General features: G+C 59.6%; 60 protein-coding genes and 1 riboswitch (2 of these 61 cut by a window edge). Of the genes, 31 read left to right on the plus strand and 29 right to left on the minus strand.

All coding sequences use genetic code 11. The features are described from left to right. Positions 1-554 carry the 5' portion of an RNA polymerase sigma factor gene (locus HGP17_RS08495; protein WP_168807771.1) on the minus strand. 727 nt of this gene lie to the left of the window's left edge, so the window shows 554 of its 1,281 coding nt (coding positions 1-554); the start codon lies at positions 552-554; its stop codon lies off the left edge, out of view. 31 nt (positions 555-585) lie between these two features. Further along, a complete protein-coding gene (locus HGP17_RS08500) occupies positions 586-978 on the minus strand; it encodes a YciI family protein (protein ID WP_168807773.1) in 393 nt (130 codons plus the stop codon). A gap of 376 nt (positions 979-1,354) precedes the next feature. Here HGP17_RS08500 and HGP17_RS08505 point away from each other — a divergent pair, with 376 nt between their 5' ends. Together HGP17_RS08505 and HGP17_RS08510 are read left to right on the plus strand one after the other, a co-directional pair. After that, on the plus strand, positions 1,355-1,732 hold the full coding sequence (locus HGP17_RS08505; protein ID WP_168807775.1) for a VOC family protein: 378 nt from the start codon (positions 1,355-1,357) through the stop codon (positions 1,730-1,732). Positions 1,733-1,929: 197 nt separating this feature from the next. Beyond that, positions 1,930-2,709 carry a phosphatase PAP2 family protein gene (locus HGP17_RS08510; RefSeq protein ID WP_168807777.1) on the plus strand — a complete coding sequence of 260 codons (780 nt, stop codon included), beginning with the start codon at positions 1,930-1,932 and terminating at the stop codon, positions 2,707-2,709. Between the two features lie 15 nt (positions 2,710-2,724). Here the strand turns inward: HGP17_RS08510 and HGP17_RS08515 are convergent, their stop codons facing one another. Continuing rightward, complete coding sequence (locus HGP17_RS08515; RefSeq protein WP_168807779.1) at positions 2,725-3,114, minus strand: response regulator; 390 nt, start codon at positions 3,112-3,114, stop codon at positions 2,725-2,727. Positions 3,115-3,361: 247 nt separating this feature from the next. On the opposite strand from HGP17_RS08515, the gene HGP17_RS08520 reads away from it, so the two are divergent. After that, positions 3,362-5,023 (plus strand): phosphoethanolamine--lipid A transferase, encoded by a 1,662-nt coding sequence (locus tag HGP17_RS08520; RefSeq protein WP_205925809.1) that lies wholly within the window; start codon positions 3,362-3,364, stop codon positions 5,021-5,023. 60 nt (positions 5,024-5,083) lie between these two features. Here the strand turns inward: HGP17_RS08520 and HGP17_RS08525 are convergent, their stop codons facing one another. Then, positions 5,084-5,461, minus strand: coding sequence for a cupin domain-containing protein (locus HGP17_RS08525; protein ID WP_168807783.1), 378 nt, complete (start codon positions 5,459-5,461; stop codon positions 5,084-5,086). Positions 5,462-5,675: 214 nt separating this feature from the next. On the opposite strand from HGP17_RS08525, the gene HGP17_RS08530 reads away from it, so the two are divergent. Together HGP17_RS08530 and HGP17_RS08535 are read left to right on the plus strand one after the other, a co-directional pair. Next, complete coding sequence (locus HGP17_RS08530) at positions 5,676-6,713, plus strand: LLM class flavin-dependent oxidoreductase (protein WP_168807785.1); 1,038 nt, start codon at positions 5,676-5,678, stop codon at positions 6,711-6,713. Positions 6,714-7,020: 307 nt separating this feature from the next. Beyond that, a complete protein-coding gene (locus HGP17_RS08535; RefSeq protein WP_168807787.1) occupies positions 7,021-7,602 on the plus strand; it encodes a histidine phosphatase family protein in 582 nt (193 codons plus the stop codon). 21 nt (positions 7,603-7,623) lie between these two features. Here the strand turns inward: HGP17_RS08535 and HGP17_RS08540 are convergent, their stop codons facing one another. After that, complete coding sequence (locus tag HGP17_RS08540) at positions 7,624-9,051, minus strand: PLP-dependent aminotransferase family protein (protein WP_168807789.1); 1,428 nt, start codon at positions 9,049-9,051, stop codon at positions 7,624-7,626. Between the two features lie 94 nt (positions 9,052-9,145). Here HGP17_RS08540 and HGP17_RS08545 point away from each other — a divergent pair, with 94 nt between their 5' ends. Beyond that, positions 9,146-9,829 carry a pyridoxamine 5'-phosphate oxidase family protein gene (locus HGP17_RS08545; RefSeq protein ID WP_168807791.1) on the plus strand — a complete coding sequence of 228 codons (684 nt, stop codon included), beginning with the start codon at positions 9,146-9,148 and terminating at the stop codon, positions 9,827-9,829. A gap of 90 nt (positions 9,830-9,919) precedes the next feature. Next, positions 9,920-10,582, plus strand: coding sequence for a GNAT family protein (locus tag HGP17_RS08550; protein WP_168807793.1), 663 nt, complete (start codon positions 9,920-9,922; stop codon positions 10,580-10,582). 24 nt (positions 10,583-10,606) lie between these two features. Here HGP17_RS08550 and aac(6') read toward each other — a convergent pair whose 3' ends face one another. Further along, complete coding sequence (aac(6'), locus tag HGP17_RS08555) at positions 10,607-11,047, minus strand: aminoglycoside 6'-N-acetyltransferase (RefSeq protein ID WP_168807795.1); 441 nt, start codon at positions 11,045-11,047, stop codon at positions 10,607-10,609. Positions 11,048-11,178: 131 nt separating this feature from the next. Between aac(6') and HGP17_RS08560 the strand changes: the two genes are divergently transcribed. The 5 genes from HGP17_RS08560 to HGP17_RS08580 all read left to right on the plus strand — a co-directional run bounded on the left by HGP17_RS08560 (position 11,179) and on the right by HGP17_RS08580 (position 19,492). Next, the gene (locus HGP17_RS08560) at positions 11,179-12,174 is read left to right on the plus strand and encodes a sterol desaturase family protein (protein WP_168807797.1); all 996 of its coding nucleotides are present in this window, start codon (positions 11,179-11,181) and stop codon (positions 12,172-12,174) included. A 226-nt stretch (positions 12,175-12,400) separates the two neighbouring features. Beyond that, positions 12,401-15,724 (plus strand): thiamine pyrophosphate-dependent enzyme, encoded by a 3,324-nt coding sequence (locus HGP17_RS08565; RefSeq protein ID WP_168807799.1) that lies wholly within the window; start codon positions 12,401-12,403, stop codon positions 15,722-15,724. A gap of 247 nt (positions 15,725-15,971) precedes the next feature. Next, positions 15,972-17,117: a PspA/IM30 family protein gene (locus HGP17_RS08570; RefSeq protein WP_168808160.1), complete on the plus strand. Its 1,146-nt coding sequence runs from the start codon at positions 15,972-15,974 to the stop codon at positions 17,115-17,117. A 3-nt stretch (positions 17,118-17,120) separates the two neighbouring features. After that, positions 17,121-17,774, plus strand: coding sequence for an OB-fold-containig protein (locus tag HGP17_RS08575; RefSeq protein WP_168807801.1), 654 nt, complete (start codon positions 17,121-17,123; stop codon positions 17,772-17,774). Next, on the plus strand, positions 17,771-19,492 hold the full coding sequence (locus tag HGP17_RS08580; protein ID WP_168807803.1) for a flotillin domain-containing protein: 1,722 nt from the start codon (positions 17,771-17,773) through the stop codon (positions 19,490-19,492). The genes HGP17_RS08575 and HGP17_RS08580 overlap by 4 nt, the downstream gene beginning before the upstream one ends. 81 nt (positions 19,493-19,573) lie before the next feature. Here the strand turns inward: HGP17_RS08580 and HGP17_RS08585 are convergent, their stop codons facing one another. From HGP17_RS08585 to HGP17_RS08650, 14 genes are all read right to left on the minus strand, one after another. Then, complete coding sequence (locus HGP17_RS08585) at positions 19,574-20,419, minus strand: aspartyl/asparaginyl beta-hydroxylase domain-containing protein (protein ID WP_168807805.1); 846 nt, start codon at positions 20,417-20,419, stop codon at positions 19,574-19,576. Between the two features lie 297 nt (positions 20,420-20,716). Next, positions 20,717-21,109, minus strand: coding sequence for a fluoride efflux transporter CrcB (gene crcB, locus HGP17_RS08590; RefSeq protein ID WP_168807807.1), 393 nt, complete (start codon positions 21,107-21,109; stop codon positions 20,717-20,719). A gap of 22 nt (positions 21,110-21,131) precedes the next feature. Then, positions 21,132-22,502 (minus strand): voltage-gated chloride channel family protein, encoded by a 1,371-nt coding sequence (locus tag HGP17_RS08595; RefSeq protein WP_168807809.1) that lies wholly within the window; start codon positions 22,500-22,502, stop codon positions 21,132-21,134. A 115-nt stretch (positions 22,503-22,617) separates the two neighbouring features. Next, a riboswitch (Fluoride riboswitch) is annotated at positions 22,618-22,706 on the minus strand. Between the two features lie 64 nt (positions 22,707-22,770). Further along, positions 22,771-23,598 (minus strand): methyltransferase domain-containing protein, encoded by an 828-nt coding sequence (locus HGP17_RS08600; RefSeq protein WP_168807810.1) that lies wholly within the window; start codon positions 23,596-23,598, stop codon positions 22,771-22,773. A 41-nt stretch (positions 23,599-23,639) separates the two neighbouring features. Further along, positions 23,640-24,683 carry a Gfo/Idh/MocA family oxidoreductase gene (locus HGP17_RS08605; protein ID WP_168807811.1) on the minus strand — a complete coding sequence of 348 codons (1,044 nt, stop codon included), beginning with the start codon at positions 24,681-24,683 and terminating at the stop codon, positions 23,640-23,642. An 8-nt stretch (positions 24,684-24,691) separates the two neighbouring features. Continuing rightward, positions 24,692-25,477, minus strand: a complete 786-nt coding sequence (locus tag HGP17_RS08610) for a ThuA domain-containing protein (RefSeq protein ID WP_168807812.1) — start codon at positions 25,475-25,477, stop codon at positions 24,692-24,694. 164 nt (positions 25,478-25,641) lie between these two features. After that, entirely contained in the window at positions 25,642-25,983 is a 342-nt protein-coding gene (locus HGP17_RS08615) for an SMR family transporter (protein WP_168807813.1), read from the minus strand. Between the two features lie 18 nt (positions 25,984-26,001). Next, positions 26,002-26,565 carry a TetR/AcrR family transcriptional regulator gene (locus tag HGP17_RS08620; protein WP_168807814.1) on the minus strand — a complete coding sequence of 188 codons (564 nt, stop codon included), beginning with the start codon at positions 26,563-26,565 and terminating at the stop codon, positions 26,002-26,004. Positions 26,566-26,661: 96 nt separating this feature from the next. After that, the gene (ugpC, locus tag HGP17_RS08625) at positions 26,662-27,750 is read right to left on the minus strand and encodes a sn-glycerol-3-phosphate ABC transporter ATP-binding protein UgpC (protein ID WP_168807815.1); all 1,089 of its coding nucleotides are present in this window, start codon (positions 27,748-27,750) and stop codon (positions 26,662-26,664) included. A 90-nt stretch (positions 27,751-27,840) separates the two neighbouring features. Continuing rightward, positions 27,841-28,716 (minus strand): carbohydrate ABC transporter permease, encoded by an 876-nt coding sequence (locus HGP17_RS08630; protein ID WP_168807816.1) that lies wholly within the window; start codon positions 28,714-28,716, stop codon positions 27,841-27,843. A gap of 1 nt (position 28,717) precedes the next feature. After that, a complete protein-coding gene (locus HGP17_RS08635) occupies positions 28,718-29,623 on the minus strand; it encodes a sugar ABC transporter permease (RefSeq protein WP_168807818.1) in 906 nt (301 codons plus the stop codon). 72 nt (positions 29,624-29,695) lie between these two features. Next, positions 29,696-30,964: an extracellular solute-binding protein gene (locus tag HGP17_RS08640; RefSeq protein WP_168807827.1), complete on the minus strand. Its 1,269-nt coding sequence runs from the start codon at positions 30,962-30,964 to the stop codon at positions 29,696-29,698. A 231-nt stretch (positions 30,965-31,195) separates the two neighbouring features. After that, entirely contained in the window at positions 31,196-32,089 is an 894-nt protein-coding gene (locus HGP17_RS08645; protein ID WP_168807829.1) for a sugar phosphate isomerase/epimerase, read from the minus strand. A gap of 4 nt (positions 32,090-32,093) precedes the next feature. After that, a complete protein-coding gene (locus tag HGP17_RS08650; RefSeq protein WP_168807831.1) occupies positions 32,094-33,137 on the minus strand; it encodes a Gfo/Idh/MocA family oxidoreductase in 1,044 nt (347 codons plus the stop codon). A 135-nt stretch (positions 33,138-33,272) separates the two neighbouring features. Between HGP17_RS08650 and HGP17_RS08655 the strand changes: the two genes are divergently transcribed. From HGP17_RS08655 to HGP17_RS08665, 3 genes are all read left to right on the plus strand, one after another. After that, positions 33,273-34,316 carry a substrate-binding domain-containing protein gene (locus HGP17_RS08655; RefSeq protein WP_168807833.1) on the plus strand — a complete coding sequence of 348 codons (1,044 nt, stop codon included), beginning with the start codon at positions 33,273-33,275 and terminating at the stop codon, positions 34,314-34,316. A 90-nt stretch (positions 34,317-34,406) separates the two neighbouring features. Continuing rightward, the gene (locus HGP17_RS08660) at positions 34,407-34,796 is read left to right on the plus strand and encodes a group II truncated hemoglobin (RefSeq protein WP_168807835.1); all 390 of its coding nucleotides are present in this window, start codon (positions 34,407-34,409) and stop codon (positions 34,794-34,796) included. 7 nt (positions 34,797-34,803) lie between these two features. Next, positions 34,804-35,178, plus strand: coding sequence for a DUF423 domain-containing protein (locus HGP17_RS08665; RefSeq protein WP_168807837.1), 375 nt, complete (start codon positions 34,804-34,806; stop codon positions 35,176-35,178). A gap of 41 nt (positions 35,179-35,219) precedes the next feature. On the opposite strand, the gene HGP17_RS08670 is transcribed toward HGP17_RS08665, so the two are convergent. The 5 genes from HGP17_RS08670 to HGP17_RS08690 all read right to left on the minus strand — a co-directional run bounded on the left by HGP17_RS08670 (position 35,220) and on the right by HGP17_RS08690 (position 38,059). Continuing rightward, positions 35,220-35,534 (minus strand): antibiotic biosynthesis monooxygenase, encoded by a 315-nt coding sequence (locus HGP17_RS08670; protein WP_168807838.1) that lies wholly within the window; start codon positions 35,532-35,534, stop codon positions 35,220-35,222. 18 nt (positions 35,535-35,552) lie between these two features. Beyond that, positions 35,553-35,831, minus strand: a complete 279-nt coding sequence (locus tag HGP17_RS08675; RefSeq protein ID WP_168807840.1) for a hypothetical protein — start codon at positions 35,829-35,831, stop codon at positions 35,553-35,555. Beyond that, complete coding sequence (locus tag HGP17_RS08680; protein WP_168807842.1) at positions 35,828-36,226, minus strand: DUF2325 domain-containing protein; 399 nt, start codon at positions 36,224-36,226, stop codon at positions 35,828-35,830. The genes HGP17_RS08675 and HGP17_RS08680 overlap by 4 nt, the downstream gene beginning before the upstream one ends. Positions 36,227-36,338: 112 nt before the next feature. Then, positions 36,339-37,598, minus strand: a complete 1,260-nt coding sequence (locus tag HGP17_RS08685) for an energy transducer TonB (protein WP_168807844.1) — start codon at positions 37,596-37,598, stop codon at positions 36,339-36,341. A gap of 5 nt (positions 37,599-37,603) precedes the next feature. Further along, the gene (locus HGP17_RS08690; protein ID WP_168807846.1) at positions 37,604-38,059 is read right to left on the minus strand and encodes a hypothetical protein; all 456 of its coding nucleotides are present in this window, start codon (positions 38,057-38,059) and stop codon (positions 37,604-37,606) included. A gap of 192 nt (positions 38,060-38,251) precedes the next feature. On the opposite strand from HGP17_RS08690, the gene HGP17_RS33910 reads away from it, so the two are divergent. From HGP17_RS33910 to HGP17_RS08725, 7 genes are all read left to right on the plus strand, one after another. Further along, complete coding sequence (locus tag HGP17_RS33910; RefSeq protein ID WP_168807848.1) at positions 38,252-38,425, plus strand: hemin uptake protein HemP; 174 nt, start codon at positions 38,252-38,254, stop codon at positions 38,423-38,425. 9 nt (positions 38,426-38,434) lie between these two features. Next, positions 38,435-39,490 carry a ChuX/HutX family heme-like substrate-binding protein gene (locus tag HGP17_RS08700; RefSeq protein ID WP_168807850.1) on the plus strand — a complete coding sequence of 352 codons (1,056 nt, stop codon included), beginning with the start codon at positions 38,435-38,437 and terminating at the stop codon, positions 39,488-39,490. Positions 39,491-39,505: 15 nt separating this feature from the next. Then, positions 39,506-40,435 carry a hemin ABC transporter substrate-binding protein gene (locus tag HGP17_RS08705; protein WP_168807852.1) on the plus strand — a complete coding sequence of 310 codons (930 nt, stop codon included), beginning with the start codon at positions 39,506-39,508 and terminating at the stop codon, positions 40,433-40,435. A 37-nt stretch (positions 40,436-40,472) separates the two neighbouring features. After that, positions 40,473-41,546, plus strand: coding sequence for an iron chelate uptake ABC transporter family permease subunit (locus HGP17_RS08710; protein WP_168808161.1), 1,074 nt, complete (start codon positions 40,473-40,475; stop codon positions 41,544-41,546). Between the two features lie 7 nt (positions 41,547-41,553). Then, entirely contained in the window at positions 41,554-42,345 is a 792-nt protein-coding gene (locus HGP17_RS08715) for a heme ABC transporter ATP-binding protein (protein ID WP_168807854.1), read from the plus strand. Between the two features lie 165 nt (positions 42,346-42,510). Next, positions 42,511-42,861 carry a DUF883 family protein gene (locus HGP17_RS08720; RefSeq protein ID WP_168807856.1) on the plus strand — a complete coding sequence of 117 codons (351 nt, stop codon included), beginning with the start codon at positions 42,511-42,513 and terminating at the stop codon, positions 42,859-42,861. A 9-nt stretch (positions 42,862-42,870) separates the two neighbouring features. Then, positions 42,871-43,278 carry a hypothetical protein gene (locus HGP17_RS08725; protein ID WP_168807858.1) on the plus strand — a complete coding sequence of 136 codons (408 nt, stop codon included), beginning with the start codon at positions 42,871-42,873 and terminating at the stop codon, positions 43,276-43,278. Positions 43,279-43,367: 89 nt separating this feature from the next. Here HGP17_RS08725 and HGP17_RS08730 read toward each other — a convergent pair whose 3' ends face one another. Together HGP17_RS08730 and HGP17_RS08735 are read right to left on the minus strand one after the other, a co-directional pair. Next, a complete protein-coding gene (locus HGP17_RS08730; protein ID WP_168807860.1) occupies positions 43,368-43,919 on the minus strand; it encodes an RNA polymerase sigma factor in 552 nt (183 codons plus the stop codon). A 13-nt stretch (positions 43,920-43,932) separates the two neighbouring features. Beyond that, entirely contained in the window at positions 43,933-44,139 is a 207-nt protein-coding gene (locus HGP17_RS08735) for a NepR family anti-sigma factor (protein ID WP_168807862.1), read from the minus strand. Between the two features lie 262 nt (positions 44,140-44,401). Here HGP17_RS08735 and HGP17_RS08740 point away from each other — a divergent pair, with 262 nt between their 5' ends. The 5 genes from HGP17_RS08740 (at position 44,402) to HGP17_RS33525 (ending at position 49,933) form a co-directional block, all read left to right on the plus strand. Beyond that, positions 44,402-45,196, plus strand: coding sequence for a response regulator (locus tag HGP17_RS08740; RefSeq protein ID WP_168807864.1), 795 nt, complete (start codon positions 44,402-44,404; stop codon positions 45,194-45,196). A 228-nt stretch (positions 45,197-45,424) separates the two neighbouring features. After that, complete coding sequence (locus tag HGP17_RS08745) at positions 45,425-46,375, plus strand: sensor histidine kinase (protein ID WP_205925898.1); 951 nt, start codon at positions 45,425-45,427, stop codon at positions 46,373-46,375. Between the two features lie 501 nt (positions 46,376-46,876). Beyond that, positions 46,877-48,235: an NAD(P)-dependent oxidoreductase gene (locus tag HGP17_RS08750; RefSeq protein WP_168807866.1), complete on the plus strand. Its 1,359-nt coding sequence runs from the start codon at positions 46,877-46,879 to the stop codon at positions 48,233-48,235. 13 nt (positions 48,236-48,248) lie between these two features. Further along, positions 48,249-49,562 carry an NAD-dependent dihydropyrimidine dehydrogenase subunit PreA gene (gene preA / locus HGP17_RS08755; protein WP_168807867.1) on the plus strand — a complete coding sequence of 438 codons (1,314 nt, stop codon included), beginning with the start codon at positions 48,249-48,251 and terminating at the stop codon, positions 49,560-49,562. Positions 49,563-49,846: 284 nt separating this feature from the next. Then, positions 49,847-49,933: an SEC-C metal-binding domain-containing protein gene (locus tag HGP17_RS33525; protein WP_348648906.1), complete on the plus strand. Its 87-nt coding sequence runs from the start codon at positions 49,847-49,849 to the stop codon at positions 49,931-49,933. A 92-nt stretch (positions 49,934-50,025) separates the two neighbouring features. On the opposite strand, the gene HGP17_RS08765 is transcribed toward HGP17_RS33525, so the two are convergent. Next, complete coding sequence (locus tag HGP17_RS08765; protein ID WP_168807868.1) at positions 50,026-50,670, minus strand: TetR family transcriptional regulator C-terminal domain-containing protein; 645 nt, start codon at positions 50,668-50,670, stop codon at positions 50,026-50,028. Between the two features lie 299 nt (positions 50,671-50,969). Between HGP17_RS08765 and HGP17_RS08770 the strand changes: the two genes are divergently transcribed. Further along, positions 50,970-52,223, plus strand: coding sequence for a Zn-dependent hydrolase (locus HGP17_RS08770; RefSeq protein ID WP_168807869.1), 1,254 nt, complete (start codon positions 50,970-50,972; stop codon positions 52,221-52,223). Positions 52,224-52,271: 48 nt separating this feature from the next. Next, positions 52,272-53,726, plus strand: coding sequence for a dihydropyrimidinase (hydA, locus tag HGP17_RS08775; RefSeq protein ID WP_168807870.1), 1,455 nt, complete (start codon positions 52,272-52,274; stop codon positions 53,724-53,726). Positions 53,727-53,758: 32 nt separating this feature from the next. Here hydA and HGP17_RS08780 read toward each other — a convergent pair whose 3' ends face one another. Next, positions 53,759-54,172 (minus strand): cupin domain-containing protein, encoded by a 414-nt coding sequence (locus HGP17_RS08780; protein ID WP_168807871.1) that lies wholly within the window; start codon positions 54,170-54,172, stop codon positions 53,759-53,761. Between the two features lie 124 nt (positions 54,173-54,296). On the opposite strand from HGP17_RS08780, the gene HGP17_RS08785 reads away from it, so the two are divergent. Both HGP17_RS08785 and HGP17_RS08790 read left to right on the plus strand, forming a co-directional pair. Further along, a complete protein-coding gene (locus HGP17_RS08785) occupies positions 54,297-55,088 on the plus strand; it encodes an ABC transporter ATP-binding protein (RefSeq protein ID WP_168807872.1) in 792 nt (263 codons plus the stop codon). An 8-nt stretch (positions 55,089-55,096) separates the two neighbouring features. Then, positions 55,097-55,110, plus strand: the beginning of a protein-coding gene (locus tag HGP17_RS08790; protein ID WP_168807874.1) for a hypothetical protein. It continues 322 nt past the right edge of the window; only the first 14 of its 336 coding nucleotides appear in the window; the start codon lies at positions 55,097-55,099; its stop codon lies off the right edge, out of view.

Genomic DNA, 55,110 nt, shown 5'->3' on the forward strand with positions numbered 1-55,110 from the left:
CGCGAGAGCTCGTATCCGTGCGGCGTCTCATAGGAGAGCCCCGAATCCGAAAGCTTGCGCTTCGCCCGCACGATACGCTGGGCGATTGTTGCTTCCGGAAGGAGGAAGGCGCGAGCGATCTCCTCCGTCGTCAATCCGCAAACCATTTTCAAGGCCAGCGCCACCCGCGCCTCGCGAGACAGGAGCGGATGGCAGGCGGTGAACACCAGCCGCAACATCTCATCGCCGATATCGTCATCCAGCGCCGTATCAAGGTCCGGCATCGCCTGCTGATCCTCTTCCATGTCGCGGGTGATCATGCCGTGCTTGCGCTCCAGCATCTGGCGGCGGCGCAGGTGATCGAGCGCCCGGCGCTTGGCGGTTGCCATCAACCACGCGCCGGGTCGCTCCGGAATTCCCGTGTCGGGCCATCGCTCCAGCGCCGCGACGAGCGCTTCCTGCGTCAGATCCTCGGCAAGTGGCACATCGCGCAACATCCTTGCCAGGCTGGTAATCAGCCGGGGCTGCTCGATCCGCCACACGGCCAGGATCGCCCGATGGGCGGCGGCCGTCACAGCCGCCTCTGGCGATCATCCGCCATGGGGCTCAAAGAGCGGCATCGGCAAGGGGATCGCAGACACCCTCCGTTCCATGCTCGAAGATGGCGCGCACCTCGCATGTTCCTTCCCAGCCAGGCATGAGATCCTTGTGCAACTGCATGAACTCGACCGCGAGAGCCACGGCTTCCTCCTTGCTCTGCAGCTCAAAGAGCGCATAGCCCCCGATAACTTCTTTTGCCTCGACAAAGGGGCCGTCGATGACGCGAAGCTCGTTGTTTTGGATCGTAACGCGCGCACCGGTGGCAAGCGGCGTCAAGCCTGCCGTATCCAGCATGCGGCCAGCCTTGATTTCCCGGTCGGCGAGCTTGCCCATGGCCTCCCCGAGTTCCGGCGATGGTTGCATGAAATGGGTCGAAGTGACGATAGACATGAAACGCATGGGACTGTTCCTTGAGAGCGAGCCGCCTGCACCATTGCCGCGCGATCATTCCGCTCATATCGACGACGAAGCAGACACCTTGAAATCGACAGGCTGTTCGAAAAAATTTGCAGTCGATGCCGCAACGCGTCTGAAAGCTCGCCGCGCCAAGTCAATTTACCAGCATGCAAAAGACGGAGGCAATCGGCGCAGCGATGCCAAATTCCCGCTTGATCCATGTCTTTTGAAACCGCGAAACGGCGTTTGTTGACTTCCCTCAATCCTTGCAAGATGGTGGGGCCGAATTCGACCTGCGGACTTGAGATTATTCGGCGCCTTCCCCAGCAGGCACGGCTTTTCGCAAAGGTCCGAAGACAACATGGCGGGAGCTTTTTTAATGTTCGACCATATTTCAATCGGCGTCAAAGACCTTGCGCGGGCGCAGCAATTTTATGACGCGGCACTTTCACCACTCGGCTACGAACGCCTGACCAACTTCGACGGGACGATCGGATATGGGGCCGAGCGTACCCAGTTCTGGGTTTCCGAGGTAGAGCACCCCGTTCCCGCCGATCGTAGTTCGGGCCTGCATTTCTGTTTCGTGGCGCCGAGCCGGGAAGCCGTTGATGCCTTCTACAATGCCGGCATCGCCAATGGCGGCGAAGACAATGGCAAGCCGGGCATCCGGCCGGATTACAGCCAGTTCTACTATGCCGCCTTCATCATCGATCCGGACGGCTATCGGCTGGAAGCCTACTCCAAGACCGGCGAATAACGACACGACCGCCGTGTCAGTCCGCGCCGACAAGGCGCGGCGGCAGGCGGTCAATCTGCTAATTTTATCAGCCATTTGAACTTTCAGGCTGCTGTCAGGCTTCTCGCGTAGGGACGCCTGGGAGTGACCGTTCGAGCTTATTCGGAGCGCCGGCGGACACTTGTTTTGAATTTATTCAGACGGTGGCCGGCGTTACGATGTACGACAATTATGATGACGTAACCTATGCGAAGCGCGAGCGCGCAAGGCCTGTAAGCAGATCGCTGTTTGTTTTTCTCACGCTGTTCACGCTTTGGTGGATGCTGCTACTCTTCTTCAATCGGTTTCCTGGAATCGATCTGTCCGTCGCCCAATACGCTTTTACGGCAACGCCCTGCCACGGGGTGTCCCCGGCCGGCAAAATTTGCGGCGCCTTCGAGCTGGCCAGAAATCCGCTGTTTAAAATCGCTCGCGGCATAACGCTCGCGCTTCCCTATATCGCCATCGCCGTTTTGATCACCACGCTTGTTTCGTCCTGGCGCAGATACGGCATAGGCTGGCGAAGCGTTGGAACGGATCGGTCCATCGCCGCTCTGCTGTCGCTGGCAGTCGGTTGCGGCCTCATCGTCAACACCCTCCTTAAGGGCCATTCCGGGAGGCCGCGCCCGCGTAGCACCGATCTCTTCGGCGGCGGTCTCGATTTCGTACAGGCTGGATCGTTTGCAGGCAAGTGCCTGGGAAATTGCTCTTTTATCTCCGGCGAAGCGTCGTCGGGCGGCTGGCTGCTCTGCCTCGTTCTTCTGCTGCCACCGCGTCTTCGACTTCGTCTCGGCATTCCGCTTGCGCTCATCTCCGTCCTGATGCCCATCATGCGGGTCCTGACAGGCGCCCATTACCTGTCGGATGCCGTTCTCGGCTGGCTCTTGTCACTGGTGATCTTCGCAGGGGCGATAGCACTGCTGGATTTCATGCAATCCAGATCGCCGGCCCGCGCCTGAGCAGAGTAAAGTTGCTTATCCAGCGTTACGCATCCCGCGCGGGCAACCTTGCACGGTCGCTGCCTTGCGAACTCTTGCGGCCATCTCTTTGAGAGCGAAGGGCTTTACCAGATAGTCGACTGCGCCGATATCGATCGCGGTCATCTGGTCCGATAGCTGATCATAAGCCGACATGACGATGACAGGTCTCTGATCCCCGTGCCGTTCCATGCTTTCAAGCACACTCAGACCGCTGCCATCCGGCAGTCGAAGATCGAGTAGGACGATGTCATGTGCGCCGACGATCACCGAGCGCATGGCTGCCTCCAGGGTCAGGGCCCACTCCACCGACCACCCCTCGGCGCGCAGATGATCCTGCACGGCATTGCCGATAGTTGGATTATCCTCGACCAGTAAGACCCGCACGATTGCTCCTTCATGTGCAATCACAGACCTATGGGTCAAGTTTCTGACGGCGACCTGAAGTGAAAAAGACGTGTGGTGAAAAACAACAAAAGACCACAGAACGGACAAACAACTGTGTTCTGACGCGTTTCGTTCAGGTAACTGTCAGGAATCGTCGCCATGGTTGGCAGCTTTAGCAATCGAAGCTGCGTCCTGCGGTAGGGATATTCCGGCCCACCCCCACAGCAAATGCCCCGGAGAAAAACCATTGAATGATCAAACCAAGGCATCTGGCCGACATTTCGTCAGGCCAGCTATCGGCAGTGTCACATTATGTCTTATAGCCACGCTCTATGTACTTCTTGTGACAAACCGGATGTTCTGGACCAAGGCCTACGGCTATTTTCTTGCTGAACCCGCCGCCTTCACAGCGTTCGTCATCGGCATCTCGGCAGCGATGATGGGCATCTTCACGCTCTTCTCCGCCAAGTACCTGACAAAACCCGCGCTGATCTTCTTCGTGCTCGTCGCCTCGGTCTCCTCCTGGTTCAACGACCAGTTCGGCGTCATCATCGACAAGGAAATGATCCGCAACGCCGCCGTATCCACCGGCGCGGAAAGCGGACACCTGATCACGACGCGCTTCATCACCTATGTGCTGCTGACGGGCATCGTGCCCTCGCTCATCATTTGCTGGGTTCGGATCGTTCACCGCCCGATTCTCAAGAAGCTTGCCTGGAACACGGCCGTCATTCTCGCCTGTTCGGCAGTCTTCGTGGTCGCCGGAACCACCTTTTACAAAACCTATGCCGGCGTAGGACGCGCCCATCGCGACCTGATGGATACGCTTAATCCGGTCATCCCGATCGCAAGCGCGGTGCGCTACACGATCGACTCCCAACGCGATGCAAATGTCGTCGCAAGTCCGCTCGGCACCGATGCCCATAAGGTCGGCGTGGTCGACAACGGCAAGCCGCGCGTGACCATAATCGTTGCCGGCGAAACGGCACGCGCGCAGGATTTCTCGCTCGGCGGCTATGGCAAGATGACCAATCCCGAGCTGGCAAAGCGCAATGTCGTCTACTTCCCCAACACCAGCAGCTGCGGCACGGCGACGGCAACGTCCATTCCCTGCCTGTTCTCGGTCTATACGCGCGGCGAATATACCCATCGCAAGGGGCTGGAGACTGAAAACCTGCTCGACGTGCTGACCCATGCGAAGGTGGATGTCACCTGGCTCGACAACGACACCGGCAGCTATGATGTGACCGACCGTGTTCCCTATACCTATTTGCCGCCATCCGCCGATCCCCGCTTCTGCAAGGACGGCGAATGCCGGGACGAAATCCTCGTCGACAAGGTCGATGGCTGGCTGGACAAGGTAAAGGGCGACAGCGTTCTCGTTCTGCATCAGCTCGGCAGCCATGGCCCGGCTTACTACCAGCGTTATCCGGAGGAATTCCGCCGCTTCCGGCCGGATTGCCGCTCGAACGATTTCAGCTCCTGCTCACAGGAGGAGATCACCAATGCCTATGATAACACGATCCTCTACACGGATCACGTGGTCTCGATGGTCATCGACAAGTTGAAGCAGCGCTCAGGCTCCATCTCCGGCGCCGTTCTCTATTTCTCCGACCACGGCGAGTCGCTGGGCGAGAACGGCATCTATCTGCATGGCACGCCCTATATCATTGCGCCGGCTCAGCAGACGCAGGTGCCGATGCTCTTCTGGATGGCCGACGATCTGGCCAAGGTAGGTGGCTTCGACATGGCTTGCCTGTCGAAGCAGGCAGCCCAGGGCACCCACTCTCACGACAACATCTTCCACAGCGTTCTCGGCATGATGGACGTGTCGACAAAGGTCTATGATCCAAAGCTGGACGTATTCGCCGCTTGCCGAGCGCCTTCGAACAAACTGGCTCAGAACTGACGTCAATATAGGCGAACCGGCGGCCTCGTTTGAACTCTGCCGCCGGTTCGCTCCTTTCCTTCAAAGACGCTTGGGCTCGCGGACCGTCCGCTCGTTTTCGACATTGCCCGTATTGAGCGTCGTGTTCCGTTCGAACAGCACCACCTCGCAAGTCGGCTCGGCCACCGGACAATGCTCGACCCCATGCGGCACCACGATGTATTCGCCCGGACCGAGCACGACATCGCCGCCATTCTCGGCAGGCAGCTTCATGTGCAACGTGCCCTTGACGACGAGAAACAGCTCATCTTCCTCCTCGTGATGATGCCAGTGAAACGCGCCGTCGAGTTTGACGAGTTTCACCTGAAAGTCGTTGATATCGCCGCCGACCCGCGGACTCCAGGTCTCATCAAAAGCCGCAAAGGCTTTGGTGAGATTCACTTTTTTAAGCTCGACCATACGCTTCCCTCCCTGATCCTCACGGAACTGAACTCGAAGCACATATTGCCGGTGGTGCCATTGAACGCAATGCATGGCTCCGACCGATCAACGCGACGCACGCCATATCGAATTCTTCGAAGGTTTCCGCCGAAACTTTCCGGGTAGTTGGCGATCGCGAACGACACTACATGCTGTGTCAACATTATCATTTCGACACATGACAGGAAAAATCATGACGACAAACAATGTCGAATTCGGCGTCGATACGTTCGGCGATGTGACCTTTGACGACAAGGGCACGCCGCTGCCGCACGCGCAGGTCATCCGTAACGTCGTCGAGGAAGGCGTTCTGGCCGATCAGGTCGGGATCGATTTCTTCGGCATCGGCGAGCATCACCGCGAAGATTTCGCGGTCTCCTCGCCCGAGACGATTCTGGCCGCAATCGCCAGCCGCACATCGAAAATTCATCTTGGATCGGCCGTGACGGTTCTGAGCTCGGACGATCCCATCCGCGTGTTCCAACGCTTCTCGGCCGTCAATGCCATCTCGAACGGCCGCGCCGAAGTCATCCTCGGTCGCGGCTCGTTCACCGAATCTTTCCCGCTGTTCGGCTTCGAGCTGTCGCAGTACGAACAGCTGTTCGAGGAAAAGCTCGATCTGTTCGCGGCCCTGCTCAAGAACGAGCCGGTAAATTGGGAGGGCAGTATCCGCCCGCCGCTGCGCAACCAGAGGGTTTTCCCGACCATCGAGAGTGGTCAGCTCAAGACCTGGATCGGCGTCGGCGGCAGCCCGGAATCCGTTGTGCGTGCAGCTCACTATGATTTGCCGCTGATGTTGGCGATCATCGGCGGAAGCCCTTACCGCTTCCAGCCCTATGTCGACCTTTATCACCGCGCCTATGAGCAGCTCGGAAAGCCCGTGCGGCCGATCGGCATCCATTCACCGGGTTATGTCGCCGAGACCGACGAGCAGGCCCGTGAGGAACTATGGCCCTGCTTCAAGGCAATGCGCGACCGTATCGGCCGCGAACGGGGCTGGCCGCCGATGACGCGCGCAGAGTTTGATAGCGAGATCGAGCGGGGCTCACTTTACGTCGGCTCGCCGGAAACGGTTGCCGCCAAGATTGCCCCGGTAATCAAGACGCTCGGCATCAGCCGTTTCCAGCTGAAATATAGCGCCGGTGCACTCGGCCATGACAAGATCATGCGCTGCATCGAACTCTACGGCCAGAAAGTCATCCCGGCCGTACGCGCCGCTCTGGCGGAATAGGTTCCGTCAGCTTTTCGTACTGGTCACAGGATAAGATCGAGAGGGCGTTTCGCAATACAGCGGAGCGCCCTTTCCTTTTCGGGGCAATTTCTTCTTGAAGGCGCTGCGACTGATAATTCTCGTCGCAATGACCGCAGAGCCTGACTGCTTTGATGGCCGCATTGAACATTGAAATTCATATTCACCTGCAAAGCCTTGGATTTGCAGGCGGTTATCATGACACGCGATTTCCGGCCATCTCTGGCTCTCGACAGAACTCTTCGCAGATGCGAAGAATTCCGCATCCGTAGCGAAAAGGAGAAACGGCATGAGCAGCGCCTATCCCGAAGTCTATCTCGTAAGGCACGGACAGACGGAGTGGAGCCTTTCCGGCAGGCATACCGGCCGAACCGATATCCCCTTGACCGCTGCCGGCGAGGAAGCTGCCCGCAATCTTCCCAACCGCCTGCCTTCGATCGATTTCGCGGCTGTCTGGTCCAGCCCGTCGCTACGCGCACAAAACACCTGCGCACTGGCCGGCTTCGGTGACCGTCGCGTCGTCAAGGACGACCTGGCGGAATGGGATTACGGCGCCTATGAAGGCATTACCACCAAGGCGATCCTTGCCGAGCGCCCCGGCTGGCAGGTTTTCCGCGACGGCTGCCCGAACGGCGAAATGGCCGCCAATGTCGGCGCGCGCGCAGACCGGATCATCGGCGAGCTTCGCGGCATCGGCGGCTCCGTTCTGATCTTCTCCAGCGCCCATTTTCTGCGCGTCTTTGCAGCCCGCTGGGTGGGGCTGCCGCCGGAAGGCGGTGAGCATCTCGTCCTCGACACCACGAGCATCAGCGTTCTCGGTTACGAGCATGATCTGACCGAACCGGTCATCCGCCGCTGGAACCAGGTCTGACAGAACTGCAGCGTTCAGCCGCTATGCCGGCGTGACACTGGCTTCCAGTAACCTCGCGATTTTTGCCGCGGCCGCATCCGCGGCCTCCGCTTCCATACGGGCAATTCCGAGCAACAGCCCCGGCCGCGAAGGCCCAAGATACAGCGCCGATATCGGCCGAACCGCGAAACCGTTGGCGTTGATCGTGCGAACGAAAGCGACATCATCCGTCCCCGGGTCCCGGAACCAGCTTGCCACTTGTAGCCCGCCGCCGCCCGATCCTACCTCCAACAACGCGCCACAGTGCCGATCAAGTGCCGCGACGGTCGCCGCCATGCGTTCCGCATAAATGGCATTCATGTGCCGCAGATGCGCACGAAACCGGCCCTCGCGCATGAAATCGGCGAGAGCCGCCTGAATGTGGATCGGCACGACAACGCCTCTCAGCCGCTGCGTTGCCTCGACGGCCGCCACCAATCTCCTCGGCACGACGGCATAGGCGACACGCAGCCCAGGTGCGAGCGTCTTGGAAAAGGTGCCGACATAGACGACGACTTCGCCGCGATCGATACCCTGCAATGCCGCGATCGGCCGCGACGCATACTGGAATTCGCTGTCGTAATCGTCCTCCAGCACGATCGCACCATTGGAGCGGGCAAATTCCAGCAGGGCGAGGCGGCGAGGCAGGCTCATGGTGACGCCGGACGGATATTGATGCGACGGCGTGACATAGATCAACCGGGGTCGTGGTCCGATGCCCTGAGTGATATCGAGGCCATCGACATCGCACGGAACCGGCACAAGATTGGCGCCGGCCATCCGCAGGATCGCCTGCGCGCTGGCATATCCCGGTTCTTCCATCCAGACCACGTCGCCGGCTGGCTCTCCCGGACGGATCAGCACGCCCGCAAGCAACCCGATCGCCGCCCCCGTCGACGGGACGATGACAATCTGCTCAGGGCGGGCAATGACACCCCGCGTTGCGGCGATATGCTCGAGGATGGCTTCGCGCAGCTCGCGCACGCCGCCATGATCGCCATAGCCGAGATCATGCACCCTTAAAGAGCGGCCGCGAGCACCGAGACAGCGCGCCCAAGCCGCATGGGGAAAAGCCGAGACATCCGGCACGCCGGGCTCGAACAATCCTCCCGTCTTGAATTCCGTGATGCGAGGCTGGTGCGGCGGCGGCGCGGCGGCCTGCCCGGACAAGGAGGCAGACGAGAAAGTCGCAACGCGGGTCGGAGCGCCGGTGGCAGACTGCAGGTAACCCTCGGCCTTCAGGCGATCATAGGCATTGACGACGGTCGAGCGGGCAACGCCAAGCGCAAGCGCAAGCGTCCGTGTCGACGGCACACGCCGTCCTGCCGGCATCTGCCCGTGCAGGATCCGATCGCGCATCAGTCGGTAAACCTGCCCCTCCAGATCCCCCGACATGCGGTCAAGTGCCGGCCATTGCGCCACCGATGCCATGAAACCTCAACTGGTCTGCTGAAAATCAAAAAACTGGCTGTTTATAGCCTACCTCTTTGCTGACAGAGATCAATGCTCAATTGAAGAGGACGACATGGCCGATCTCAGCCCGCCCGACACCAAAAAATATCCGATCTCCGAGCGCACGCGCATTAGGCGAAGCCCGAAGCGTGGCAGTCATGCCCATGCCGACGTCCATGCTATTCTGGACGCCGCCCCGCTATGTCATGTCGGCTATGTCATCAATGGCGCGCCCTATGTCACGCCGACGCTGCATTGGCGAGAGGACGACTACGTCTACTGGCACGGCTCATCCGCCAGCCGCTTCCTGCGCGCCGCCGAGGACATGCCGGTCTGTCTGACCTGCAGCATCATGGACGGCTATGTCATGGCGCGCTCCGCCTTCAATCACTCGGTCAATTATCGCTCGGCGATGGTGTTTGGAACGGCACGCCTGGTCGATGATATCGACGAGAAGAGCGATGCATTGCGCCGCTTCATCGAGGACCTGTTTCCAGGCCGCTGGGATCAGCTGAGGCCGATGACGAAGCAGGAAGTCAAGGCGACCTCGGTCATGCGGATGAAAATCGAGGAAGCCTCGGCCAAGATCCGCAACGGACCGCCAGGTGATATGGACGAGGCAAGTCATCCGGTCTGGGCTGGCGTTCTGCCGATCGAGAGCCGTCTCGCCCATCCTCACCCTGCACCCGGCCTGCCCGACGGGATGGAACTGCCGCAATCTCTGGCAGACCTGATACAATCCGGCCGGCTCCGCTGATGTATTGTTTGCCCCGCCTCCAGAGACAAACCGCTTCACACTTTCGCTGGAATTGCTCTAGGCTGCATTTGATGACCAAAGGACTTTGACATGGATCTGACGAACTGGAAGGGCGTGGCCCGCCCCGAGCGTATCACTCTTGAAGGCCGCTACACCCGGATCGAGCCGCTCGATGCGGCACGTCATGGCGACGATCTCTTTGCCTCGGCCCAGGCACCGGGCGCGGACGATCGCTTCCGCTATCTCTTCGAGGATGCCCCGGCCGATCAGGCAGCCTTTTCGCCCTGGCTCGAGAAAGCGGCCTCCGGCGCCGATCCGCTCTTCTTCGCAACGATCGACAAGCGAACGGGGCGTGCCGAGGGCCGGCAGGCATTGATGCGCATCGACAGCACCCAGGGCGTCATCGAAATCGGCAGCATCCTGTGGGGACCCGCAATCGCCCGCAGCCGCGTGACCACCGAAACGCTTTATCTGTTCGCGTCCTATGTCTTCGACACGCTCGGCTATCGCCGTTTCGAATGGAAGTGCAACAATCTCAATGAGCCTTCCAAACGGGCAGCCGAACGCTTCGGCTTCGTTTACGAGGGCATTTTCCGCCAGCACATGGTTGCCAAGGGCAAGAACCGCGATACCGCCTGGTTCGCCATGATCGACGCCGATTGGCCGCGCCTGAAGGCCGGCTACGAGCGTTGGCTTGATCCGGAGAATTTCGACGAGGCCGGACAACAGAAAACCAAGCTGACTTTCGGTTAACCCGAGACGTCACTCCGCTCCGATCTAAAGGAGCTTGCGAAAATAGACGACGCGCCTGGTTTCAGTGAAGCCGAGCGCAGCATGGAAGGCGTGGCTCGCAAGATTGTCGATGAGCGCATCAGAGGCAAATTCGGTGCAGCCCGCATTTCGCCCCCAAGCGCCGATAACCTCGCAAAGCGCCCGCGCGACCCCCTCGCGCCGGCTTTCCGGCCTGATGTAAATACCTTCGAGAAACAGAACGGGCGACGTCTCGCAGCCATTGACGTAGTCGTGCCGCAGTGTTGCTTCGGCAAAGCCGGCAAGATCTCCGGCGGCATCGATCGCTACGAACGCGACGCCGTTTTCGCTGGCGCGCAGTTGCTCCAGTTCGGCGCGATGGCGCTCAACCGAACCGTCAGGCCAAAGCACCTTGCGCAGACGAGCCCAGCCCTCGATATGCTCGTGTCCCGCCTTCTCTATCCGCATTCAAAACCCCTCCTCAGATGCGTCTCATGAGCGACCGTAAAAATTTCGCTTTCGACTCCACAATCATCGCGCTACATATCGCATACTCTCACGCGCTATTTTTTCGCTGATCAGAATCTGAGGTTGATGGAATGACTTTTCAAAGCAGTTCGCGTCTTTACGCTGCTGTTTCCTCCTTGCTGTGGCCCGCCATCTTCTGTGCGGGATTGACCGGCGCCTACTTCGCCTTCAATTCGAGCATGCATCTCTTGTGGTTCAACGTCGCCTATCTTTCGACAGTTGCTTTGATTGCGCTGTTCGAGCGTCTCATGCCTTATGAGAGAACCTGGCAGAAGCGGGATGGCGAAACGTTCAACGACATCGCCCACACATTATTGAACAAGGGCGGCGTGCAGATCGCCGCGGCGATCGGAACATCCTTCCCGATGGCCGTCGCGACGGTCGCCCAGCCGGCCCTGAGCTATCACTCGCATTTCTGGCCGGATCAGTGGCCGATGATCTTTCAGGTCGCGCTTGGCCTCGTCATCGCCGAGTTCGGTCTCTACATGGCGCATCGCCTGGCGCATGAGCATCTTTCGCTCTGGCGCTTCCATGCGCTGCATCACAGCGTCGAGCGCCTCTGGGTCATCAACACGGGCCGCTTCCACGTCATCGATACGCTGTTCAAGATCGCGCTCGGTCAGATCCCGCTTTATCTGCTTGGCGCGCCATTGCCGGTCTTCCTCTGGATCGGCGCCGTCACGGCCTTCATCGGTCTTTTGACTCATTGCAATGTCGACATGCACACGGGCCCGCTCGACCTCATTTTCTCCACGCCGCGCCTGCATCGCTGGCATCATTCCAAGGTGTTGGCCGAGGGCAATACGAATTATGGGGAAAACCTCGTCGTCTGGGATCAGCTCCTCGGCACGTTCTACAACCCGCCGCGCCCCTCCTCAACGGATATCGGCATCACGGGCAAGGTCGCGAAGGGCTTCCTCGCCCAACTGCGCCAACCTTTCTCGAAGAAAGGCCGCAAGGAAATTATCGGCAAGAAGCCGAAGGAATTGATCCTACAGGAAGAACAGGCCGCAAAGGCAGCAGCCGCAAGACGCAACGGCGACGCCAAGATTCGCAAATCAGGCTGACAACGCCTTCGATAAACGCACCTGCCGGTTACACAGTTGGCAAATGCGTTTATCGATGCGTGCCCTGTGGATAGAAACATCGCGAAAAATCACCGCCCGACCATGCACGTATTTCGGTTTCAAACCGAGAAGATATTGTCATCTAACGTGTATTGAAAAAGGCAGCCTAGGGGTCTACCTAGGTCCCTGCAGTTGATTAAGATGAAAGATTAGGAAAATCATTGAGATGGAAGGGAGGTTTACAAGAGAATACCTCAAGCAACTCCACAGACTATTTTTCATTTCTAGAGAAGTGGATCGTCTTGAGCGAGAATTCATCAAGCAAGGCATAGCACATTTTCATGTGTCCGGCGCCGGGCATGAGTCGACGGCGCTTCTCAACGAATTCCTTCAGGACGACGACTGGCTGCATCTGCATTATCGCGACAAGGCTCTGATGCTGGCGCGCGGCATGCCCATTCGTGAGTTCTTCTCCAGCCTGCTTGCAACAGCCAATTCGCACTCGGCCGGCCGTCAGATGAGCGCGCACCTTTCTTCCCGCGCTCTCAACATCACCTCGATCGTCGGCCCGGTCGGCAATAATGCGCTCCATGCCGCCGGCGTCGGCGCCTCCTTGAAATATAAGCCGGGAATGCCGATCGCCATCTGTTGCGTCGGCGACGGCACCACGCAGCAGGGCGAGTTCCTCGAAGCCGTGGCGGAAGCCGTGCGCGGCCAGTATCCCGTCGTCTTCATCATCGAAGACAACAGCTTCTCCATCTCGACACGCACGAGCAAGCAGACCTTCTTCGATTTGCCTGATGGCCCTGCCGCCTCCTTCTACGGCATCGATATCATCCGCGCGGATGGCGACGATCTGATCACCTCGCGCGAAGCTTTCCGCAAAGCCGTTCGCCATAGCCGCAACAATCGCGCACCGAGCATCGTGCTGCTGAACACCGAGCGGCTCTCGGATCATACCAACGCCGACGACCAGAAGACCTACCGCACCCTGCTCGAAATCGAAGCCGGCTCCTCGCGCGACCCGCTGCCGACCCTCCGCACCATGCTGCGCGAAGTGGGCATCGATGCTGATGCGCTTGCAAAGATCGAACAGGAACTGATCGCGGAAGTCCATGCTGAAGCGAACCTTGCGCGCAAGGAAGACGCTCCGAAGGTCGAGCCGGATGCCAAGGCTCCCTACCCCGCTTCGTTCAATGGCAAGGCGGAATATCGCGGCAATGACAGCGCGTCGACGCTGACGATGCGCGAGGCGCTGAATGTCGTTCTCGACAAGCAGCTCGCCGCCAACCCGGACGTCGTTCTGTTCGGTCAGGACATCGAGGATCCGAAGGGCGATGTTTTCGGCGTCACCCGTGGCCTCAGCACGAAGTATCCCGACCGCGTGCGCAATGCGGCTCTCACCGAGTCGACCATCGTCGGCACCGCCGTCGGTCGTGCGCTCGCCGGCCAGCGCCCGGTCGCCTTCCTGCAATTCGCCGATTTCCTGCCGCTTGCCTATAACCAGATCGTTTCGGAAATGGGCAGCATGTTCTGGCGCACGAATGGCGCCTGGGAAGCACCCGTTATCCTCATGGTCAGCTGCGGTGGCTACAAGCCCGGTCTCGGCCCCTTCCATGCGCAGAGTTTCGAAGGCATGCTGGCGCATACGCCCGGCATCGACGTCGTCATGCCCTCCAGCGCCGGCGATGCCGCCGGCCTGCTCAATGCCGCCTTCGAATCACGCCGTCCGACGGTCTTCCTCTACCCGAAGGCCGTGCTCAACAATTCCGACGGCCGCACCTCCGAGGATCTGGATAAGCATTTCGTCCATCCCGGCCTGTCGCGCCATGTCGCGCGCGGTCGCGACATCACGCTTGTCAGCTATGGCAACACCGTTTCGCTTTGCGCCAACGCCGCAAGCGCCTTCGAGGCTCAGGGCTTCTCGGTCGAGGTCATCGATCTCCGCTCGATCTCGCCATGGGATGAGAAGGAAGTGCTCGCGAGCGCCCGGCGTACACGCCGCCTGATCGTCGTTCATGAAGACAATCGCACGGTTGGCATGGGCGCGGAGATCATCGCGACCGTTACGGAGAAGACCGATGTGCCCGTCGTGGTGCGCCGGCTTGCCCGCTCTGACGCGCACATTCCCTTCAACTTCCGCAATCAGCTCGAGACCCTGCCGTCTTACCGCAAACTCGTCGACCTCATGGCAGAGGTCCTCGAATGCGAAGTGACCTGGCATGAGGAGGATGATAGCGGTCCGACGGCAGCCATCAAGGCGATCGGCTCCGGCCCCGCTGACGAAAACGTGCTGGTGACCGATCTGCTCGTCAAACCGGGCGACAAGATCGAAGTCGGTCAGCTTGTCGCCGTTGTCGAAGCGACGAAAGCCTCGGTCGAGATCTGCGCCAATATCGGCGGTGTCGTACAGGAGGTCTTCGCCAAGATCGGTGACCAGATCGCCACGGACAGCCCGCTTCTGACGGTTGATGCCAACCGCGATCTGAGCGAGCAGAATTTCGCTCTCGCCTCGGAAATCCAGAACAAATTCGTGCTGCGGCGCCTGAAGTCGCATGTCATTCCGACTCTTCGTCGCCATACCGGCAGCTTCTCCGAGATTGCCATCAACGGTATCGGCTTTGCGACCGGCGGCCGCTGCGTCACCAACGAAGAGATCATCCACAACTGGCCGAACCGTCGCGCCGACGAGATATTTGCGCTGACGGGCATCAAGAGCCGCTTCTGGATTGGCCCCGGCGAAGGCACTCTGAGCCTGGCCACGAAAGCGGCGCGCGATCTTCTGCGCCAGAACCAGATATCGATCCACGATATCGATCTGGTGATCGCCGCCACCGGCACGCCCGACATCGCCACGCCGTCGCTCGCTAGCCGCGTCGCGGTTGCTGTCGCCGAAGATGGCGTCCGTCCGTCGCTGGCCGCCTACGATATGGGCGCGGCCTGCTCCGGCTATCTCTATGCACTGCAGCAGGCTTACGATTTCATTGCCCAGCAGAACGACGCCAAGGTACTGATCATCACCTCGGAAGTTCTGTCGCCGCTGCTCGACATGAATGATTTCTCCACGGCGATCCTCTTCGGCGACGCTGCAACGGCCAGCCTCGTGACCAGCCGCGACATGGCGCGCAATCCGCTCTTCACCGCGAGCCGTCCGATCGTCAGCGGCCGGCCGGAACCGGGCGACCTGCTCTACGTTCCGCTGCCGGATGATGGCGTGATCGCGATGAACGGCCGCTCGGTCTTTACCGAAGCTGTGCATTCGATGACCCGCTCGATCGAAAATGCCTGCGTCGATGCCGGCATCGAGCTTGCCAATCTCGATCTCCTGGTGCCGCATCAGGCCAACCAGCGCATCATCGATACGATTGCCAAGCGCAGCGGCCGTCCTGCCCTCAGCGTCATCGAAACCTATGGCAACACCAGTTCGTCAAGCATTCCGCTTGCCATGCTGCATGTCGCCAATGAGCGCTCCGAACCGCTCAATCTCGGTCTCGTGGCCTTCGGCGGCGGCATGACGGCGGGCGCCGCCATTGTGCGGACCGTGAAGTAATCACGGGTCCCACCCCGACAATCCAATCATAATTCGATGCAGCGCGGCCTTTTGGCCGCGCTTTGCATATGGTCTTTTCGCGCACGCTCACTACATATACGCGAAGATCAGACCATCGCGATCGCTCATAGGCGGAGAGAAGCATCAATTTTCTGCAACCTATGCGGCCCATCATTCATTACAATTCATGCATATTGAAGGTGACGCGCTCTTGAAAAGTACCGGAGCGGTGCTTTACTTGAAGTCCATGGCAAAGACACAGATACCAGCGCACCAATCACATCTGCGATACGATCTCGCCCCCGGTGAGGAAGCAAGCCAGGCTCTGGACGAAACCTTTGCCGCATACGGGCAAATGATGAAGCTTCTGACGGAGATCGTCCCCGGCAAAGCCGGCGCGAACCTCGTCACTCTTCATGAGCTTGCCTATGAGACTATCCGCGAACGCACCGCTCTCCCCGCACGCCTCGTGACGCTCGGTCTGCGTGATTTTGCGGCCAATCGCGGCGAGCCGGCCGATCTCAGCCGTTTGCCGCTCGATGAAAAGCTCTTTGCCATCAAGGGTCCGTCAGACCTGACAATCTCGACGGTGCACGGCCGCGTTGCCGTGCCCTTCGATGTGGCCGGCTATTTCAAAGGCTGGGACAGTAACATCCCCGCCTATCTGATCGCCGATGGCGGCCACTATGCGATTCACATCGGGGTAACACCAAACTCCCCCCGAACGGAGGATAACATGACGATGCATGAAGGCATTCTTTCCCGCATGGGACGACTGATCGCAAGCCTCGCCAACGCCGCAGTCGATACCGTAGAAGGCGCCAACAAGGTCGCCGTCATCGAGCAGGCACTGCGCGAGATCGATGTCGCCGCCGATGAGGCACGCGCCGATCTCGGCAAGGCGCGCGCCGAGGAATACCGTATCCAGAGCCGCCGCAACGAGATCGTTGAAGATCTCGAGGCGCTCGAAGCGAAGATCCGGCTTGCCATCACCGCCGATCGCGAGGACCTCGCCAAGGCCGGTGTCGCACGCCAGATCGACTTGGAGGCTCAGATCGCCGCTCTCGACAAGGCGCTTGCAGATGCGAACGCCCGGATAGACGAAGGCCAGAAGGCGCTGCAGGCAGTGCTTGCCGCCCGGCGCGAGGCGGAAGCGCGCCTGATCGATTTCAAGCGCAGCATCGCGCGCCACGCACCGGAAGAAGCAGCCGGCGGAAATCCGCGGCCGACGCCCGCGGCGGGTGCAGCCCGCGCGGCTGCGGCCGTCTCGCGCCTGACGGGTGTCCCATCAGGCGAACCTGCCAGCAGTGCCGAGCTAGACGAGCTCGACCGCCTGCATCGGGAGCAGGCCATCGAAGCACGCCTTGCCCGCTTCAAGGCTAACGGCCAGTAACCGATGCACCTGTTTCTCGCACCCGAATGTGCGCCCTTTGCCATTGCGGCAATGATCCTGGTTGGATTGACGGCCATCGAAGTCCTGTCGATGCTGCTCGGTTTCTCGCTGAGCGAACTCATCGGCAAACCGCATTTCGAAGGTCATGAGGGTGTCCTGGCCGGCCTGCTTTCCTGGATCAATCTTGGCGGCGTGCCGTTGCTGATCCTGATCATGCTGCTGCTCGGCATCTTCGCCGTGATGGGCTTTGCCATCCAGACGATAGCCGACATGGTCTGGACGCCGCTGCCGGCCATCATTGCCGGGCCGACAGCGCTCCTCGTCACGATCCCCCTCGTCCGGCGCTCGACACGCACGATCGCCAGGATCGTGCCGCGCGACGAGACCTATGCCGTCGACACCGGCGATTTCGTCGGCCGCACCGGCACGGTCTCGATCGGCCCGCTGGATCAGGGCTTGCCCGGCCGCGTTAGCGTCAAGGATACGCATGGCAACTGGCATCAGCTGCGCGCCTGCGCCGCCAAGGGCGAAAGCCCCCTGCCGATCGGCGCCCAAGTTCTGCTTGTCGACCGCAAGGCCGACATCTTCATCGCAGTTTCCGCCCCATCGGACCTTGCCCGGTCCGATGATAAATCCTCCATGGAGCAACGTTCATGAACGGCCTTTACGACCTTATACTCCCCGCAGGCATCGGCCTCGTCCTGATCCTCGGTATCGGCTTTGTCCTCGCCTCGCTGTATGTCCGCTCGAGCCGGGATGAAGCCTATGTCCGAACCGGTCTCGGCGGGCAGAAAGTTGTCCTCGACGGCGGTTCCGTCGTGCTGCCGATCTTCCACTCGATCGCCCGCGTCAACCTCAAGACCCTGCGTCTGGAAGTCCAGCGCGGCGAGAACGACGCGCTGATCACCAAGGACCGCATGCGTGTCGACATTGGCGCGGAATTCTACGTCCGCGTCAAGCCGGACAGCTCTTCCATCGCATTGGCCGCCCAGACACTCGGCAACCGCACCAACGACAGCGAACAGCTGCGCCAGCTGATCGAAGCCAAATTTGTCGACAGCTTGCGCTCGGTCGCAGCGACGATGAGCCTCGATGCTCTGCAGGAGCAGCGCATGGATTTCGTCAAGGCCGTGCAGGATGCTGTCGGCTCCGACCTGCAATCCAACGGTCTCGAGCTGGAATCCGTGTCGCTGACGCGCCTCGACCAGACCGACATCAAACATTTCAATGCCAACAACTTCTTCGACGCCCACGGTCTTGCCGCGCTGACCCGCGTCACCGAGGCACGCAAGAAGGAGCGTAACGAAGTCGTTCGCGACACTGAAGTCGCGATCGCTCAGAAAGACCTCGAGGCTCGCCAGCAGTCCCTCACCATCGAGCGGACGAAGCGCGAGGCGGAATTGAACCAGCAGCGCGATATCGCCAACAAATCGGCCGCCACCCGCGCTGAAACCGCACAGCAGGAGCAGGCAGCCAAGCGCGCCGAAGAGGAAGCACGCATCGCCTCCGAACAGGCCATCGCGGAACGCGAAGCGACTGCAAAGCAGGCGCGTGAATCCGCCAACATCGACTCGACCCGTGCCGTGCAGCAGCGTGAGACCGAAGCTCGCCGCGACAACCAGATCGTAGCCCAGGAAAGCGCCATCGCGGTTGCGAACAAGAGCCGGGAAGAATCCGAGGCGAAGGCGAAGGCCGAAGCGGCTCGCGCTCTTGCCATCGCCGCTGAGGAAAAGGTCGGTACCGCCAAGGCCGTCGAAATCGCCGAGCGCGAAAAACAGATCGCGGTGATCGACGCGCAAAAGCGCGCCCAAACCCAGGCAACCGCCGTGACCATCGCCGCAGAGGCGGAAAAGCAGGCCGCCACCGACCAGGCCGATGCGATCAAGACGCTCGCAACCGCCGAAGCCGACGCCGCGATCATCAAGGCCAAAGGTATTCTCGAAACCGGTAAGGCGACCGCTGAAAGCGAAGCATTGCTCAACGAAGCGCGCAACAAGCTCAGCCCCGCCATCATCGAATTCGAAATCACCCGCGAGCGCATCCGCATTGTGCCCGCCGCCCTTGCCGAAGCGGTCAAGCCGATCGAGAAGATTTCGGATATCCGTATTTTCGACACCGGCGGCATGCTCGGCCGCAACGGCAACGGTACAGGCGGTGGCAGTGGCGTCGGCCTCGGCGAAGGTCTCGCCGGCCAACTTCTCTCCTACCAGGCCAACAAGCCGATCCTTGACCGTCTGCTGAAAGAGGCAGGCTTCGACGGCGACAATGCCATCTCAGCCCTGCTCGGCAATCTTGACAACAAGACCGCCGTCCCGCAGCCGATCGCTGAAGAAGAATACTACGACGATATCCCTCAGACAGATAAGCCTGCCTGACGACTGATCTGACAGACTAAAAGAAACCCCGGAATCTCCTGGAGATTCCGGGGTTTCCGTTAAATCATGCAGCCGAAGAAATCAGGGCTTCGGGCGATTTCTGAACGCTTCCGCCTCGGCGTAGAATTTCTTTTCCCATTCCTTGTGATTGTCGAGGCCTTCCTTGATGAAGGGCGTGAAGATCGCCAGGTTCATCAGAGCCCAGTTGACGAAACGGGCCGGGAATCTCAGCGGCTTGACGAAGTCGACGAAGAGCACCACGCGGGTCTTGTCGGAATGGTTCCAGGCTTCATGCTCATAGGCGTCGTCGAAAATCAGCGCCTTGCCTTCCTGCCAATGGCAAACCTGCTGGTCGACACGGATAGCGAGCTTCTCGTTCGGCTCCGGCACGATGAGGCCGAGATGCAGGCGCAGCACGCCATTATAGGGGCCGCGATGCGCAGGAAGATGCTTGCCGGGCTCGAAGATCGAGAACATCGCTGTCGTCAGGCCGGGGATCTTCTGAACGGCTTTCCAGGTATTCGGGCAAGCCTGGATGTTCTGCTCGGACTTCACGCCGAAACCGAGGAGGAAGAACGTCTTCCAGCGCGTGTCGGTGGAAATGGTCTTCACGTCGGTGGAAATGTCCTGGAACGTCGGCAGCTCGCTCTGGCGCAGCAGCACCTTCTCAAGCTCGGCGCGGATCGCCGGATAATCCTTCTCGATCTCTGCGGCCCAAGGGAAAGTCTTGGTATCGTAAACAGGCGGATTGCCAAGCTTGGCGTATTTCAGATTGAGACCTTCCGCCCAGGCAACAATGCCCATGAAGAAGCGCGTCATGGGGCTCGCGCGCTCCATCGGTGCGATGCCGGCGGTGCCGAAAGTCTGTTCCGGAGCAGGAGATTGGTTGGAAGTTGGAGCAGGTGCGCTCAAGGGACTCTCCGTCATGTCTATCTTTTAAGGGCCGTCCAGGGAGGAAGTCTTTGCTCGGGGAAACTGCAAGCAAATCCCGAAGTGGCTACAGGCTGAAAACTTGGGATATTCGCCCGGCCCTTCCCGATTGACGCCCGACTCCTTTGTTATGCGGTGATCGTAATAGTCGATTATATGAGTTGATTAGTCGAATTTCGCAAGAGAGTCCGTTCGCAACGAGCGGTGGTTTGTCGTGGACTGAAACTCCGGCGATTCTCGAGAGGCATTTACCTCAGAATCGGCAAAAATGCGGCAGCATTTGCCGATCCTCATTCACGATGCACTTTGAGCCTGAATTATTAGCCGGACAATTGCAAGTCCCCCAATCAAAGCCCCGATCGACAGGAAAACGGACAGGGCGACATAGACTATGGCAGGCATCCATTGTCCACGGTCCCACAGTACGACGCTTTCCAGCGCAAAGGTCGAAAACGTCGTGAATCCACCTAGAACGCCAGTGGTCAGAAACAATCGGACTTCCTGCGACATACCGCCGCGAATGGCGAAGTACTCGGTCAGCACCCCCATGACGAAGGCCCCGAGCACATTGATGATGAGCGTGCCGAATGGAAATTCGGTCCCAAGCACACGCGCAACAAGCTCGCTGATACCGAGGCGGAATGCGCCACCCAATCCCGCACCTAGAAACACGACAAGATAGAGCACGACAACCTCCGCCGTCCTTGCCTCAAACCTCTTCGATCTTATGGATATTTTCGCGCCGCGTCTCCAAACGACCCTCGCGAATATGACGAAGCGGCGTATCTGCCGGGATATTCCCGGAAGCCGAACTCTTGGCGATACCGAGCCGCTGCGACAGATAGATACTGGTGTGACCGCTGCAGATATAGGCAAGGAAGCAGGCAACGGCGAGATAGACGGTATGCGTTGCGCCGAAGAGTTCGATGCCCATGATCATGCAGGCAAGCGGCGTATTGGTGGCGCCGGCAAAGACGGCGACAAAACCCAACCCGGCAAATAGATCGGCCGGCGCACCAAGGACAGCGGCAACCGCATTGCCAAGTGCCGCGCCGATGAAGAACAACGGCGTGACTTCCCCACCCTTGAACCCGGCACTAAGCGTCACGATGGTGAAGACCGCTTTCCAGAACCAGCTCCAGTAATCGACATGAGCGGGATCGAAGAAACCGAGGATCGTCGCATCCGCAGGATTGGGCGACCAAACGCCAAGTCCGAGATATTGACGCGTGCCGAGCAGATAGACGAGGCCGATCAGGATGATACTGGCGATGACGGGCCTGAGCGGCGCATAGGCGCAGAACCGTTTAAACGCCGCCGATGCCTTGTGAGAGACCTCGCTGAACGAGCGCGCCACCAAGCCGAAGATCACGCCGGCAATGCCGACCTTGATAAGCAGCAGCGCATCGAGGTGAAACGTGCTGGCCGGAGTGCCGGCGAGATAGCCGATCCGATACTGTATATGCTCGATGCCCCAGACATGGCAGGCCCAATCGGCCGCGATTGCAGCCGCAAGGCTCGGGATCAGCGCCTCATATTGCATTCGCCCGATCGTCAGGACTTCGAGAGCAAAGACCGCGCCTGCAATCGGCGTGCCGAAAACGGCACCGAAGCCGGCGGCGATCCCCGCGATGAGAAGGATGCGGATCTCGGCGGGGCTCAACCGGAACATCTTCGCAAAAGCGCTGGCAATGCTGCCGCCGAGCTGCACGGCCGTTCCCTCGCGCCCGGCCGAACCGCCGACGAGGTGCGTCAGGACCGTCGAGACGAGAATGAAGGGTGCCATACGCAACGGCACGCCGCCGCCGGGCTCATGGATCTGGTCGACAATCAGATTATTGCCGCCTTCCGAGCCGCGGCCGAAACGCTGATAGACCAGCACCATCAGGAAGCCGGCGACCGGCATCAGGAAGATCAGCCAGGGATGATCGAAACGTTCGGCCGTTGCCTTATCCAGGCTCCAGAGGAACAGCGCGCAAAGCGAGCCGACGACCACAGCCATTGGAACGACCAGAAGGATCCACTTGAACAGGCTGCGAAACTGCTGAAAGCGATGGTGGAAATAGACGGATGCGAACATCAGTTTGCCCCTCCCGCAAAGCCGATCGGCGGTCTTTCGGGGACAGTGGATAAAAAACAAGAGAGGGATAACGGCAAGAAAACAGGCATGACTCTACTCCTTCGCCCTTCGGGCGCGTTGAGTAGGAGTCATCAGCTTCCCTGGAAAAATCAGAGCAGCGGTTCGGCCACCATGGCCCGGCAGAAATCCATTACCGTTGGGATTTCCATATAGAAACAGGAAGGTCTCTGTCAATCGACTGCGGCGATGTTGTCGAGGGCGCAGTCACTTAAATGGCACGGGCGATCATCTCGATCGGGGCAAGCAGACCACCCTCGACCGACATGTTGACATTGCTGCTGCGCTCGCCGGCTCTTGGCCCCATCAATGTGCGAAATCCCTGAGATCGCGCCTCGCCCGCCGCGGCCCTCGCTCGCGCTTCATGCGCGAGCCGGATCACCAGAGCGCTTCGATCCTGCTCCAGCTCCACCGAAAACCCGGCCTCCTCCAGCAGATGACGATAAGCATCTGGGCTGCAGACGAAGCTTGTCTCCGGCTCCATCGCCCATGGCATCGGATAGGGCAACGAGCCCTCACGCATCTGCATGACCTCATAAAGACCGAAGCGGCCGCCCGGCTTGAGGATACGTCGGACCTCGGCAAACAGCTTTGCCTTGTCCTCGATATTCATGCCGACATGGATGAGCGTCGCTCGATCGAAACTGCCGCTTTCGAAAGGCAACGCCAGCGCACTCCCCTGCCGGAAGGAGACTTGATCGGCAAGACCGCAGCGCTCCGTCAGCGAATTGGCCACCTGCACGAACTCTTCCGTGAGGTCGACACCCGAGACGATGCACCCGTAGGAATCGGCGAAATGGCGGGCGGGGCCGCCAAGCCCCGATCCGATGTCGGCAAGCCGGAGCCCGGCAGAAAGCTCAAGATCCCTGGCAAAATCCACCGTGGCCGCATGGCGCCCGAGATGGAATTCATCGACGTCGGCGAGATCACGGATCCGCAGATCCGCAATATCCTTGCCGCTGTCGGACAGAGATTGCAGGATCGCCGTTTCCAGCGATCCGTGCGTGTAGTGGCTGGCAACTTTTTCCTCGGTAGACATGCATGCACTCCCAAGGCTTTGCCTGAAGGTCGATGATCCGATCAGACCTTCAGTTCGCGCCGTTCCGTTTCCGTTACCATGGCAAGATCCAGCACGCGCTGCAAGTTGGCGGCGTGTCTGAAGCTCGGATCCTGGCTGCTGCCGTTCATGACCGCATCAGCGAAGCGCTGGTAGTTGGTCGGCACCGGCGGCACCTCAAGAACACGCCACGTTGCCGTTTCCGTGTCATCGCCAAGGCAACCCCGCAACTCCGAACCGTTCGGGCTGTGGGACACTTCCAGGCCACCGCGTTCGCCATAGATGCGAAGCTTCAGCTCGTTCAGGTGGCCCGTTGCCCAACGGCTCGCATGCACGACACCCAGCGCGCCGTTGGCGAAGTCGACCGACATTGAGAAGCTGTCGTTCGCATCGAGCGTGTATTCGCCGATGCGCTCGCCGGGAGCTTTTGCAAAGGTCTTCAGGCGGGCGAAGACATGATCGATGTCGGTGGCGGCGCCATAGGCGGCGAAATCGAGGATATGAATGCCGATATCGCCGAGAACGCCGTTCGAGCCGTGCCCGGTCGACAGACGCCACAACCACTTGGACTCACTGCGCCAATCGCCCCAGGCCTTCGAGACGAGCCAGCTCTGGAGATAGGACGCCTCCACATGCTTGACCGTGCCGATCTCACCCGAGATCACCATCTCGCGCGCCTTTTGCAGCTGCGCGACGTTGCGATAGGTCAGGTTGACCATATTGACGACCCCTGCCCTTTCGGCAGCTTCCGTCATCTCGAGTGCCTTTTCATAATTCTCCGCGAGAGGCTTCTCGCAGAGAACATGCTTGCCGGCGGCAAGCAGCGGCAGCGTCGTCGGATTGTGAGCCTTGTCCGGCGTGACGTTCGTCACGGAATCGAAGTCGCCCCAGGCCAGCGCCTCGTCCAGAGACAGAAAGCGTTGCTTGATATCGAACGTATCGCAAAAGGCGGTGAGCCTCGTCGCATCCGTATCGACGGCACCGACGATTTCGACGCCAGGAATGCGGGCGAAATGCTCCACATGGTTCTTCGCCATGCCGCCCGTGCCAACTACTATGAGACGCATATGAAACCTCAGCGATAACCGGCTTCGCCGGCCTGGTGCAGTCTTGGGCCGCGCTCGACGATCGGCTCCAATGCCTTTTCGACCGGCACGTTCGGCGCGTCATGGATGCTGGTCTGCGTGCCGAGCGGGTTATGGGCCCATTTGACGGAATTGATCAGAACCTTGTGGACCGTTTCGTTGTGATAGGTCGGATAGGTCTCGTGGCCGGGGCGGAAATAGAAGATATTGCCGGCACCACGGCGCCAGGTCATGCCCGAGCGGAAAACCTCACCGCCCTGGAACCACGAAATGAATACGGTTTCCAGCGGCTCCGGAACGGAGAACTGCTCGCCATACATTTCCTCGTTTTCAAGCTCGAAATGCTCACCAAGGCCGGCTGCGATCGGATGGCGCGGGTTGATGACCCACAGACGCTCGCGTTCACCGGCTTCACGCCACTTGAGTGCGCAAGGCGTGCCCATCAGGCGCTTGAAGACCTTGGAGAAGTGCCCCGAATGCAGGACGATGAGGCCCATGCCTTCCCATACGCGCTTGGCGACACGCTCAACGACTTCGTCCTTGACGGCACCGTGATCCTTGTGACCCCACCACAACAGGACGTCGGTGTCCTTCAGGCGGGCTTCGCTGAGACCATGCTCCGGCTCCTGCAGCGTTGCAGTGGTTGCTTCGATATCAGCATCTGCATTCAGCGCCTTGGCGATGGTGTTATGCATGCCCTCCGGATAGATTTCGGCGACGACCTTGTTGGTCTGCTCATGAATGTTCTCGCCCCAAACGACGGCACGAATAGTCATTACGGCACTCCTCTTATACCATTGAAATTGAATAGGTTATGCGATCCAAAGCGCTTTGGGAAAGCGCCGTACTTCAAGCCTCCATCAGCCTATCAGGGGCAAGACATAGTAAGTCCCCGCTGATTTGACAAAGACAAAAACGACCATAGACAACACCTGTGTTTTCAGTGCGACACGGATTTTGAAAAGAGGTTCACGACTAGGACACCGGCAATGATCAGCGCCAGACCGATAATGGCGGCAAGATCGAGTTTCTGACCGAAAAACACCAGTCCGACCGCGGAGATCAGGACCATCCCGAGCGCACCCCAGATGGCATAGGCAATACCAACCGGGATCACCTTCAAGGTTCCCGAGAGGCAATAGAAGGCGGCGGTGTAGCAAACCAGCAGCACGATCGTCGGAACAAGGCGAGTGAACTGCTGCGACATCTGCAGGGCTGTTGTTCCGATCACCTCCAGCACGATAGCGGCCAGCAGCATTGCATAAACCGATGCATTCGCCATGTCATGTCTCCGATAAAGTTAGAGCTGCGTCAGCTCGATCAGCCGGTCGATAAGCCTTTGACGGGCGCCTTGGTCCAGGTCGTGGCTGCCGAGCAGGTCCGCTAGCCAGATCCCGTCGGTCGCCAATCTGACGATTGCGGCATCGACCGAAGAGTCCGTACCGACATATTCCTCGCTGCGCTCCCGCACCCAGTCACGCCAGCGCTGGCGCAGCTGTGGTTCGCTGAGCAGCACCATCGTCACCTGCACCCAGTCCCTGTTGTCCTCGGGCTCGTCGCGCAGCGCCAGGCATGCACGCAGATAACCGCGGGTAAAGCGGCCATGCGGCAGCGGATCGGCACGCATCGCTTCCTGGATCGCGGCATCCAATTGTGCCAGCATGCTATCGAACAGGGCTTCAAGAAGCATGTTCTTGCTGGGGAAATGATGCAGCAGTCCGCCCTTGCTGACCCCGGATGCGCCGGACACCGCATCCAGCGTCACCGCGGTCATCCCCTTTTCGGACGCAAGCCGCGCTGCGACCTCCAGCAATTGCTGGCGGACGAACAGAGGCTGCTTTTTCCTATGGTGCGCAGTGGACATGGCGGCATAACATACCAGTTAGACGGTTTCGTCAATGAGCTATCGGCGGGGCCTGATGGCCTGTCGAATTTGGCTGATCCCTGTGTCGTTTCCTCCTCAGTTTACGGAATGATGGGCTGCATCCGCTTCATCGAAGATGCTGACCTTGGTCGCATCCACGGCAAAGGCAATCGGCGAGCCGGTGGTGATCGTCGTCATGCCGGGATCGGTGCCGATGATCTTCGAACCGTCCTTCAGCCGGACGTGAACGAGCGAACGGTCACCCAGACGCTCGATGGTCTCGACCTGACCGCCAATATCGCCCTTGTCGGCCGTGGTGACGACCAGATGCTCCGGGCGGATGCCAAGCGTTAGCCCGGAATTCGCCAGGCCTTCGAGAGCGATGGCGGTCTTGATCACTGATCCGTCCGGCAGCGTGGCCGTTGCCAGCCCGCCGGCCTCACTCACTCCAGCGATATTGATGAAGTTCATGCCGGGCGAGCCAACGAACTGTGCGACATAGCGCGTGGCGGGTCGTGTGTAGATCTCGACGGGTGTCGCCACCTGCTCGATCTTCTTGTTGTTCAGAAGCACGATGCGGTCGGCGAGCGTCATCGCCTCCACCTGGTCGTGCGTGACGAACACCATCGTCGCGCCCAGGCGCTCGTGCAACTGCGCCAGTTCGACGCGCGTACGTGTGCGCAGTCCAGCATCGAGGTTGGACAGCGGCTCGTCGAACAGGAAGACATCCGGCTCGCGCACGATGGCTCGGCCGATCGCGACGCGTTGACGCTGGCCACCGGAGAGCGCCGAGGGCTTACGGTCCAGCAGATGCGGCATTTCGAGGATCTTTGCGGCTTCCTCAATACGCCTCGCAATCTCGTGCTTGGGCGTTTTGATGTTTCTCAAGCCGAAGGACATGTTGTCGCGAACGGTCATATGCGGATAGAGCGCATAGGACTGGAAGACCATGGATACGCCGCGCTCGCCCGGCGGCAGCTGGTCGACGCGCTTGCCACCGATCCAGATTTCACCGTTCGTGATCGATTCCAGACCCGCGATCATGCGCAGCAAGGTCGACTTGCCGCAGCCTGAACCGCCGAGGAAAACGACGAACTCGCCACGCTCGATCGTCAGATCGATGTCGTTCAGAACCTGCACGGCACCGAAATGCTTGGTGAGGGATTTGATGTTGATTCCTGCCACTTTACGCCTCCTGCGGAAAAATCGAATGTTGTCGAACTTGCCATTCATCGCGTCTCGCCCGGCCTGAGCCGAACGAGACTTCCGCATTGTTTATTTGACGGCACCTACCGCGACACCGCGCGTCAGGGTCCGTTGGAAAATCAGGAAGAAGATGATCGTCGGCGTAATGCCCAGCAAGGATGCTGCCGCGATCGCAGTCGGCTCCTGCGTGTTGGAGCCGGATAGAACGCCCATGGCGACGGAGACCGTCTGGTTGTTGTTGGAGACCAGAAAAACCAGCGGAATCAGAAACTCGTTCCATGTCCAGATGAAGAAGAAAGTCGCCAGCACCGCCAGCGTCGGCCGCAGCACCGGAACGATCACAAGCCACAGGATCTGCCAGCGCGAAGCATTGTCGATCTGCGCCGCTTCGATGATCTCGCGCGGGAAAGTCGCCAGAACCGACGAGAGCAGATAAGTGCCGAAAGCCGTGTGCAGGACGCCAAAGATCAGAATCACGGCGAACATGGAATCGAACAGGCCAACCTGCTTGGCCATGTAATAGAGCGGATAGACCAGGGCTTCCTGCGGCGCCATGATCGAAATCAGCAGAATGACGAGCATGACCTGCCCGCCGCGCACGCGCCCGATGCCGATCGCATAGGCGTTCAACAGGCTAAGAACGACCGCCAGGATAGCCGTGCAGACACTGATGAGCACACTGTTGAAGAGCTTGCGCGGAAAATTGACGGTGGTCCAAAAATTCTCGAGCGCCGTCAGATCAAAACTGTGAGGCAAGGCGAGCGGACCGTTACCGGCATAATCCGAGGGCGTCTTGATCGCATTCAATGCCGCCAGCAGGAACGGGAACAGCGTTCCTGCCAGGAACACAAGCAGAATGGCCAGCACGACCCAACGCCCAAAACCCTTTTTCTGAGGGTTATCCGACGAAACGATCTGAGCTGAAATCGAGGATGTGGCCGACATATTAGTGCCCTCCTTCGGATTGCTTGGACTGCATGCGCAGGAAGACGACGCCGAGTATGATGGTCATCACCGTTTGCAGCGTTGCGATGGCCGCAGCATAGCCGACACGGTTCGTCGTGAAGAAATGATAGTAGGACAGATAGGACGGCACCGTCGTCGCATTGTCCGGACCGCCCGACGTCAACACGTAGATCGGCGCGAAAACCTTCAGCGCCGCAATCAGCGTCGTTAGTGCGACGACGAAGATTTCCGGCATCAGCATCGGGATCGTGATGGAGCGGAAACGCCCGAACCAGCTCGCATTGTCGAGTTCGGCGGCTTCATAGAGCGAGGGATCGACACGCGCCAGGCCGGACATGAAGACGACGAGGCAATAACCGACCTGCACCCAGACGATAACGGCCGAAACGGCAAAGAGCGCATAATTCGCGTCCCCCAACCAGTTCTTGGCGAGGAAATCGAGCCCGATCGCTTTCAGCACGGCGTTGATGATGCCGATCGGATTGAGAATCCAACCCCACAGGACGCCGGCTGCCGTCAACGGCAGGATCTGCGGCAGATAGAAACCGGCGCGAAAGAAGCTCGACCAGGTCTCGTTGAATTTGGCGCTGATATAATCGAAGAGCACGGCCGCAAGCACCAGCCCGAGAAGGATCGGCACGATGGTCATCGAAATGATGAAGAGCACAGTGTGCTGGATCGAACTCCAGAAGACGGTATCCTGCAGCAGCCTCTGATAATTCTCAAGACCGACATACCGGGGCCAGAAATTGCCGCCCTTCCATGTCGTAAAGCTGATTGCGAAATTGGCAATCAGGGGAATGAGCACAATAAGAACAAACCCCAGCACACCGGGGATCATATAAAGATAGTACCCCGCCCTGCCGGCGCTCTTCGACTTGTCCATCGAAATCCTCCAGTCCGATACGGCGAGGCGGCATGAAAGCCGTCCCGCCGTTGTGATTGTCGCCGATGGTGTTTACTGCGCTGCCTGCGCGTCGTCGTAAGCCTTCTTCAGGCGCTCCACGAACTGGTCAGGCGTTGTCGAGCCGTTCACGAGGCCAGTGGTTGCCTGGATCAGCAGCTCGTAATAGCCGGGAACCGGCCAGTCAGGATAAAAGCCGAGGCCACCCTTGCTTGAGATCTGGTTGAAGAGTTCGACGTTGCGCTTGCCAACCTCGTCGGTGATCGCAGCCGGATCGGCCGCAATGGCGACGCCGCCGAGATTTGCCTGCAGGTTCTGGTTTTCCTTGCTCAGAACCAGATCGATGAACTCATAGGAGAGATCCTTATTCTTGGCGCTCTTCGGCACCATGAACATGCTGCCCGTCGAACCCGTGCTATACTTCGGGGTCGGGAAGATGAACTGGCTCCACTTGAAGTTCTTGATCGAGCCGGCGAAGTTGCCGTTGTTCCAGGTGCCGCTGACGAACATCGGCGCCTTGCCGGACGAGAATAGGTTGTCGGCGCCGCCGGTGCCCTTCAGGCCCGTCGAATCCTTGGAGATGTAGCCCTTGCTCACCCAGTCGGCGATCTTCTGTGCGGCAAAGAGGAAAGGCTTTGTATCGAGCGGAGCTTTGAGGCCCTGATAGTTCTTCACCCAGGTATCGTCAGCCTGCGTGAGCGCCAGCGTATAAAGTAGGTGCTGCGCGTTGGAATCGACCGTGCCGTAGGCAAGCGGGGTGATGCCCTTCTGCTTGAACGTAGCAAGCGCCGCTTCGAATTCCTCGAACGTCGTCGGCACCTTCACGTTGTTGGCCTTGAACATGTCTTCGTTATAGAAGACCGAGACGAATTCGGCATAGGCCGGAATGCCGATCATCGGCCCGGAGCCATAGACGCCGCTCTCGTCGTATTTGCTGAGCTGCGTGTTGGTTTCATTGAGGATCTTGTCCCAGCCGCGCGACTTGAATTCGTCGTCAAGCGGCGTCAGCAGGCCCTGCGACGCAACGAGGCCCGCAGTGGCGTTGCCCTTGTTGTATTCGAGCACGTCAGGTGCCTGGTCGGAATTGAGAATGAGGCTGCCGGCCTTCTGCAATTGTTCGAAGGTCTTCTGCTCGAAATTGATCGTGATATCAGGATGCTTGGCCTTCAGCTGTTCGAGAGCCTTGGTCCATGCCTTTGCTTGAGGCGTAGCCGGCAGTTCGTACCACCAGACGTTAAATGTCTTGCTCTGAGCTTGCGCCACACCGGCAGCCAACAGAAGCGACACGCCGGCAGAGATCGCCAGCTTCGAAAAAATATTCATACATTCTCCTCCACCTGCGAACCGTGACGGTATTTGTCCGATGACATGGCCCGCGCTGCCACCGGCGTTTTCTCTCTTGTACCAAGCGCCCGCCTGTCCATCGGACAAGGAGCGGACGCTCGGCAGTTCCTCCGTTTAGGTACCCGTCCTGCCCGGTGCGTCAGACGCTCCGGACAATTGATTAACGCACACCTTGCCTCCTAAATCGATGCAGATTCGCAAATCCATGCGTTATTCGACAAACTCTCCGCCACGGCTTCTCTTGAGATAGTTCAGGCCGTGAACCTGACCAGTCATTTCGAGCGCATCGCGATAGACAGGATCGTGCCAGCCCTCGATATCGATCGAGCCGGACCAGCCGGCAAGGCGCAGCTCGGAAATGATGTCCGTCCAGTTGCTGTCGCCGAAGCCCGGCGTGCGCATGAAGACGAACTTCTCCTTGCCGAAAATGCCGTGCTCCTTGATGACATCCCAACGGATGGTCGCATCCTTGCCGTGGACGTGGAAAATCTTGCTTGCCCACTTGCGGATCTGCGGCAACGGCTCGATCAGATAGACCATCTGATGGCACGGTTCCCATTCGAGGCCGAGATTGTCGTCCGGGGTCTCGTTGAACATCAGCTCCCAGGCGTCTGGGTTGTGGGCGATGTTCCAGTCACCGGTCGCCCAGTTGCCGTCCATGGCGCAGTTTTCGAAGGCGATCTTGATGCCTTTGTCGGCGGCTCGCTTGGCAAGCTCGCTCCAGACCTGCTTGTAGCGCGGCAGGCTTTCGGTCAACGGCTTGTTGCGGATACGGCCGGTAAAGCCGGCAACGCAGGTTGCGCCGAAATGATGGGCGTTGTCGATGCAATCCTTCCAGCCCTGCAGCGTCTGCAGGTCCAGTTCGCGCTCTTCAAGCGGATTGCCGAACATGCCGAGCGTCGAAATCGTGATGTCGCGATCGCCGATGGCATCGCGGCAGCGCTTGCCGAGTTCCGCAAGGTTCTGGCCGTTGGTGGTCTGCCAGAAGAACGGCTCGAAGCTTTCGAAGCCCAGGTCGGCGATCTTGGCGATGCCCTTGGCGGCATCCTCGTTCGTCGCCCTGATCATCGTGCCGATGCGGATGGCCTTTGCCGGATTTGTCATTTTGTCACTGTCCTTGTGCTGAGATATCGACGCGCCGACCTGTCTTGGCGCTCTCGATAGCGCCTAAAACCATGGCAAGGCTGCGAATATTGTCACCGCTTGCCGTTTCAGGCGGCTTGCCGGTTTTGATCGCTTCGATGAAGGAGGCGATGACGCTGGCGTGGCCGTGCGTCTCTTCCTCCTGCTTCGGCCCGGGGACCTCGATCGGGGTAGCACCATGCAGCAGGCCCGGCTCGTTGCCGGCAACACCAGCCTCGAAATTTTCTTCGCCGTCCCAGGTGAGCATGCCCTTGCTGCCGGTAAGCCGCCATTGGCTCTCCCAGCTCGTGCGCCGTCCCTCGGCGCACCACGAGCCGCGATAGCTGAAAACGACGTCGTCGGAAAAATCGAAGAGCGCATGCGCCGAAGCGCCATGCTTATACCACGACCCTACAGGGTTCTTTTCGACGCAATAGACCGAAAGCGGCACCTTGCCCGATACGAAACGGGCGGCATCGAAGGTATGGATCGCCATGTCGAGGAGCAGCACATTGTCCATTTCCTCGCGGAAGCCGCCAAAATGCGGGCCGAGGAAGAAATCGCAATGGACACCTGTCAGTTCGCCGATCGCCCCCTCTTCCACGAAGCGTCGCATACGACGGATCCCGGAAATGAAACGGCGGTTCTGGATGATGGCATGCACCTTGCCGGCTTCGGCGGCGAGACGGATCAGTTCGGCACCTTCTGCAAGCGAGGTCGCCATCGGCTTTTCGCTGAGAACGTGGCAGCCGGCTTTCAGCGCTGTCGATACCACGCCGAAGCGCGCAGCCGGAATAACGACGTCGAAGACCAGATCAGCCTTGGTCGCAGCGATGACCTCGGAGAGATCGGCGCCGATAACGACGTTCTCGAGGGAAAACTCTTTCGCAAGATTTTCGGCGGTCGCGCGGTTGAGGTCGACCAGACCGACGATCTGAATGGATTCGGCAAGCGCCGGCGTCGAGGCGATGGCCCTGAGCCAGCCCTTGGACATAGCTCCGCACCCGCACAAAATGGCATTAAATTTCACGATATCCTCCAGCGGGCGGTGCGTAACCCCTCATGACACGCGCTCCGTAAACGTTTACGATACTATGCGAAAAGATTTTCCTGTGTCAATAGAGGAGGACTACGGAAAATGGTGCATGGAGGAAAACCGCGGCCGATGAAGGGGATTCGCCAGCTTGCCGAGCATCTCGATATCTCGATCGGCACAGTATCACGCGCATTGAACGGCAAGCCTGATGTCAACGAGGAAACCCGCAAACGCGTTCTCGCGGCCGCCGAGCAGCTCGGCTACGTAGCAAATCAATCGGGCCGCAGCCTCAGGCAGGGCACGACGAACGTCATCGGCCTGATGATCCAGTCAAGCAAGGAAACCGTTGAAAACAGCGACAATTTCTTCCTGACCGTTACGGGTGGCCTGCAAAGCGTCTTCTCGCGCCACAATCTCGATCTGATCATGCTCCCCTGCCCGCATGACGAAGACCCATACGAATATCTGAAGCGCATGGTGGCACGGCGCGTCGTCGATGCCCTGATCCTGTCGGAGACGCAGCGCGTCGACAAGCGCTTCGACATGCTTGCCAAGGCGAAGATTCCTTTTGCAGCCCTAGGCCGCAGCCTTTCGGGTGTACAGCACCCCTGGACAGATCTGGATTTTGATGGCGTTGCCAATTGCGCGATCGACCGGCTGGTCGCGCATGGACATCGCCGCATCGCCATCAGCACGCCCGCAAGCGACATCAATCTCGGCTTCGTCTTCGTCGAAGGCTATCGCCGCGCGCTGGAAAGACATGGCATCCCCTACGATCCGGCGCTGGTTATCCGTGCCAAATCGAGCGAGCAAGGCGGCTATCAAGTTGCCGATGAGCTGCTGCGCCTCGATGACAGGCCGACGGCGGTGCTTCTGATCTACGAGCTGATGGCGATCGGCCTTTACCGGCGCGTCATGGAGGCTGGCATCGTGCCGGGCCGCGATATTGCCGTCGTGGGCTTTCGCGAGGCACCGCGCGCGAAATTCCTGCAGCCGACGTTGACCTGCTTTCGCACCTCGCTGCACGATCTCGGCGTCGAGCTTGCAGAAATTCTTCTATCCAGCATGCCCGCCTACAACCACTTCTATCCCAATACGAGGCTGCAGCGGACGTGGCCACTGGAGCTGGTTCCCGGAGAAAGCGACGCCTTCCAGCTGACGACCAGAAAATAACCAGCGCCGAAACGCCGCACCGTCCATGCGGGCGGTTGCGGCATCGCTCGTCAATTGCCATGTAGGACATCGCAAACAGGGGCCCGGGGCTTGAGCGAAGACACCATCACACTTTACGAAGCGATCGGCGGCGATCGAACCGTGCGCGCGTTGACGGCGCGCTTCTATGAACTGATGGATACGCTGCCCGAAGCTGCCAATTGCCGCGCCGTGCATCCGCCGAGCCTCGAAGGCTCGCAGGAGAAATTCTACGAATATCTGACCGGCTATCTCGGTGGACCGCAGCTCTACATTGAGAAACGCGGCCATCCACGCCTGCGCAGCCGCCATTTCGTCGCCGCTATAGGCCCGACGGAACGCGACGAGTGGCTGTTGTGTTTCCGCCGCGCCATGGACGAAACCATCGAAAACGAAAAGCTGAGAGCCATCATCTGGGAGCCGGTCGAACGCTTGGCTTTCCACATGCAGAACAGGGAATGAGGAAAATATGAGTATCGGCGCCATAATCCGTCCGGCCACCCTGTTCGTTGCCGGTATTCTCGGCGGTGGCGGTGTGGCGCTGGCCGCGGCCGCAACCCATGGCGGCGACACGCATTTTCTCGGCGCGGCCTCCACCATGAGTCTCGCTCATGCCCCTGCCCTCCTCGCGCTCTATGCGGGCTATGACCGGATCCGCACGGCGCCTGCCGCTACAGTCCTGCTGGGATTGGGAACGCTGATTTTCGCCGGAGACCTCATCAACAGGCATTTCGGCGGCAGCTCGCTGTTTCCGATGGCCGCGCCGACAGGCGGAATGGGCATGATCGCCGGTTGGGCTGCGATCGCGCTCGGCGCTTTTTTCAGGACAAGTGCGAAGTCGTAATGTTCGATGTTCAGGACAGCTGACTCGCGGCCAGGTCCGGCTTAAATCCCCGGAACCACGCTGAAGCCTTCGAACTGCGGCGCCCCCCAATAGAGCCGCTTGTTCTCGCCGGCATTACGGTGCGCCATGCGGAAATGCTCGGATTTCGTCCAGTTGAGGAAATCCTCCTCGCTGCGCCAGGTCGTGTGCGAGGAAAACAGCGTGTAACCCTCCTCGACATTCGACTTGCCACGCAAAAGGCGAAACTCCAGAAAGCCGGAGACCTCCGAAAGCCTGGAATCGCGCCCTCTCCACACCTCTTCGAATTCGCCCTCCAAACCGATGACGACCTTGAAGCGATTCATGGCGATGTACATGGAGACCTCGTTTGACGATCAGACCTTCTTGCGACGGGCGGCAGTCTTATCCACGCTAGGCGCAAAGGCAATGATATTTGCTCCGTCTAGGCTCGCTTCATCGCGCGGGCGGTCCGATGCCTCTCCCGGATGCCGTGCTTTCCAGGCCGGGAAGGAAGTGACGTTGGCTGCGCGCTGATGCTCTTCGGCGCGGCGCATCAGCAATTCATAGAGTTCGGGCACCAGCCCGTCACCATTCTGCGCGGCCAGCTTGTGCAGGCCGATCAGCATAAACCCCTCGGGGCCATTATCGATCATTGGGAAACGTCTCGTTCTTTCATGGTCTGCAGCGCCCGTTCGAGGCTGGACTTGCTGCCGTTGCGTAAGGGAATGAACGCCTTGCCGAATTTCTTGCAGCCCGTCTTTACCCGCAGGCAGGCATCGTGGCTGATACAGTCGATCGGGCAGAAGACACAATCGACGGAAGGCAGCACAGTGTCGATACGCGACACGGCTTCACGCAGCCCACCGTCGTGATGGATCAGTTCGGCACCGAAGTTGCTGGCGATCTGACGCAGATGCGCCACCTGGCAATCGCGTCCGCCGACATAGAGAAAACTGCGAACGTCGAGACTGGATTTTGCTGGAGCCTGTGCCGGCGTTTGCGCCTGGCGGTTCTCCCGACCAAAATCCCTCTTCCCCTTACGCGCCATGCATCACCCGTTTGCTGGTTGCTCTTGCGCGCTCGATTCCGTCGAGCGCGAGGCGACCTTAGTAAACATGAGTTTTAGAGTAAAGTATAAAGTTGAGGATTTTCATCATATTTTAAAATCGGCCGGGCTTTATCAGGAAAGGGATATTGAACGGCATACTAGACAAGCCAAGTTCGCTGGGAATTGGGTCGCACGACCCTACACCGCGCACTGCTGTAAGCATCGCCTGGTCAACTTCAGGATTTCCAGAACCTGACAATATCCTAGCCGATGATATCCGGCCGGAGGCATCAACCTTGAAGCCAACTACCACCGTCATATTGCTCCCCTTGGCAGATACTCCCTTAGTTGCCCGGCGCATGCAGGACTGAATTTTACCGACGTAGTTCGATCGAGCGGCGTTGCCCTCGCTGGCAAGCCGCGCGTTCATTTGCGAATTCGTATCGGATCGAGCCGTCTCAGTCCCATTGGTCGATCCCTTCGTCGAATCCTGCTTGTCTTCGCCCCTCGATCCCGATCTCGCCTTCACGGTCTTTGCGACCGGCTTCTTGACTTCCTTCGGCTTCTCCACCGGCTTCGGCTTTTCGACAGGCGTCACGACTTCAGGAGTCGGCTCGACTGGCTGGACTTCGGCGACCTGAGTATCGACTGGCTGTACTGGATCAACCGGCTGAATGACGGTCGTCTCGGCCGGTACCTGTGTCGCCAATATCTGCGGCTGCTCCGGCGCGACAGTCGACGGCTGCGTCTGCTCGGTAGGCTCGACGGGTTCGGCTGTTTGCGCCTGCTGCGTTTCGGCTTCCTGCGGCTGGACCGTATCCTGCTGCGGCTGAACCGGCTGCGTTTCTTCCGGCGTGACCTCGGTCGGCTGCACGGTCTGCGGTTGCACCTCTTCCGAGGTAATCTGCTCGGGCTTCTGCTCCTCGCCCTCGGCCATCTGATCGCTATCGGAATTACCGATCATGATGACGCTAACGGTGTCTCCGGCCTCTTCCTGGGCATCCTCCGGCGTGGCGACGAAGGTCAGCAAAAGAGTCACGACGACGATCGCGTGAAACAGGCATGACCCAAAGCCTGAGAAGAGAAGCGACTTCTTTCGTCCGGTGGCGGCAACGAGCGGCTTGTCGGGCTGCGCGTCCATCGGGATATGCTCGTAAGGCTCCATCGGAGCCGGCGCATCGGCCGGATGCTCCGGGAAGGAGTCGATCTGGCTGAATCGGCTGTAATGCACAACGGCTTCGCCGGCTGGAGGGCGGGGTACGCCCTCGAGGCCGGTCAGCTCGTGGCCCGGAAGCACACTCGGGAAGTTGTCATTCAAGCCACCGTTCGAACGGCGGCGCTCGATGGAAACCTTGACCGAGCGCGTTGCCATAGCATTCAGCCTTCAAAAGGAACTGAGATCTGGGAGCGGGTGGTCAGCGCGGCTTTGCACTCGCCCGCGGCCGGCCCGTCGCAGACAGGCGTGTCGTTGATGATGATGCGCGAAACGGTCTCGCACTTGATGCCGGGCATATCGAACTGGCGCACGCGCTTCTTGCCGAGCGGCAGATCGCGGAAATCGAGAACGGTAACCTTGTCGACCGCATTCTTGTCGTTGAAGAAGGCAAGTTCGAAGGAAATCTTGTTGATCGGCGTCGCCATATCGTTTTCGGCAACGAACGTCATCATGCATCCCTTCTGAGAGGGAGCAAGCGCGTTGAGTTCGACATTGAGCTTGTGATTGGCCGCGGCGGGAGCCGCTGCTGCACCCGCATCCTGAGCAAATGCGGGAACGCTGGATGCTGCGGCAAACATCCCCGATATAGCCAGCGCCAGGATCGTTTTCGTCAGCATCAACCTGTCTCCGAGTATGTTTTTGACGCTTGCCGACCAGGCCAGTTGCTCAGGCGTGCATCGTCGATTTTTTAAACTTGACTTTGTCAGTCTTCTATTGCGTCTTTATGGAACCTTGAGTATGCAAGTCAAGATAAATTTGGCCGGACAGCCGTCCGGTCCCCGACGAATTTTCAGGCTAAACTAAACAGGATGATTGCTGAGAAGACCCCTACGCCGCCGGCTCCGTGCACGACGGCACCGCAAATAAGGATGGTCGATAGCACGGATATTTTCCGCGGCCAGACCGAAATCATGATCAAGCACGAAGGTGTGATCTACCGAATGAAGATCACGCGCCAAGGCAAGCTCATACTCAACAAATAGGCATGACAGATGACTGAGACGACCCGACCGACCCCAGCCGCCATCCGCGCTTTCCGCGCAGAAAACCCCAAGATGCGTGAGCGCGATATCGCAGCCCGCCTCGATATTTCCGAAGCAGCCCTGGTTGCGGCCGAAGTCGGCATTTCTGCCATTCGCATCGATGCCGATGCCAATCGTTTCCTCGAGCGCATCGCCTCGCTCGGCGAAGTCATGGCCCTGTCGCGCAACGAGAGCGCCGTCCACGAGAAGATCAGCGTTTACGAGAACATCAAATCCGGCGTTCAGGCCGCCATCGTGCTTGGCGAGAATATCGACCTTCGGATTTTCCCGAAGCGCTGGGCCTACGGTTTCGCGGTGACCAAGCTCGACGGCGACCAGAAGAAGCTGAGCCTGCAATATTTCGACAAGGCCGGCGATGCGGTTCACAAGGTGCATCTGCGCCCGGATTCGAATGTCGAGGCCTATCATGCCATGGTCGAGGAGCTTCGCCTCGACGACCAGTCTCAGGAACTCAGCGAGGATCGTTCCGGCTATGACAACGGCGCCACCGATGGCGACGTCAGCCGCGACGAACTGCGCGATCACTGGAGCCGCATGACCGACACGCACGAATTCTTCGGCATGCTGAAGAAGCTGAAGATCGGTCGTCAGGATGCGATCCGCACCGTCGGTGAGGACTATGCCTGGAAGCTGGACAACGGTGCCGTCGCCGAGATGATGCACGCCTCCGTGCGCGAGGGTCTGCCGATCATGTGCTTCGTCGCCAATGAAGGTATCGTCCAGATTCATTCCGGCCCGATCTTCAACGTGCAGGCCATGGGTCCCTGGATCAACGTCATGGATCCGACCTTCCACCTGCATCTGCGTCAGGATCAGATCGCCGAGGCATGGGCCGTGCGCAAGCCGACCAAGGACGGCCATGTCACCTCGCTGGAAGCTTACAATGCCAAGGGCGAGATGATCATCCAGTTCTTCGGCAAGCGTAAGGAAGGCTTCGACGAGCGTCGCGACTGGCGCGAGATCATCGAAAATCTGACGAAAGCCGGCGCCAGCGCCGCTGCATAAGAAGTGGCATAGAACATGTTCAAGAACGTCAAGCGCATCAGGCCCTGGGAAGTCGCCCTGACCCTGGTGGTAATGGCCCTGCCGCTCGTTCCGGCAAGCCCGATCGCCGGTGTCAGCAGCTTCGTGCGGCATGCTCATGCCGCCGAAGCGCAGAAGAAACTCGATACCACGCGTCTCGTCTCCATCGGCGGCGACGTGACGGAAATCATCTATGCGCTCGGTGAAGAAAAGCGGCTGATCGCGCGCGACTCGACCAGCCTCTATCCCAAGGAAGCGACGACGCTTCCCGATGTCGGTTATATGCGCGCGCTGTCCCCAGAAGGTATCCTTGCTGTCAATCCGACCGCGATTATCGCGGTCGACGGCTCCGGACCGCCGGAAGCGCTGGCCGTCCTGCGCAACGCCAGCCTGCCCTTCGAGACCGTGCCGCAGACCTATGATCGCGACGGCATCCTGAAGAAGATCGAGGTGGTCGGCGGCCTGCTTGGCGTGCCGGAAAAGACCAAGGCTCTTGAGGACAAGGTCGCAGCCGATCTGGATGCCGCTATCAACGATTCCGCCAAGCGGCCGGAAGCCGAGCGCAAGCGCGTGCTCTTCGTGCTCAGCAACCAGAATGGCAAGATCCTGGCGGCAGGAACAAATACGGCCGCCGATGGCATCATCAAGCTCTCCGGCGCCATCAACGCGATCAACGGTTTCAGCGGATACAAATCCTTGACGGACGAAGCGATCATCGAAGCCAAGCCCGACGTCATCCTGATTATGGATCGCGAAGGCCCGCTGTCGATGTCGAACGATGATCTGCTGAAGCAGCCGGCGATTTCGCTCACTCCCGCCGCCAGTCACAAGGCGGTCATCCGCATGGATGGCCTGCATCTGCTGGGGTTTGGGCCGCGCACCGCCAGCGCGATCCGCGAGCTGAACGCCTCCATTTACGGGGGCTGAGGTGGCATTCAATGATGCCATGGCGGGGCTGAAGCAGATGTCGCGGATGACGGCAAAGCGCAATGACGGAGACCGCACGATGCGTGCGGTTCTTGTTATCGGCCTTCTCGTCGTCATGTCCGCGATCGCCTTCCTTTTTTCGATCACGACGGGTGCGTCGAATGCATCGATCATCGATGTCGTCGCGAGCATGGTGCAAGGCGGCGCCGATAGCGCGCTCAGCAACCGCGACCGCATCGTCATCTTCGATATCCGGCTGCCACGCGCCATCCTCGGTTTCCTTATCGGGGGAGGACTGGCTGTTTCGGGCGCCGTCATGCAGGGCCTGTTCCGCAACCCGCTCGCAGATCCCGGCCTGATCGGCGTTTCCGCCGGCTCGAGCCTCGGTGCGGTTGCGATGATTGTTCTCGGCGGCGGCGCACTGGCGCCGATCGCGCAGATCTTCGGCATATTCTCGCTGCCGATCGCGGCCTTCATCGGCGGTTTGGTTACGACGATCCTGTTGTACAAGATAGCGACGCAGCACGGGCAAACCTCTATCGCAACCATGCTGCTGGCCGGGATCGCTCTCGGCGCGCTCGCCCTGGCCGCAACTGGAATTCTGATCTACATGGCCGACGACCGGCAACTGCGCGACCTCACCTTCTGGAGCATGGGGTCCCTTGCCGGCTCGACCTGGACCAAGGTGATGGGCGCCGGCCCGATCATCATCCTGTCACTTGTTCCCCTTCCCTTCATGGCACGCGGCCTCAACGCGCTGACGCTCGGCGAAGCAGCGGCTTTTCACATGGGGATCGCCGTGCAGCGCCTGAAGAATATTGCCATCGTCAGCGTTGCAGCGGCAGTCGGAGCCTCCGTCGCCGTCAGCGGCGGCATCGGCTTCGTCGGCATCGTCGTGCCGCATATCCTTCGCATGGTCATCGGCCCGGACCATCGGTTCCTGCTGCCGGCTTCGGCCTTGCTGGGCGGCTCCCTGCTGATCATCGCCGATGTGGTTGCACGTACCATCGTCTCCCCTGCCGAATTGCCGATCGGTATTCTGACGGCAGGCGTCGGCGGACCGTTCTTCCTGTGGATGCTGCTGCGGCAGCGCTCGCGTCTCAGCCTGTGAGCCTGCGATGATCAACGTATCCAATCTGAGCATCCGGCTTGGCGGAAAGAGCGTCGTGGAAGATGTTTCCTTCACCGCCGAAGCGGGAACGATGACGGCGATTTGCGGACCGAACGGCTCGGGCAAGACGACCACCATGAAGGCCATATCGGGAGAGCTGGCCTATCAGGGAGCCGTGCAGATGAACGGCGCTGAAATCCGCGGGCTGCAGCCATGGCAGCTTGCCGAGATGCGCGGCGTGCTGCCGCAGGCAAGCGCGATCTCCTTTCCGTTCACCGTGCGCGAAATCGTACGCATGGGTCTGACCAGCGGCCGTAATCGCCATCCGGAACAGGCCGATCGCATAGCGTCGGAGGCGCTCGCCTCGGTCGATCTCGGCGGCTTCGAAGGCCGCTTCTATCAGGAACTTTCCGGCGGGGAGCAGCAGCGCGTGCAACTCGCCCGCGTGCTTTGCCAGATCTCGGAACCTGTCATAGACGGCAAGCCCTGCTGGCTGCTTCTCGACGAACCCGTTTCGAGCCTCGATATCAGCCACCAGCTGACCATCATGACTCTTGCCCAGCGGTTCTGCCAACGTGGCGGCGGGGTCATTGCAGTCATGCACGACCTCAACCTGACCGCGCTCTTTGCCGACCGGATGGTCCTTCTGAAGACTGGCCGTCTGCAGGCGGCAGGCCCTATCAAGACTGTGCTGACAGATCAGCATCTGCAACATGTTTTCGGCTGCAATCTTCGCGTCAATCGCGTTCCGGTAGATGATGCGCCCTTCGTTCTCGCCCATAGCGCACTCGCCGACTAGGCGTCCTCCCGCTGCCCTTTCGGGAACTTTTGCTACATCCGCGCGTTGAGGTTCAGCGAGCGAAACAGTGTTTCGTGCGCTTACGAATTCAGTGTGTCGGCTCAGGCCCGATCATCGCGAACAACCGGCGCCCAGGGCGCCCAGGCAAAGCAAGGGAGCTCAACAATGGCTACATCCATCCTCCACTCGGCGCGCAGCAAGCGCAATGGCAGCAGCCTGCGGGACGTCGAGGCAAGCATCGAGGATCAGATCGAATCGCTGCGCGACGAAGTTGCAGCTTTCGCATCGCTGATCAGCGAAAACAGTGCAAAGCAGGGCAAGAAGCTGCGTGCGAGCGCAGAGTCGAGCTTTGAAGATCTGGCGGTTCGCGGCGAAGAACTGCTGCAGGAGTTGCAGCGCGGCTATGCACGAGGCTCCCGCGAGGTTCGCAAGACCGTTCGCCAGCACCCCGTCGCCACCGTCGGCGCGGCTGCTGCATTCGGTCTGGCTGTCGCTCTGCTCCTGTCTCGCCGCTAAGGAGGCGGCATGATCGGCTCGATCTTTGGCCTGCTTCTGTCAGGCACATTTAGCCGTACCGTTGCGCGAACCAAGCGCAACGGTATCTTCATAGCCATCGCGGCGCTACTTCTTCTGACGGCCTACGCTTTCGCGCTCGTTGCGGGCGCCATTTGGTTGGCGACGATCTATGGCGCTGCCGTTTCAGCGCTTCTCATGGCGGCCGGAGCACTGCTCCTTGGCTTGATTGTGCTCGTCATCATGGCGATCATCGACAAGCAGGAGCAGCGGCGCGCAAGAGAACGCCGCCTTGCCATGGAATCGATGGCAGCAGCCGCATTCGGCCTCATCCGCAAGCAGCCGTTGATGACAACAGCCATTGCCGCCGCGCTCCTCTTCGGCAATCTGTTCGGCTCGAGCCGTGATGACGATGACTGAAAGCAATTTTGCCACGCGGTGAAATACGGCGCGTGGCAAAATCTGGATCCCGATATGAAAAAGCCCGGTCTCGCGACCGGGCTTCTTTGTTAGAAGGCGAAGGCTTTCGACGTGAGCGGCGCCGAAGTGGCATCCGGACCGAAATCGGCCTCACCGGAAATATCCAGCAGCTCCTGCAGGCGCTGACGCGCGCGGTTCACGCGGCTCTTGATCGTACCGACTGCACAACCGCAGATCTCGGCGGCTTCCTCATAGGAAAATCCCGATGCGCCGACCAAGATGATCGCTTCACGCTGATCCGGCGGCAGCTGATCCAGCGCCTTGCGGAAATCCTGAAGATCGACTGCACCATATTGGGAAGGATGCGTGGCCATCGATTCGGTAAAGATGCCGTCGCTGTCTTGAACTTCACGGCCGCTCTTGCGCATCTGGCTGTAAAGCTCGTTGCGCAGGATCGTGAAGAGCCAGGCCTTCATGTTTGTGCCCATCTCGAAATGGTCCTGCTTGGCCCAGGCCTTCATGATCGTGTCCTGGACAAGATCGTCGGCCCGGTCGTGACGACCGGTGAGAGAAATGGCGAAGGCGCGGAGGCTCGGCAGGGCTGAGAGGAGTTCGCGCTTGAAGCTCGTTTGCGGTTCCATGACGCCGACCTCCTTACTCGGAGACTTTTGCAGAGGCCAAACGCTCGACTTGATCGAGCTTTTCCAGCAGATCAAGGAAGCGATCGGGAATGGCTTCATCCTGCACCGCGGCATAGAAGGATCGCAGCCGATTGCCGATCTGGTTGTTGGGGTCGAGGATATCCATCGCGCGCAGGTCGGATTTTTTGTTTTCTGCGTCCTCGTGATTCTGGATAGTCATATAGCCTGCTCGCTTTTCAATTTCTCGCGTTCATGGGTCGGGCACGCATTACAGCCTCCCCGTCCGGGAGATCAGTCGGGCCCATCCAAAACTGTTCCTAACGAATCGTAAAGGATGAGACAGGACGATTGTAAGCATTGTAATGCGAGTACCTAAAAAAAGTTCCGATAAAGAGGAACTTTTTTACTCAAGTGACGTTTGTTAGTCATTGCAGCCTCTGTGCTGTATTTAATTAGAATTTGATAAAAGGCGGGAGCCATTGATGACACTTTCCACACGCATTGCGCCGCATCTTCCATATTTGCGGCGCTATTCTCGTGCTCTGACCGGAACACAGACGTCTGGGGATGCCTATGTTGCCGCGGTTTTGGAAGCTATCATCGCCGATATTTCCATTTTCCCTGACACGGACAGCGACCGTGTTGCACTCTATAAACTGTTCACCAAGCTGTTCGGTTCCGTGACACTTGAGATTCCCGAGCCGACGTCGCCTTTTGCCTGGGAGCAGCGTGCAACAGTCAACCTGTCGAAGGTCTCCCCTCTGGCGCGCCAGGCGTTCCTGCTCGCCTCCGTCGAAAGCTTCCGCCTGAGCGAGATCGCCGATATTCTCGACCTGTCGGAAACCGAAACGATGCATCTGCTCGACACCGCTTCGCAGGAAATCTCGCGACAGGTGGCGACGGAAATCATGATCATCGAGGATGAGCCGTTGATCGCGATGGACATCGAGCAGATGGTGGAAAGCCTCGGCCATCGCGTGACCGGCATTGCCCGCACCCATGCGGAAGCCGTTGCGCTCTACAATGCCACCCAGCCCCGGATGGTGCTTGCCGACATCCAGCTGGCCGATGGCAGCTCGGGTATCGATGCCGTCAACGACATCCTGAAGACAGCCAGCATCCCCGTGATCTTCATCACCGCCTTCCCGGAACGCCTGCTGACGGGCGAACGCCCGGAGCCGACATTCCTCGTCACCAAGCCTTTCAATCCCGATATGGTCAAGGCCCTCATCAGTCAGGCCCTTTTCTTCAACGAAACCACAAAGGTGGCCGCCTGAGCCGATTGAAAATATCGCTGCGGAACAAAGAAAACAGCCGGACGTTGAGTTCTTCAGCGGTCGGTTTACCGACTGTTATTCCGCCCTATTTAATAGATCGGTCGCAGATTTTACGCGTGGAGATGCCCTGTCGGCGGGGCACTCAAGCTTCGAGTGAAAGGCAAGCCGGTGAATACGTCTGAACCATTACCCGGCGCGCCTTTGAGTTTGGAAGGCAAAGCCGCTCTGATGGAGCGGGCGCTTGCGAGCGCCAATGTGTCGATCCTGTTCCAGGATCTGGCACTATCTATCCGTTACGCTGATAATTTACCGGATCATCTAAAGCCATCGCTTGTGATCGGCGGCAATGACTCGCATCTGTTCGGCGAAAAGGATGGAGAGCATCTCCTGCGTCTCAAGCAAGGGGTGCTCGACAGCGGAAAGCCGGCAACGGCCGAAGTCGAGATTCCAAGCGGCGACGGCATTCGTGTCTACGAACTGAAGATGGAGCGCGTCGGCGCCCGCAAACCGCAAGGTGTGCTGTCTGTCATTTCTGAAATCACCGAAAGCCGTCATCGCGAGAAAGTGCTGAAGTCGCTCTTGCGCGAACTCTCGCATCGCTCGAAGAACCTTTTGGCAATTATCCAGGGTATCGCGACACAAACCGCTCGTCACACGCTGTCCGTCGACAATTTCCTGATCAAGTTCCGTGGCCGCCTTCAATCCCTGTCGAATTCGCAGGATTTGATTACGGATTCCAGCTGGCGCGGCGCCTATCTGTTTGAACTCGCAGAGAAGCAGTTTGCACCCTATTGGCCCGATGCCGGTGTACCAATGCCGATCTTCGGCATCAACGCACACCTGACCCCGAATGCCGCCGTGCATCTGGGACTTGCCCTCCACGAGTTGATTGTCAATTCCGCCTCGCATGGGGCCATTTCGATGGGCGCGACCAGCATCACCCTGAATTGCAAGGAAACGGACCTCGATGGCAAAAAGGCGATCGAGGTTGCATGGTCGGAGCATTTTACCGCCCGCGACAAGCATGAGTTCGAAGACAACAGCTTCAGCCGAACGGTTCTGGAGCGCGTCGTGCCGACGTCGATGAATGGCCGCGCCGACTTCTCGATTGGCGACGGCAACATCAGCTATCGCCTGACCATTCCCGAAACCGAATATGAGATCATGAGACGCCCCTGACACGCCGCGACGCCAAGGCTGCGGGTGTCTCGACACAAAAGAAAACAGCCAGCGCGAGGGCGGCGCGCTGGCTGCTTTACACTCATCGGGAGGGGACCGTGAGTAGAAGTCCTGCGATGCTATTGGGCGTGCATCAGGGGGATGCAATCATCATCAGGACACTCTGATAACGACCCTGCGAAACCTTGGTTCCATCCAAGGACGAAAAAAATCTTTTTTCGTGGCGTGCAATCATCCCGCACAATCCTCCGCCAATGCCGACAGCGCCATGGCAAAATTCAACGACACGCCGATAGCGCATCGTTTTGCTCATCGCCAAAATCGATAAAATCAAAACAAAACAGATGCTTGATTTCGCTCTCGTGACGAGACCGACCGCCGATTTGTCCTTCTGAAGCGATGCTTCAAAGCGACAAAATCGCCAAAATTTTACCGTTTGATAAATTTTTTAACCTGAGTTACCGTTCCCGTACTAGCCGTTTACTATAAGAGGGAACTTCAATGGGACGACTGGAAACTGGGATTCATAGCGGCAGGCTCACGCCCGCCGAATATGATGCAAACTTTTCCGACCTTCATCCGCGCCTCAACAAGCATGAGGCTCTGGTCGCATCCGACCGCTGTTATTTCTGCTACGACGCGCCGTGCATGACGGCCTGTCCCACCTCCATCGACATTCCGATGTTTATCCGTCAGATCTCGACGGGTAATCCCATCGGCTCGGCCAAGACGATCTTCGATCAGAACATTCTTGGCGGCATGTGCGCCCGCGTCTGTCCCACCGAACAGCTCTGCGAGCAGGCGTGCGTGCGCAACACTGCCGAAGAGCGCCCGGTCGAAATCGGCCGGTTACAGCGCTATGCGACCGACGCGGCGATGGCTGAAAACAAGCAGTTCTATTCGCGTGCCGCATCCACCGGCAAGAAGGTCGCCGTCATCGGTGCCGGCCCGGCCGGTCTTGCCTGCGCTCACCGCTTGGCCGTCAAAGGCCACGATGTCACCATCTTCGACGCCCGCGAAAAGGCAGGCGGCCTGAACGAATATGGCATCGCCACCTACAAGACGGTCGACGACTTCGCCCAGAAGGAAGTCGACTACGTGCTCGCCATTGGCGGCATCGAGGTGAAGAACGGCCAGGCACTGGGCCGCGACTTCAGCCTTTCCGACCTCTCTCAGCAATATGACGCCGTATTCCTCGGCCTCGGGCTTGCCGGCGTCAACGCGCTGCGTGCCGAAGGCGAGGAACTCGATGGCGTCGCCGATGCTGTCGCCTACATCGCCGATCTGCGCCAGGCCGGCAGCAAGGCCGATATCGCCATCGGTCGCCGCGTCGTCGTTCTCGGCGGCGGCATGACCGCGATCGATGCGGCCGTGCAAGCCAAGCTGCTCGGCGCCGAAGAAGTGACGATCTGTTATCGCCGTGGCAAGGAACACATGAACGCCTCGGAATTCGAGCAGGATCTGGCTGCCTCCAAGGGCGTCATCATCCGCCACTGGCTCGCCCCGAAGCGCATCCTCGACAAGGACGGCAAGGTTGCCGGCATCGAGGTCGAATATACCGAGCTGCGCGATGGCAAGCTTGCCGGCACCGGTGACGTCGGCGTCATCGCCGCCGACCAGATCTTCAAGGCAATTGGCCAGACGTTCGAAGCCTCGGGCCTTGGCGCATTGCGCATGGAAGCCGGCCGCATCGCCATCGACGGCGAAGGCCGGACCTCGATCGACGGCGTATGGGCTGGTGGCGACTGTGTGCTTGGCGGCGATGACCTGACGGTCTCCGCCGTGGCACAGGGTCGCGACGCAGCCGAATCCATCAACATTGCGCTCGCTGCCGCCAAGTCGGCCGCTGCAGTCGCCTGAAAGGAGAACCGACATGGCTGATCTCCGCAATAATTTCGTTGGCATCAAATCCCCGAACCCGTTCTGGCTGGCGTCAGCGCCGCCGACCGACAAGGCCTACAACGTCGAGCGCGCCTTCAAGGCCGGCTGGGGCGGCGTGGTGTGGAAGACCCTCGGCGAGGAAGGACCGCCGGTGGTCAACGTCAACGGCCCGCGCTATGGCGCGATCTGGGGCGCAGACCGCCGCCTGCTCGGTCTCAACAATATCGAGCTGATCACCGACCGCGACCTCTACACCAACCTGCGCGAAATGAAGCAGGTGAAGATGAATTGGCCGGATCGCGCGCTCATCGCCTCGATCATGGTGCCGTGCGAGGAAGAGTCCTGGAAAGCCATTCTGCCGCTGGTCGAGGAAACCGGAGCTGATGGTATCGAGCTCAACTTCGGCTGTCCCCACGGCATGTCTGAACGCGGCATGGGCGCCGCGGTTGGACAGGTGCCGGAATATATCGAAATGGTCGTGCGCTGGTGCAAGCAATACACCCGTATGCCCGTCATCACCAAGCTGACGCCCAACATCACCGATATCCGCAAGCCCGCTCGCGCCGCCAAGGCCGGCGGCACCGACGCAGTGTCGCTGATCAACACCATCAACTCGATCGTCTCTGTCGACCTCGACAGCTTCGCCCCGAACCCGACGGTCGGTGGCAAGGGCAGCCATGGCGGCTATTGCGGCCCGGCCGTCAAGCCGATCGCGCTCAACATGGTGGCCGAGATCGCCCGCGATCCCGAAACCTATGGCCTGCCGATATCGGGCATCGGCGGCGTCACGACATGGCGTGATGCGGCGGAATTCCTTGCACTCGGCGCCGGCAACGTGCAGGTCTGCACCGCCGCGATGACCTATGGCTTCAAGATCGTCGAGGAGATGATCTCGGGCCTATCCGACTGGATGGACGAAAAGGGTCACCGCAGCCTGGACGATATCATCGCCCGCGCTGTGCCGAACGTTTCGGACTGGCAGTATCTCAACCTCAATTACATCGCCAAGGCGAAGATCGACCAGGACGCCTGCATCAAGTGCGGCCGTTGCTACATTGCCTGCGAGGACACCTCGCATCAGGCAATCACCAACATGGTCGATGGCCTCAGGCATTTCGAGGTGATGGACGAGGAATGCGTCGGCTGCAATCTCTGCGTCAGCGTCTGTCCCGTCGAGAATTGCATCACCATGGAAGAACTGCCGGCGGGCAACCTCGACAAGCGTACGGGCAAGATCGTCGACCCGAACTACGCCAACTGGACGACCCATCCGAACAATCCGATGGCGCGCCAGGCGGCGGAATAAGAGCGGAAATATCCGCAGCGAGTGAAAGGGCGGGCGCAGCCTTTGCGGCCGCCCTTCCTTTTTGTCGATACGGCGTCGCGGCTCGCAAACGCGTGAAAATCGAGCTATAGAACAGCCGCTGCGAACAATCGCAGGTTCAGCGAGATAGGAGGCGACCATGTCACGCAAGTCCAAAACCCTCCACGACGTGAGCTTTTGAGGTCACGTCCAAGCGACGCAAGTCTTTCCCGTCGGAAACCCGGGTAAAAACCGGCTCCCAATTTGTCCGTGGCGATATCGAGCTGATCGAAAAGCTCGGCCGCAATGATCCCTGCCCCTGCGGTTCCCGGAGGCGGTTTCAAGAACTGCTGCCTGAAATCGGGCAACTATGACGGTATTGAACGGGATTATTACTTTTAGAGAACGGAGCTGATGTCCGTCATCTCCCAGCGCGGCGCGATTCCCATGGGGATTGCGCCGACGCTCAGGTATGCCGAATGCGCAGCCCGTCGACGAAGAGCTGCTCGAGATATCGGGCGGCGTCCTCGAAACGCCCCTCGCCCGAATGATCCTGACCCAGCACCGCACGCACCTGCACATCGAAATCCGCATAGTGCTGCGTGGTCGACCAGATCGAGAAGATCAGATGGTAGGGATCGCATTTGGTGATTTTGCCGGCGCGAGCCCAGGAGCGGATCACCTCGGCCTTCTCGTCCACGAGCGCCTTCAACGGACCGCGCAGCTCGTCTTCCACATGCGGCGCTCCTTGCAGCATCTCATTGGCGAACAGCCGGCTTTCGCGCGGAAAATCGCGGGCCATTTCGAGCTTGCGGCGGATGTAGGAACGAATCTCGCTTTCCGGGTCGCCGTTGGAATCGAAGGCGCGCAGCGGCTCCAGCCAGGTAAACAGCACCCGGTCGATCAAGGCGCGATGCATCGCCTCCTTGGTCCGGAAATAATACAGGACGTTTGGCTTCGACATTCCCGCAACTTCAGCGATCTGATCGATGGTCGAGCCACGAAAACCGCTGACTGAAAACACATCCAGCGCGGCCTCGAGTATGATTTCCTCTTTCTCTTCCTGAATCCGGGTACGGCGCTGGGTGCGGGCGGCTCTGGGGATGGCCATGTGTGCTCTGTTTCTCCTTGAAATCCAAGCCTTTCGGCCGAGCCTTCCTTCACCCTGTCAGTGCTTTTAATTTAGGCAATCGCCGGAAATTTTATCGGTTTTTTTCGTGCTTTTCGTCTTGAGCCGCGCCACGGAAGTTGTAATGTTTACCAATCGGTCAAATTATCTGTCAGTTGTCTCTTAAAGGCAACTGGCGATTTTCCGAGGCGATAAAAACAAGTACACGCTTCGGATAGGCCAATGGGAACGATCGGGCATGCGCCTTGCATGCTCCAGGACAAACAGGTGAGGATTGCATCATGGTGGCAGCGCCAGGAGAAAACATGCGTATCAATGGCGACCGCCTTTGGGATGCGCTGATGGACATGGCGAAAATCGGCCCCGGCATTGCCGGCGGCAACAATCGTCAAACGCTCACCGATGCCGATGCCGAGGGACGCAGCCTTTTCAAGACCTGGTGCGACAAGGCCGGCATGACCGTCGGTGTCGACAAGATGGGCACGATGTTCGCGACCCGCGCCGGCACCGACCCGAATGCGCTGCCCGTCTATGTCGGCTCGCATCTCGATACCCAGCCGACCGGCGGCAAATATGACGGCGTCCTCGGTGTGCTCGCTGCGCTTGAAGTCGTACGCACGATGAACGACCTCGGCATCAAGACCAAGCACCCGATCGTGGTCACCAACTGGGCCAATGAAGAAGGTGCGCGCTTTGCGCCCGCCATGCTCGCCTCCGGCGTCTTTGCCGGAGTGCATACGCTTGACTACGCCTATGGCCGCAAGGACCCAGACGGCAAGACCTACGGCGACGAGCTGAAGCGCATCGGCTGGCTCGGCGATGAAGAAGTCGGCGCCCGCAAGATGCACGCCTACTTCGAATATCATATCGAGCAAGGCCCGATCCTCGAGGCCGAGAACAAGACCATCGGCGTCGTCACGCACTGTCAGGGCCTGTGGTGGCTGGAATTCACGCTGACCGGCAAGGAAGCCCACACCGGCTCGACGCCGATGAATCTGCGCGTCAATGCCGGTCTTGCCATGTCCCGGATCATGGAAATGGTGCAGGGTGTGGCGATGGAGAGCCAGCCGGGCGCCGTTGCCGGCGTCGGCCAGGTTTTCTTCTCTCCGAACTCCCGCAACGTCCTGCCCGGCAAGGTCGTCTTTACCGTCGACCTGCGCACGCCTGACAAGGAAAAGCTGGATCGCATGCGCACCAAGATCGAAACCGAGGGCAAGAAGATCGCCGAGGCTCTCGGCGTCGGCTGTTCGGTGGAAGCCATCGGCCATTTCGAGCCGGTGACCTTCGATCCCAAGCTCGTCACCTCCGTGCGCAATGCGGCCGAAAGGCTCGGCTACAGCCACATGAACATCATCTCCGGCGCCGGTCACGATGCCTGCTGGGCCGCCAAGGTCGCCCCCGCCACGATGATCATGTGCCCCTGCGTCGATGGCCTCTCACACAACGAGGCCGAGGAAATCTCCAAGGAATGGGCAGCCGCCGGTGCGGATGTACTGTTCCACGCAGTCGTCGAGACGGCGGAGATCGTGGCCTGACGGCCACGATTCCCAACATCGGAACCTCACACATCTGGAGCATGCGCCATGAGCACAGTCATCAAGGGTGGAACCATCGTCACGGCCGACCTGACCTATAAGGCGGACGTCAAGATCGAAGGCGACAAGATCGTCGAAATCGGGCAGAACCTGTCGGGCAGCGAAGTGCTTGACGCATCCGGTTGTTACGTGATGCCCGGCGGCATCGATCCGCATACGCACCTCGAAATGCCGTTCATGGGCACCTATTCCTCCGACGATTTCGAAAGCGGCACCCGTGCCGCTCTTGCCGGCGGCACCACGATGGTGGTGGATTTCGCCCTTCCCTCGCCTGGCCAGTCCATGCTCGAAGCTTTGACGATGTGGGACAACAAATCCACCCGGGCAAACTGCGATTATTCCTTCCACATGGCGATCACTTGGTGGGGCGAACAGGTCTTCAACGAGATGGAGACCATCGTCCGCGACAAGGGCATCAACACCTTCAAGCACTTCATGGCCTATAAGGGCGCGCTGATGGTGGATGACGACGAGATGTTCTCCTCCTTCCAGCGCTGTGCAGAACTGGGCGCCTTGCCGCTCGTCCATGCCGAAAACGGTGACGTCGTCGCGCAGATGCAGGCAAAGCTTTTGGCCGAAGGCAATAACGGGCCGGAAGCACACGCCTATTCCCGCCCCGCAGAGGTCGAGGGCGAGGCAACGAACCGCGCCATCATGATCGCCGACATGGCGGGCTCGCCCGTCTACATCGTCCATACCTCCTGCGAACAGGCCCATGAAGCCATCCGCCGCGCTCGCCAGAAAGGCATGCGCGTCTATGGCGAGCCGCTGATCCAGCATCTGACGCTCGACGAAAGCGAATACGCCAATGCGGATTGGGACCACGCTGCCCGTCGCGTCATGTCGCCGCCCTTCCGCAACAAGCAGCATCAGGACAGCCTCTGGGCAGGCCTTGCCTCCGGCTCGCTGCAAGTCGTCGCGACCGACCACTGCGCATTTACCACCGAGCAGAAGCGCTACGGACTCAACGATTTCACCAAGATCCCGAACGGCACCGGCGGCCTCGAAGACCGCATGCCGATGCTCTGGACCTATGGTGTCAACACCGGCCGCCTGACGATGAACGAATTCGTCGCCGCCACCTCCACCAACATCGCCAAGATCCTGAACATCTATCCGAGAAAGGGCGCGATCCTGGTCGGCGCGGATGCCGATATCGTTGTCTGGGATCCGAAGCGGTCGAAGACCATCGCTGCCAAGACGCAGCAGTCGGCGATCGACTACAACGTCTTCGAAGGCAAGGAAGTGACGGGCCTGCCTCGCTACACGCTGACCCGCGGTGTCGTGGCCATCGAGGAAGGCACAGTGAAGACGAAGGAAGGCCACGGCGAATTCGTCAGCCGCGATCCCTTCACGGCTGCCAGCCGCGCGCTTTCGACCTGGAAAGACGTCACCGCGCCGCGCAAGGTTCAGCGCAGCGGCATCCCCGCCAGCGGGGTGTGAGCTTGGCCCCAGCGCTTCGGCTCATCGGCCGTTCAAGACGGCACATACCGCTCCAGATCCGGCAGCAGGACGACGCTTTCCTGTTCGTTCGGGTCGGTGCGGGCGATGACCACTGTCGCCGGCCGGTCGCTGAGGTTCGCAGGAAGATGCGGAACACCGGCCGGGATATAAAACATCTCGCCCTCGTGCACGATGACATGCTCTTCCAGCTGATCGCCGAACCAGCAATGCGTTTCACCCGATATCGCGTAAATCGCCGTCTCGTGCGAAGCGTGAAGATGCGCCTTGGCGCGACCGCCCGACGGTATCGTCAGGAGATGCATGCAGATCCCCGTCGAGCCCACCGTCTCGGCGGCAATCCCTTCGAAATAGTTGAGGCCCTGTTTTCCGGCATAAGTATTGCCGGGCCGCACGAGACGACAGGTAGGCTTCGATGACAGACTCATGGCATTGCTCTCCCAAGCACAGCAGCCAAAAGGCACCGTCGCCTCTCCAAGCTACAGCAATGCCAAAAGGAATAGCACGCAATCCGCCCCAACCATGCGGCGAAAACAGGACTGGTAGGTGTTAATGACGTCATCCGCTTCCTCCGTCGTCTCCGCGCGGAATCTCTGTCTCACCTACAATACGAACGACGGGCCGGTGCATGCGCTCAGCAATGTCGATCTCGATGTTCGCAAGGGCGATTTCGTCTCCTTCATCGGCCCCTCGGGCTGCGGCAAGACCACATTTTTGCGCGTGATCGCCGATCTCGAACGCAAGACCTCCGGCGATATCAGCGTCAATGGCATGACACCCGAGGAAGCCCGCAAGGCGCGCGCCTACGGCTATGTTTTCCAGGCGGCGGCGCTTTATCCCTGGCGCACGATCGAGAAGAACATCGCCCTCCCCCTGGAGATCATGGGTTACGACAGGCAGGAGCAGGCGAAACGCATCACTCGCACCTTGGAACTCGTTAACCTCAGCGGCTTCGAGAAGAAATTTCCCTGGCAGCTTTCCGGCGGCATGCAGCAGCGCGCTTCGATTGCCCGCGCACTGGCCTTCGACGCCGATCTTCTCCTGATGGACGAGCCCTTCGGCGCGTTGGATGAAATCGTTCGCGACCATTTGAACGAGCAACTGCTGAAGCTGTGGAAGCAGACGAACAAGACCATCTGCTTCGTCACGCACTCCATCCCGGAAGCTGTATACTTGTCGACGAAGATTGTGGTCATGTCGCCGCGGCCCGGTCGCGTCACGGACATTATCGAATCGCCGCTGCCGGCTGAACGGCCGCTCGGCATTCGCGAAACCCCTGAATTTCTGGAAATCGCCCACCGCGTCCGCGAAGGTCTGCGGGCCGGACACAGCTACGAGGAATAGGATCGCTCATGAACCCGCAATT

This window comes from Rhizobium sp. P38BS-XIX (assembly GCF_012641435.1).
Classification (GTDB): domain Bacteria; phylum Pseudomonadota; class Alphaproteobacteria; order Rhizobiales; family Rhizobiaceae; genus Rhizobium.

What these genes read in the sequence shown, in the direction of transcription:
- HGP17_RS08500 (WP_168807773.1), bottom strand. Translation starts at nt 978, where the DNA reads ATGCGTTTCATGTCTATCGTCACTTCGACCCATTTCATGCAACCATCG.
- HGP17_RS08505 (WP_168807775.1), top strand. Translation starts at nt 1,355, where the DNA reads ATGTTCGACCATATTTCAATCGGCGTCAAAGACCTTGCGCGGGCGCAG.
- HGP17_RS08510 (WP_168807777.1), top strand. Translation starts at nt 1,930, where the DNA reads ATGTACGACAATTATGATGACGTAACCTATGCGAAGCGCGAGCGCGCA.
- HGP17_RS08525 (WP_168807783.1), bottom strand. Translation starts at nt 5,461, where the DNA reads ATGGTCGAGCTTAAAAAAGTGAATCTCACCAAAGCCTTTGCGGCTTTT.
- HGP17_RS08530 (WP_168807785.1), top strand. Translation starts at nt 5,676, where the DNA reads ATGACGACAAACAATGTCGAATTCGGCGTCGATACGTTCGGCGATGTG.
- HGP17_RS08535 (WP_168807787.1), top strand. Translation starts at nt 7,021, where the DNA reads ATGAGCAGCGCCTATCCCGAAGTCTATCTCGTAAGGCACGGACAGACG.
- HGP17_RS08540 (WP_168807789.1), bottom strand. Translation starts at nt 9,051, where the DNA reads ATGGCATCGGTGGCGCAATGGCCGGCACTTGACCGCATGTCGGGGGAT.
- HGP17_RS08545 (WP_168807791.1), top strand. Translation starts at nt 9,146, where the DNA reads ATGGCCGATCTCAGCCCGCCCGACACCAAAAAATATCCGATCTCCGAG.
- HGP17_RS08550 (WP_168807793.1), top strand. Translation starts at nt 9,920, where the DNA reads ATGGATCTGACGAACTGGAAGGGCGTGGCCCGCCCCGAGCGTATCACT.
- HGP17_RS08560 (WP_168807797.1), top strand. Translation starts at nt 11,179, where the DNA reads ATGACTTTTCAAAGCAGTTCGCGTCTTTACGCTGCTGTTTCCTCCTTG.
- HGP17_RS08565 (WP_168807799.1), top strand. Translation starts at nt 12,401, where the DNA reads ATGGAAGGGAGGTTTACAAGAGAATACCTCAAGCAACTCCACAGACTA.
- HGP17_RS08570 (WP_168808160.1), top strand. Translation starts at nt 15,972, where the DNA reads ATGGCAAAGACACAGATACCAGCGCACCAATCACATCTGCGATACGAT.
- HGP17_RS08575 (WP_168807801.1), top strand. Translation starts at nt 17,121, where the DNA reads ATGCACCTGTTTCTCGCACCCGAATGTGCGCCCTTTGCCATTGCGGCA.
- HGP17_RS08580 (WP_168807803.1), top strand. Translation starts at nt 17,771, where the DNA reads ATGAACGGCCTTTACGACCTTATACTCCCCGCAGGCATCGGCCTCGTC.
- HGP17_RS08585 (WP_168807805.1), bottom strand. Translation starts at nt 20,419, where the DNA reads ATGACGGAGAGTCCCTTGAGCGCACCTGCTCCAACTTCCAACCAATCT.
- HGP17_RS08595 (WP_168807809.1), bottom strand. Translation starts at nt 22,502, where the DNA reads ATGTTCGCATCCGTCTATTTCCACCATCGCTTTCAGCAGTTTCGCAGC.
- HGP17_RS08600 (WP_168807810.1), bottom strand. Translation starts at nt 23,598, where the DNA reads ATGTCTACCGAGGAAAAAGTTGCCAGCCACTACACGCACGGATCGCTG.
- HGP17_RS08605 (WP_168807811.1), bottom strand. Translation starts at nt 24,683, where the DNA reads ATGCGTCTCATAGTAGTTGGCACGGGCGGCATGGCGAAGAACCATGTG.
- HGP17_RS08610 (WP_168807812.1), bottom strand. Translation starts at nt 25,477, where the DNA reads ATGACTATTCGTGCCGTCGTTTGGGGCGAGAACATTCATGAGCAGACC.
- HGP17_RS08615 (WP_168807813.1), bottom strand. Translation starts at nt 25,983, where the DNA reads ATGGCGAATGCATCGGTTTATGCAATGCTGCTGGCCGCTATCGTGCTG.
- HGP17_RS08620 (WP_168807814.1), bottom strand. Translation starts at nt 26,565, where the DNA reads ATGTCCACTGCGCACCATAGGAAAAAGCAGCCTCTGTTCGTCCGCCAG.
- HGP17_RS08630 (WP_168807816.1), bottom strand. Translation starts at nt 28,716, where the DNA reads ATGTCGGCCACATCCTCGATTTCAGCTCAGATCGTTTCGTCGGATAAC.
- HGP17_RS08635 (WP_168807818.1), bottom strand. Translation starts at nt 29,623, where the DNA reads ATGGACAAGTCGAAGAGCGCCGGCAGGGCGGGGTACTATCTTTATATG.
- HGP17_RS08640 (WP_168807827.1), bottom strand. Translation starts at nt 30,964, where the DNA reads ATGAATATTTTTTCGAAGCTGGCGATCTCTGCCGGCGTGTCGCTTCTG.
- HGP17_RS08645 (WP_168807829.1), bottom strand. Translation starts at nt 32,089, where the DNA reads ATGACAAATCCGGCAAAGGCCATCCGCATCGGCACGATGATCAGGGCG.
- HGP17_RS08655 (WP_168807833.1), top strand. Translation starts at nt 33,273, where the DNA reads ATGAAGGGGATTCGCCAGCTTGCCGAGCATCTCGATATCTCGATCGGC.
- HGP17_RS08665 (WP_168807837.1), top strand. Translation starts at nt 34,804, where the DNA reads ATGAGTATCGGCGCCATAATCCGTCCGGCCACCCTGTTCGTTGCCGGT.
- HGP17_RS08670 (WP_168807838.1), bottom strand. Translation starts at nt 35,534, where the DNA reads ATGTACATCGCCATGAATCGCTTCAAGGTCGTCATCGGTTTGGAGGGC.
- HGP17_RS08675 (WP_168807840.1), bottom strand. Translation starts at nt 35,831, where the DNA reads ATGATCGATAATGGCCCCGAGGGGTTTATGCTGATCGGCCTGCACAAG.
- HGP17_RS08680 (WP_168807842.1), bottom strand. Translation starts at nt 36,226, where the DNA reads ATGGCGCGTAAGGGGAAGAGGGATTTTGGTCGGGAGAACCGCCAGGCG.
- HGP17_RS08685 (WP_168807844.1), bottom strand. Translation starts at nt 37,598, where the DNA reads ATGGCAACGCGCTCGGTCAAGGTTTCCATCGAGCGCCGCCGTTCGAAC.
- HGP17_RS08690 (WP_168807846.1), bottom strand. Translation starts at nt 38,059, where the DNA reads ATGCTGACGAAAACGATCCTGGCGCTGGCTATATCGGGGATGTTTGCC.
- HGP17_RS33910 (WP_168807848.1), top strand. Translation starts at nt 38,252, where the DNA reads ATGATTGCTGAGAAGACCCCTACGCCGCCGGCTCCGTGCACGACGGCA.
- HGP17_RS08700 (WP_168807850.1), top strand. Translation starts at nt 38,435, where the DNA reads ATGACTGAGACGACCCGACCGACCCCAGCCGCCATCCGCGCTTTCCGC.
- HGP17_RS08705 (WP_168807852.1), top strand. Translation starts at nt 39,506, where the DNA reads ATGTTCAAGAACGTCAAGCGCATCAGGCCCTGGGAAGTCGCCCTGACC.
- HGP17_RS08710 (WP_168808161.1), top strand. Translation starts at nt 40,473, where the DNA reads ATGTCGCGGATGACGGCAAAGCGCAATGACGGAGACCGCACGATGCGT.
- HGP17_RS08715 (WP_168807854.1), top strand. Translation starts at nt 41,554, where the DNA reads ATGATCAACGTATCCAATCTGAGCATCCGGCTTGGCGGAAAGAGCGTC.
- HGP17_RS08720 (WP_168807856.1), top strand. Translation starts at nt 42,511, where the DNA reads ATGGCTACATCCATCCTCCACTCGGCGCGCAGCAAGCGCAATGGCAGC.
- HGP17_RS08725 (WP_168807858.1), top strand. Translation starts at nt 42,871, where the DNA reads ATGATCGGCTCGATCTTTGGCCTGCTTCTGTCAGGCACATTTAGCCGT.
- HGP17_RS08730 (WP_168807860.1), bottom strand. Translation starts at nt 43,919, where the DNA reads ATGGAACCGCAAACGAGCTTCAAGCGCGAACTCCTCTCAGCCCTGCCG.
- HGP17_RS08735 (WP_168807862.1), bottom strand. Translation starts at nt 44,139, where the DNA reads ATGACTATCCAGAATCACGAGGACGCAGAAAACAAAAAATCCGACCTG.
- HGP17_RS08740 (WP_168807864.1), top strand. Translation starts at nt 44,402, where the DNA reads ATGACACTTTCCACACGCATTGCGCCGCATCTTCCATATTTGCGGCGC.
- HGP17_RS08745 (WP_205925898.1), top strand. Translation starts at nt 45,425, where the DNA reads ATGGAGCGGGCGCTTGCGAGCGCCAATGTGTCGATCCTGTTCCAGGAT.
- HGP17_RS08750 (WP_168807866.1), top strand. Translation starts at nt 46,877, where the DNA reads ATGGGACGACTGGAAACTGGGATTCATAGCGGCAGGCTCACGCCCGCC.
- preA (WP_168807867.1), top strand. Translation starts at nt 48,249, where the DNA reads ATGGCTGATCTCCGCAATAATTTCGTTGGCATCAAATCCCCGAACCCG.
- HGP17_RS08765 (WP_168807868.1), bottom strand. Translation starts at nt 50,670, where the DNA reads ATGGCCATCCCCAGAGCCGCCCGCACCCAGCGCCGTACCCGGATTCAG.
- HGP17_RS08770 (WP_168807869.1), top strand. Translation starts at nt 50,970, where the DNA reads ATGGTGGCAGCGCCAGGAGAAAACATGCGTATCAATGGCGACCGCCTT.
- hydA (WP_168807870.1), top strand. Translation starts at nt 52,272, where the DNA reads ATGAGCACAGTCATCAAGGGTGGAACCATCGTCACGGCCGACCTGACC.
- HGP17_RS08780 (WP_168807871.1), bottom strand. Translation starts at nt 54,172, where the DNA reads ATGAGTCTGTCATCGAAGCCTACCTGTCGTCTCGTGCGGCCCGGCAAT.
- HGP17_RS08785 (WP_168807872.1), top strand. Translation starts at nt 54,297, where the DNA reads ATGACGTCATCCGCTTCCTCCGTCGTCTCCGCGCGGAATCTCTGTCTC.